Raw genomic sequence first — 57,671 nt, forward strand, 5'->3', positions numbered from 1 at the left:
CACTCCGAAAAAACGGAAGGATACGCGAAAAAAAGGACAGGTAGCCAAAAGTTCGGATGTCAATACCGCCATTTCTTTACTTGTTATATTCCTTTCGCTTATAGCAATTGGCCCGTATATGAGAGACAGGTTGCTGTCATTTATAGAAACATTTTATACCGAATCGCTCACAATGAAGCTCTCAGAATCAAATGTGCATACCTTGTTTGTCAGCTTATTAAAGGATACGGGCATGATACTTGCACCAATCTTGCTTGTAGCTCTTGTTGCAGGGGTCGTAAGCAACTATATGCAGGTTGGATTCTTGTTTTCTGCTGAAGTGATACAGCCTAAGCTTGAAAAACTCGATCCAATCAAAGGCTTTAAACGAATATACAGTATGAGGGCGATTGTGGAGTTGATTAAATCAATTTTGAAAATCGCAGTTGTCGGTTTTGCGGCATTCGCTGTGCTTTGGCTGCATTATGGAGAAATTCTCCGGCTTCCTCTCCTGACACCTGAAGAGGCACTTTCTTTCGTTTCAAAACTCACTTTGTGGATGGGACTGAGCGGTGCAGGTGCTTTATTAATTCTTGCTGGTCTTGACTATTTATATCAGAGATTTGATTATGAGAAAAATATCAAAATGTCAAAACAAGATATAAAAGACGAGTACAAAAAATCTGAAGGTGACCCGATTATAAAGTCTAAAATTAAACAAAGACAGCGGGAAATGGCGATGAGGCGGATGATGCAGGAAGTTCCAAAAGCAGATGTCATCATCACAAACCCGACTCACTATGCGATTGCCCTGAAATATGACGAAGAAAAAATGGACGCTCCTTATATTGTTGCAAAAGGTGTTGACCACCTGGCGTTAAAAATCAGGAAAATTGCTAAAGAGCATGATGTCATGATGGTAGAGAACAGACCGCTAGCCCGTGCGTTATATGATCAGGTGGAAATTGACCAGGCAGTGCCGGAAGAATTTTTTAAAGTCTTGGCAGAAATTCTGGCTTACGTATATAAAACAAAACAAAAAGTATATTGAATTTTTCGATTTAAAAGGAGAGAAAAAACAGCATGTCAACAAGAGATTTATCCGTTTTAATAAGTGTTGTCCTCATTGTGGCGATGCTGGTGATTCCATTTCCTCCATGGCTGTTAAGTATTTTGATCATTATTAATATTTCTCTTGCGTTGATCGTGCTTCTCACCACAATGAATATGCAGGAAGCGCTTCAGTTTTCGATTTTTCCGTCACTGCTGCTGCTTTTAACCCTATTTCGTTTGGGCTTGAACGTCTCAACTACCCGTTCAATTCTTTCACACGGTGAGGGAGGAAAAGTCGTCGAGACATTCGGAAATTTCGTTGTCGGTGGAAATGTATTAGTTGGACTCGTTGTATTTATCATCTTGATTATTATTCAGTTCATCGTCATTACAAAAGGTGCTGAACGTGTTTCTGAGGTTGCAGCAAGGTTTACGCTGGACGCAATGCCCGGGAAGCAGATGAGTATTGATGCTGATTTAAACGCAGGGATGATTACCGAACAGGAAGCGAAGCATCGCCGCGAAAAAGTGGCAAGAGAAGCAGACTTTTATGGAGCAATGGACGGTGCCAGTAAATTTGTAAAAGGTGACGCCATTGCCGGAATCATCATTGTGATGATCAATATTATTTTCGGAATCGTGATCGGAATGCTTCAGCAGGGCATGTCCATTCAAGAGGCCGCTTCACACTTTACGATGCTGACTGTAGGGGATGGAATTGTTTCGCAAATCCCGGCACTGTTAATTTCTACAGCTACGGGTATTGTGGTTACAAGAGCTGCCTCTGAAGGAAACTTAGGGCATGACATTACAGGCCAGCTGTTTGCGTATCCAAAGCTTTTATACGTCGCCGCAGCTACGATCATGCTTTTAGGTATTTTCACTCCGATCGGCATTTTTCTGACGGGGCCGCTTGCGGGGTTGCTTGCTTTTGGCGCTTATACGCTATCTAAATCTGGTAAGGAAAAAGAAGAAGTGGATGAGATTCTTGAGGAAGAGGCTGAGGTTGATGAGCTTAAAAGTCCTGAAAGCGTTGTTCAGCTTCTGCATATAGATCCGATAGAATTTGAGTTTGGCTATGGACTCATACCGCTTGCTGATGCCAATCAAGGCGGTGATTTATTAGACCGCATTGTTATGATACGCCGTCAGTTGGCTTTGGAACTCGGGCTTGTCATTCCTGTCGTGCGGATCAGAGATAATATAGCGTTGCAGCCTAATGAATACCGATTGAAAATTAAAGGAAACGAAGTAGCAAAAGGTGAGCTGTTGCTTGATCATTATTTAGCAATGTCGCCTACACCTGAAGACGATCTGATTGAAGGGATAGAAACAGTGGAACCTTCATTCGGACTGCCGGCCAAATGGATTAGCGAAGCGGTAAAGGATGAAGCCGACATGCTTGGTTATACAGTAGTTGATCCTGCATCAGTCGTTTCAACGCATATTACGGAGAAAATAAAGCAGCATGCTCACGAATTGATCGGAAGGCAGGAGACAAAGCAGCTGATTGATCACTTGAAAGAATCGTATCCAGTCCTGGTTGAAGAGGTTACGCCAAATCCATTGTCTGTCGGTGATATTCAGAAGGTGCTTGCTAAGCTTTTAAAAGAAAAAGTTTCAATTCGAAACTTAGTAACGATTTTTGAAACACTTGCTGACTATGGGAAATTAACAACAGATTCTGATCTTTTGACAGAGTATACAAGACAAGCACTTGCTAAACAAATTACAGCCCAATTTGCCAAAGATAATGAAGTGTTGAAAGTTGTTACTTGCTCGGGCCGGGTAGAGAAGGCTATAGCAGACGGTGTGCAGCAAACGGAACATGGGAATTATTTATCGCTCGAACCAGATATTTCAGAAAGCATTGTGCGTTCTGTCGCTAAAGAAGCTGAACAGCTGTCATTACGTCAGGAAACCGCGATTCTTCTATGCTCGCCGCCTGTCAGAATGTATGTGAAACAGCTTCTGGAACGATACTTCCCTGATCTTCCGGTACTCTCTTATAACGAACTTGAGGCGAATGTTGAGGTACAAAGCATTGGAGTGGTGGATATTTAATGAAAATAAAAAAATTTACTGCTGCTTCAATGCAAGAAGCGGCACTTCTCATCAGAAAAGAATTGGGCAATGAAGCGGTCATATTAAATTCGAAAAAAATTAAAAAGCGAAAATGGTTTGGCCTCATCAACAAGCCTGCTGTTGAAGTGATCGCCGTATTGGATCAGGACTTTCTTGAGAAAAAAACGTCTCAGAAGGCAACTGAACCGAAACAAACATTAAAAACTCCGGTCAGCAGTCCGAAAATAGAGGAGAGGACATCGCCTCAAATTTCGGTGCAACAGGAGCAAGGTGATTTTTCAGCATATCAATCTGTACTTCCTGAGCCACTGCGAAAAGCAGAGAAGCTTTTGCAAGAAACGGGAATTAAAGAGTCAACGAAAACGAGCACTCTGAAAAAATTGCTTCGCTTCTCTGTGGAAGCAGGCGGCCTTAATGAAGAAAATGTGGTCGGCAAACTTCAGGAATTACTATGCGATACGCTGCCCTCAGCAGACAAGTGGCAGGAACCAATCCATTCAAAGTATATCGTCCTCTTTGGTTCAACAGGGGCTGGTAAAACAACTACACTAGCTAAACTCGCAGCCATATCTATGCTTGAAAAACAGAAAAAAATCGCTTTTATTACTACAGATACGTATCGAATTGCAGCTGTTGAACAGTTGAAAACATACGCTGAGCTGCTGCAGGCTCCTCTGGAAGTTTGTTATACAAAAGAAGAATTTGAGCAGGCGAAAGAGTTATTTTCTGAGTATGATCATGTGTTTGTTGATACAGCAGGAAGAAACTTCAAGGACCAGCAATACATTGATGAACTGAAAGAAACGATTCCTTTTGAAAGCAGCATTCAGTCATTTCTTGTTTTATCCGCGACTGCAAAATATGAAGATATGAAACATATTGTCAAACGGTTTTCATCCGTCCCTGTCAATCAGTTTATTTTTACGAAAATAGATGAAACGACTTCCTTAGGTTCTGTGTTTAATATACTGGCAGAATCAAAAATAGGTGTCGGATTTATGACAAACGGCCAGAATGTGCCTGAGGATATACAGACTGTATCTCCACTTGATTTTGTAAGGATGCTGTGCAGATGAACCGATATGACCAAGCAGCAACTTTACGGGCGAAAATGGAAAAGCGTCAGCGCGTTCTGCCAATGGTTTATTCACAAAAAGCGAAGACACTTGCTGTCATCAGCGGCAAGGGCGGTGTCGGAAAATCTAATATTACCTTAAATATGGCACTTGCGTTGCAGGACAAAGGTAAAAAGGTGCTTCTCATCGACCTTGATATTGGGATGGGGAACATTGATATATTAATGGGAAATTCATCGTCTGCCACGATAATCGATGTTTTAACCGATCAGAAGCCGTTGTTACAGTCATTATCCGTTGGCCCAAAGGGTTTGCGGTATATATCAGGTGGAACCGGTCTGGATGTGATGTTTCAACTGGATCAGAGAAAATGGACGTTTTTTGCCAATGAACTTTCTCATGCATTAAGCCAGTTCGATTATGTGCTGTTTGACATGGGAGCAGGATTATCAAAAGATCAACTGCCTTTTATTTTATCAGCAGAAGGTATTTTGATCATAACAACTCCCGAGCCGACGGCCATCATGGACGCATACAGTGCTGTCAAGCACTTGGTTTTGACAGGAAATAAGCTTTCGATGAAGGTGGCTGTCAATCGGTGCCGTGACCAAAAAGAAGGGCTTGACGCTTTTGCCCGTCTTTCCCGCACAATTCATATGTTTTTGGATGTTCAGGTTCAGTTTGCCGGTTCCGTTTCTGACGATGTGATCGTGAGCAAAGCGGTTGTCGAACAGGTTCCTTTTTTCATAAAAAGCCCTCAGGCAAAAGCCAGCCGGTCAGTCCGCCTTTTAGCGGACGCCTTGTTTGAAAGAGAAGAAACGAGACACAAAGAAGACAAACAGACATTTATTGAGAAATTATCTTCTTTTTTAATGAGGAGGGCTTAATTTGATTCGTGTGCTTGTAGTTGATGATTCAGCTTTCATGAGAAAAATGATAAGTGATTTTCTGACCGAGGAAAAGCAGATAGAAGTAATCGGAACTGCCAGAAACGGAGAAGAAGCGCTTAAGAAGATTGAATTATTAAAACCGGATGTTATTACTCTTGATGTTGAAATGCCTGTCATGAATGGGACAGATACGCTTCGCAAAATTATTGAGATTTATAACTTGCCGGTCATCATGGTATCGAGCCAGACCGAAAAAGGTAAAGAGTGCACAATTAATTGTTTGGAGATCGGTGCCTTTGACTTTATCACAAAGCCATCAGGCTCAATATCTTTAGATTTGTACAAAATTAAAGAACAATTAGTTGAGCGTGTCGTCGCGGCAGGTCTTTCCGGCAAGCGGAACCGTCCTGTTTCCCAAACGGTTCGGCCCGAACCTATTGTGCGTGTTAAGCCTGAATTGAGCAAACCGAAAGCCGGCACAGGCAGACAAATTGTGTGTATCGGCACATCAACAGGCGGTCCAAGGGCGTTACAAAAGGTGATACCGAAGCTTCCTAAGGACTTGAACGCACCAGTGGTTGTCGTTCAGCACATGCCTGAAGGATTTACTGCTTCTTTGGCTGATCGGCTGAATCATTTATCTGACATTCAGGTGAAAGAAGCAAAAGATGGTGAAGCAGCTCTTAACGGCTGTGTTTACATAGCACCGGGCGGAAAAAACATTTCCGTTATTAAAAGCAGCGGAGGACTCCAGATTGTGCTTGATAATCTCGATACCCCGAGCCGTCATAAACCATCTGCTGATTATTTATTCCGTTCTGTCGGTAAACTGACAGATTATGAAAAAGTAGCGGTTATTATGACCGGAATGGGCAGTGACGGCACTGCAGGGCTAAAGGACATGCTAACAGCCGGCAATGTGAAAGCCATTGCGGAGTCTGAAGAATCTTGTGTCGTTTACGGGATGCCAAAAGCTGCTGTTAAAGCGGGTCTCATTCATGAGATTAAACATGTAGAAGATATCGCAGCATCCATCACAAGCTGTGTGAAAAAAGAGAGGGTGTGATTCAAATGGATATGAATCAGTATTTAGATGTCTTTATTGATGAGAGTAAAGAACATTTACAAACATGTAATGAAAAGCTTCTCCTTTTAGAGAAAGACCCGACTGACCTTCAGCTCGTACATGATATATTCAGGGCTGCCCATACATTAAAAGGAATGAGCGCAACGATGGGCTACACGGATTTAGCGCATCTTACCCACCTGCTTGAAAACGTGCTGGATGCAATCCGAAACGGAGACATGGCAGTTACCTCAGAATGGCTGGATATTTTGTTTGAAGCTCTGGATCACCTGGAAGCTATGGTTCAGTCTATTATTGATGGCGGGGATGGTAAAAGAGATATCTCAGAAGTGAGTGCCAAGCTTGATGTAAATGGTGCACACACTGAATCTGCTGCATCCGCGGAACCTGCAGAAGCACCGAGTTCAGCATCTGATTGGGAATATGATGAATTTGAACGTACAGTTATACAAGAAGCGGAGGAGCAAGGCTTCAAACGATATGAAATCAAGATTTCTCTGAACGAAAACTGTATGTTAAAAGCAGTTCGTGTCTATATGGTGTTTGAAAAACTAAATGAAGTCGGAGAAGTAGCCAAAACAATTCCAAGTGCTGAAGTGCTTGAAACAGAAGATTTTGGAACTGACTTTCAAATTTGTTTCTTAACACATCAATCAGCAGAAGACATTGAACAATTAATCAATGGCGTGTCGGAAATTGAGCATGTTGAAGTCATTCAAGGGGCTCCTTTAACATCAGCTGAAAAGCCTGAGGAATCTAAGCCTGTAAACTCGCCGGCAGCTGTACCTGCGAAGCAGGAGAAACAAAAACAGCCTGCTAAAAACGATGAACAGGCGAAGCACTCAGCCGGCGGATCCAAAACAATTCGTGTCAACATTGACAGGCTTGATTCTTTAATGAACTTATTTGAAGAGCTTGTCATTGACCGCGGACGTCTTGAGCAGATTGCGAAAGAGCTTGAGCACAATGAACTGACTGAAACGGTTGAACGGATGACGAGAATTTCCGGAGATTTGCAATCGATTATTCTGAATATGAGAATGGTCCCGGTTGAAACCGTTTTTAACAGATTCCCGAGAATGATTCGCCAGCTTCAGAAAGAGCTGAATAAAAAAATTGAACTCTCGATCATCGGCGCGGAAACTGAACTGGATCGTACAGTGATTGATGAAATCGGAGATCCTCTCGTTCATTTGATCAGAAACAGCATTGACCATGGTATCGAGGCGCCGGAAACGCGTTTGCAAAAGGGAAAACCGGAATCAGGAAAAGTTGTGCTTAAAGCTTATCACAGCGGTAACCATGTCTTTATCGAAGTAGAAGATGACGGTGCAGGCCTTAATCGCAAGAAAATCATGGAAAAAGCGCTTGAGCGCGGGGTCATAACGGAAAAAGAAGCTGAAACCTTAGAAGACAACGAAATTTACGAATTGATTTTTGCTCCGGGGTTCTCAACCGCTGACCAAATTTCTGATATCTCTGGCCGCGGCGTCGGACTTGACGTTGTAAAAAACAAACTGGAGTCTCTAGGCGGTTCAGTCAGTGTGAAATCAGCCGAAGGTCAGGGCTCTCTATTCAGTATACAGCTGCCGCTTACCTTATCTATTATTTCAGTCCTGCTGATTAAGTTGGAAGAAGAGACATTTGCCATTCCGATTTCTTCAATCATTGAAACAGCAGTCATTGACAGAAAAGACATTTTGCAAACGCATGACCGTGAAGTGATTGACTTTAGAGGACACATTGTCCCTGTCGTTTATTTAAAAGAAGAGTTTAAAATAGAAGATACAAGAAAAGATGCGGAACAGCTCCATATCATTGTCGTGAAAAAAGGCGACAAACCTACTGCATTTGTGGTGGACTCCTTTATTGGCCAGCAGGAAGTTGTGCTTAAATCACTCGGAGATTATTTAACAAACGTCTTTGCAATTTCCGGAGCTACTATTTTAGGAGACGGAGAAGTAGCGCTCATTATTGATTGTAATGCACTGATTATTTAACCATTCGAGGAGGTGTCTCACATGACTGCAGAAATTAAAACAGGCGAAAAAATGATTGTCTTTATGGTAAATGGAAAAGAATATGCCATTTCCGTCACTCAGGTGAAATCAATTGAAAAATGGCAAAAGCCAACGAGGGTACCTGGCGTCGAACCATATATTTGCGGGGTAATCAATTTGCGCGGGGTGGTGACTCCGGTTATTGATTTAAGAAAGCGCCTGAATTTGCCAGAGTATGAAATTACCGATGAAACACGAATTATCATTATTGCTTATCGTGATATTGAAGTCGGCTGGATTGTGGATGAAGCGAATGATGTGATAACCGTACACGAAAGTGAAATAGAATCCGCTCCAGAAGGCGTTCAGAAAGATACGGATGTGTCGATCGAACAGATTGTGAAACAAGAGAACAGACTCTTAAATATTATTGATGCGAACGCGGTTTTGGATAAAGAATCATCTCAGTCCGCTGTGCCCGATCAAGCTTAATCTTAAAGGGGTTATGACATGAGTATTTTTAATGGAATCAAAGAAGAGCAGATGGACATTTTGCGGGAAGTCGGCAATATAGGCGCCGGCCACTCCGCCTCTGCAATGGCCCAGCTGTTAAATAGAAAGATAGATATGGAAGTCCCATTTGCAAAGCTGCTGTCTTTTGATGAGCTTGTCGATTTTTTCGGCGGTGCTGATGTCCCGGTTGCCAGCATCTTTTTAAGAATGGAAGGCGATTTAACGGGTTCGATGTTCTTTATAATGCCTTTTTTTCAGGCGGAGCAATTTATCAGAGAGCTGATTGGAAACCCTGATTTTGATATAGAGGACTTAGGTGAAGATCATATGAGCTCATCCGCTTTGCATGAACTGGGCAATATTTTAGCGGGATCATATTTAACAGCTTTGGCGGATTTGACGAAACTTCAGCTTTATCCAAGTGTTCCTGAAGTTTCATTGGACATGTTCGGAGCTGTGATCAGCGAAGGGCTGATGGAGCTCAGTCAGGTTGGAGAACACGCCATTGTGGTCGACACGTCAATTTTTGACCAAAGCCATCAGCAAGAGCTGAAAGCGCATATGTTTATGCTGCCGGACTATGATTCATTTGAAAAGCTCTTTGTCGCTTTAGGTGCATCATTATGAGTACAACTGAGGCTGTTGTTATAAAGGTTGGGATTGCTGATGTGAAGATCGCCCGCTTCCCGGATACCATTCGGACCTCTGGTTTAGGATCATGTGTGGGGCTGGTGCTTTATGATAAAGAAAAGCAAACGGCGGGTCTTGTTCATGTCATGCTGCCGGATTCGACGTTATCGAAAACTGCAGAGCTTAACCGGGCTAAGTACGCTGACACTGCCGTAAAGACCACGATTGATATGCTGATAGAAGCGGGATGTAGGAAATTTGCATTAAAAGCAAAGCTGGCCGGCGGATCAGAGATGTTTAAATTTAAATCGACAAATGATTTGATGAAGATCGGACCGAGAAATGTATTAGCGATAAAAGAACAGCTGTCTTTATTTAATATTCCTATTATTAGTGAAGATACGGGCGGCTCAAGCGGCCGGACGATAGAATTTGAACCGAAGTCCTGCATGCTGCATATTCGAACTGTTAAACAAGGTGAAAAAACGATTTAATTAAGGTATTAGGGGGATAACAATGCAATCCTTGAATTATGAAGATCAGGTGCTTTGGACGCGCTGGAAAGAGTGGAAAGATCCTAAAGCCGGTGACGACTTAATGCGCCGTTACATGCCGCTTGTCACATATCATGTAGGCAGAATTTCTGTCGGACTGCCGAAATCAGTGCATAAAGACGATCTAATGAGCCTTGGTATGCTTGGTTTATATGATGCCCTTGAAAAATTTGACCCCAGCCGGGACTTAAAATTTGATACCTACGCCTCGTTTAGAATTCGCGGCGCAATCATAGACGGGCTTCGTAAAGAAGATTGGCTGCCCAGAACCTCACGCGAAAAAACAAAGAAGGTTGAAGCAGCAATTGAAAAGCTTGAACAGCGTTATCTTCGGAATGTATCGCCCGCGGAAATTGCAGAGGAACTCGGAATGACGGTACAGGATGTAGTGTCAACAATGAATGAAGGTTTTTTTGCAAATCTGCTGTCAATTGATGAAAAGCTCCATGATCAAGATGACGGGGAAAACATTCAAGTCATGATCAGAGATGACAAAAATGTTCCGCCTGAAGAAAAGATTATGAAGGATGAACTGATTGCACAGCTTGCTGAAAAAATTCACGAACTCTCTGAAAAAGAACAGCTGGTTGTCAGTTTGTTCTACAAAGAAGAGCTGACACTGACAGAAATCGGACAAGTATTAAATCTTTCTACGTCCCGCATATCACAGATCCATTCAAAGGCATTATTTAAACTAAAGAATCTGCTGGAAAAAGTGATTCAATAATGAATTTCATGGTTAGCGAGTGAAAAACATGTCAACACTATTATGGCTTTTAAGCTTTACGCTCCACGGCGTTCTTCTGTACGCTGTCATTATCCTGTATACGAGGCTCGCTGCAGTGAAAGAAACAGAAAAACAGCAAAAGCAGATACTTGAAGAGACGGAAAATACCTTGGCCGCGTTTCTCCTTGAATTAAAAGAAGAAAATGAGAAACTGATAGAAAACGCCGCTCCATCTTCAAGTCAATCTGACGCAGAATCTCAAAAGACAGATCTTCAGCACTTTGAAAAACATCCAGAGCAGGATGCAGTTCAAGAAATAGAGAACCTTCCTGAACATATTGAAGGTCTGATTACTGAGGTTGACCGTCGGGAAGAGATCGTAAACAGTGATGTCCCATCATTTGAAGACCAGGTCCTAGAATTATATGAACAGGGGTATTCGGCAAGTCAAATTGCTCAGAAACTGAAGAGCGGAAAGACAGAAATCGAGCTATTTTTAAAATTTCGCTCCAAAGGTGTAAAGGATTCTTGATTGTCGGATAAAGCTGTGTTATATTATGTCTTGGTGTTAAATACACACGCTTAACGATTTATGCAGAGGGTGCTGCAGGCGGCAGTTCTGCACAAAAATGACCTAAGCGGAGGAAAAAAACCATTATACTAGGAGGAAATAACATGTCAGTCATTTCTATGAAGCAATTGCTTGAAGCTGGTGTTCACTTCGGTCACCAAACACGCCGTTGGAACCCAAAAATGAAGCGTTACATTTTCACGGAGCGTAACGGAATCTACATCATTGACCTTCAAAAAACAGTCAAAAAAGTAGAGGAAGCTTACAACTTCACTAAAAATCTTGCTGCTGAAGGCGGAAAAATCCTTTTCGTCGGAACAAAAAAACAAGCTCAAGATTCTGTTAAAGAAGAAGCTCAACGCTCTGGCATGTACTATGTCAACCAACGCTGGTTGGGCGGTACATTAACAAACTTTGAAACAATCCAAAAACGTATTAAACGTCTTAAAGACATTGAAAAAATGCAAGAAAACGGTACGTTTGATGTACTTCCTAAAAAAGAAGTCGTTCAATTGAAAAAAGAATTAGAGCGTCTTGAAAAATTCCTAGGCGGAATTAAAGATATGAAGGATCTTCCTGATGCATTATTCATCATCGATCCTCGCAAAGAGCGCATCGCTGTTGCGGAAGCTCGCAAATTAAACATCCCTATCATCGGTATCGTAGATACTAACTGTGATCCAGATGAAATCGATGTTGTAATCCCAGCGAACGATGACGCTATCCGCGCTGTTAAACTTCTAACTTCTAAAATGGCAGATGCAATCTTAGAAGCGAAGCAAGGCGAAGAAGAAGCGGAAGTTGCTGAAGAAACTGCACCAGAAACAGAAACAACAACTGCGTAACCTATTCAAAAGGTGATAAGAGGGACTGCCTTTTATCACCTTTTTTCAAGAAAAATGTGTAATATACATACTCTTGTTTAAACATATAAGGAGGAATACAAATGGCAATTACTGCACAGCAAGTAAAAGAACTGCGTGAAAAAACTGGCGCGGGCATGATGGATTGTAAAAAAGCGTTAACTGAAACTGACGGAGATATGGACAAAGCAATTGACCTTTTAAGAGAAAAAGGGATTGCAAAAGCAGCGAAAAAAGCTGACCGTATCGCAGCAGAAGGTTCTACTCTTATTAAAACTGACGGCAACAAAGGTGTTATCCTAGAAGTAAACTCTGAAACTGACTTCGTTGCGAAAAACGAAGGCTTCAAAGAGCTTCTTAACACTTTAGCTGACCACCTTCTTGCAAATGCACCTGCAGATGTTGAAGAAGCAATGGGTCAAAAAATGGAAAATGGCTCTACTGTTGAAGAGTACATCACAAGCGCAGTTGCTAAAATCGGTGAGAAAATCACTCTTCGCCGCTTTACAGTTCTTACAAAAGACGACAGCTCTGCATTCGGTGCTTACCTTCACATGGGCGGCCGCATCGGTGTATTAACTGTTCTTAACGGTACAACTGACGAAGAAATTGCGAAAGATATCGCAATGCACGTTGCTGCGGTTAACCCTCGTTACATTTCTCGTGATCAAGTTTCTGAAGAAGAAGCTAACCATGAGCGTCAAATCCTAACTCAGCAAGCCCTTCAAGAAGGCAAACCTGAAAACATCGTAGCGAAAATGGTTGAAGGCCGTCTGAACAAATTCTTCGAAGAAATTTGTCTTTTAGACCAAGCGTTCGTTAAAAACCCAGATGAAAAAGTGAAACAAGTTGTTGCAGCGAAAAACGCAACTGTTCAAACTTATGTCCGCTACGAAGTTGGAGAAGGCATCGAAAAACGTCAAGAAAACTTTGCTGAAGAAGTAATGAACCAAGTGAAAAAATAATGGCGAAAAGATTTCGCGGCCAAGTCGCGACTTTTCAGGCAGTATAGGGGACACAATTTGTGTTCCCTATTTTTAAAACTATATTTACAAACCTTTTTTTCTCTTGCATAATAGAAAACGGCAATGTTTACACTTGGAGGTTATCATGGAAAAACCAAAATACAAACGTATCGTATTAAAGCTTAGCGGGGAAGCATTGGCAGGAGAACAGGGAAACGGAATTAACCCAACTGTCATTCAATCCATTGCAAAGCAAGTGAAAGAAATCGCTGAGCTTGAAGTCGAAGTGGCTGTTGTAGTAGGCGGCGGCAACCTATGGCGCGGAAAAACAGGAAGTGACCTGGGCATGGACCGTGCGACTGCTGACTATATGGGGATGCTGGCGACAGTTATGAATTCGCTTGCTCTTCAAGACAGCTTGGAAACACTCGGAATCCAGTCCAGAGTGCAAACATCCATTGAAATGAGACAAGTTGCTGAACCGTACATAAGAAGAAAAGCGATACGCCACTTAGAAAAAAAACGTGTCGTTATTTTCGCTGCGGGCACAGGAAACCCATATTTCTCAACTGATACAACAGCTGCACTGCGGGCTGCTGAAATTGAGGCAGACGTTATTTTGATGGCTAAAAATAATGTTGACGGTGTGTATAATGCTGATCCTAGAAAAGATGAATCAGCTGTTAAGTATGAATCACTTTCTTATCTTGACGTTCTTAAAGACGGCCTGGAAGTCATGGATTCAACAGCATCATCTTTATGCATGGATAATGACATTCCGCTTATCGTCTTTTCTATTATGGAAGAAGGAAATATCAAACGTGCCGTTATCGGTGAATCAATCGGAACGATCGTGAGGGGGAAATAACGTGTCAAAAGAAGTATTAACTCAAACAAAAGAAAAAATGGAAAAAGCAATTGCTGCTTATCAGCGCGAATTGGCTACTGTACGCGCAGGCCGTGCAAATCCATCTTTATTAGATAAAGTATCGGTTGAATATTACGGGGCACAGACACCTTTAAATCAGTTGTCTTCTATTAATGTGCCTGAAGCTCGTATGCTCGTTATCACGCCATACGACAAAACAGCAATCGGCGATATCGAAAAAGCGATTTTAAAAGCTGATTTAGGTCTTACACCGACAAGTGACGGCAATATGATTCGAATTGCAATTCCGGCACTAACAGAAGAGAGACGGAAAGAATTAGTGAAAGTTGTAAAAAAATATGCTGAAGAAGCAAAAGTAGCTGTCCGTAACGTTCGTCGTGATGCTAACGATGATCTCAAAAAACTTGAGAAAAACGGAGACATTACTGAGGATGAATTGCGTGCTTCCACTGAAGACGTTCAAAAACTGACAGATGAATATGTGTCAAAAATTGACAGTGTCACAAAAGACAAAGAAAAAGAAATCATGGAAGTTTAATGAAAAACTATGTACAATAGATAATAGTGAAAAGACCCTCTCATGTTTACAGGGGGTTTTTTTGTTAATACTGTTGATTACACTGATTATCAGCAGGGAATGTAACCTTTTTGGGTGACGGAGGAATCTCATGCTCAACATACTCAAAAATTGGAAGAATCAGCAAACTGCGGCTTCCAACTTAGAACGTTATACAAAAGAAGACATACTTAAGGGAGAAATTCCCGAACACATCGCCATTATCATGGATGGAAATGGCCGTTGGGCTAAAAAACGCTCTCTTCCCAGAATTGCAGGCCACCATGAAGGGATGAAGGTGGTAAAAAGGACAACGAAGCTCGCAAACGAATTAGGTGTCAAAGTGCTGACTTTGTATGCATTTTCAACAGAAAACTGGAAAAGACCGAAAATGGAAGTCGATTTTTTAATGAAGCTTCCGGAAGAATTTTTGAATACGTATCTTCCAGAGCTTGTTGAGGAAAATGTACAGGTTCGGATCATTGGGGATGAAACAGCTTTGCCGGCGCATACATTGCGTGCGATTGAAAAGGCTGTTCAGGTTACGGCGCAAAATGATGGAATGATCCTTAATTTTGCCCTTAACTATGGAGGCCGTACTGAAATTGTCACTGCTGCAAAATCACTCGCGGAAAAAGTGAAGGAAGGCTCTTTGAATATTCAAGACATTGATGAATCGCTTTTTTCTACTTATTTAATGACTGAATCTTTGCAGGATCCTGAACTTTTAATTCGAACGAGCGGCGAGATAAGACTGAGTAACTTTATGCTATGGCAGGTGGCCTACAGTGAATTTGTCTTTACTGACGTCTTGTGGCCTGATTTCAAAGAAGATCACTTCTTACAGGCGTTAGGAGAGTTTCAGCAGAGAGGCCGGAGGTTTGGCGGAATTTAGAGGATGGTGGACATGAAACAAAGAATTTTGACAGGTGTTCTGGCAGCAATTGTATTTTTATTTTTGGTTATTGTCGGGAAATTGCCGTTCACCATATTAATTTATGCTATGGGCAGTGTGGCGCTTTTTGAACTTTTACGGATGAAAAAGCTGAAGATGATTTCACTGCCGGGTTTGATCGGTCTTTTATTATTGTGGATGTTCTTATTGCCAAGCCAGTATTCGCTTTTCGAAGCGGACGGAATTTCCAAAATGGAAATCGCTTTGTTTGCGGTATTGCTTTTGCTGACTTACACAGTGTTGGTCAAGAACACCTTTACTTTTGATGAAGTCGGATTTATTACGCTTGCCGCAATCTACATCGGAATGTGTTTTCATTATTTTATCGAAATCAGAAATCTTGACCAATACGGATTAACATACATTTTTTATGCATGTGTTGTCATTTGGTCCACTGATTCCGGTGCATATTTTGTCGGTAAAGCGCTTGGGAAGCGAAAACTGTGGCCTGAAATCAGTCCGAACAAAACAGTGGAGGGTTTTGTAGGCGGAATTGTCATCGCACTTGTATTGGCGACGATTTTTCAGCTTGTGGCACAACTTCCGATCCCGTATATCTATCTGCTGTTGATCACGCTGTTTTTGTCTGTTTTCGGACAACTTGGAGATTTAGTGGAATCCGCCTTGAAAAGACATTACGATGTAAAGGATTCTGGGAATATTCTTCCCGGGCATGGCGGTATATTAGACCGTTTTGACAGTTTCTTGTTTGTCATGCCTTTCTTGTACTTTCTGCTTGCCCTTTTTTCATAAAAAAGTCTAATATGAATATGAGACTGATCATGCAGCAATAAGAATAGGAGTAGTGGCAACTTTGAAAAATATTTGTCTTTTAGGAGCAACAGGATCAATCGGCGAACAGACTCTTGACGTACTGCGTGCGCATCAAGATCAATTTCAGCTGGTATCTATGTCGTTTGGCAGAAATATTGATAAGGCCGTTCCGATGATTGAGGCCTTTCAGCCGAAATTTGTCTCTGTCGGTGATCTGGATACATATCATAAACTAAAACAAATGTCTTTTTCTTTTGAATGCCAAATCGGGCTGGGAGAAGAAGGACTGATAGAAGCAGCAGCAATGGAGGAGGTTGACATTGTTGTCAATGCTTTGCTCGGCAGCGTTGGCCTAATCCCGACATTAAAGGCGATTGAACAGAAAAAAACAATTGCGCTTGCAAATAAGGAAACTCTTGTCACTGCAGGGCATATAGTAAAAGAACATGCTAAGAAATATGATGTTCCGCTGCTGCCTGTTGACAGTGAGCATTCAGCCATTTTTCAAGCCCTCCAAGGCGAACAGGCCAAAAACATTGAACGCCTCATCATTACGGCATCAGGCGGAAGCTTTCGGGACAAGACGCGGGAGGAGCTCGAATCAGTAACTGTTGAGGATGCATTAAAACATCCGAATTGGTCAATGGGTGCAAAAATTACAATTGATTCGGCTACAATGATGAATAAGGGATTAGAGGTGATCGAGGCACATTGGCTGTTCGATATACCTTATGAACAAATTGATGTGGTTTTACATAAGGAGAGCATCATCCATTCAATGGTTGAGTTTCATGATAAAAGTGTGATCGCGCAGCTTGGAACTCCGGATATGAGAGTCCCAATTCAATATGCGCTCACATATCCTGACCGGTTGCCATTACCAGATGCGAAAAGGCTTGAATTATGGGAAATCGGCAGCCTTCATTTTGAGAAAGCTGATTTTGACAGGTTCCGATGCTTACAATTTGCATTTGAATCAGGTAAAATAGGAGGAACAATGCCGACAGTGCTAAATGCGGCAAATGAAGTAGCTGTCGCTGCCTTTTTAGCCGGCAAGATACCGTTTTTGGCTATTGAAGACTGTATCGAAAAGGCACTAACCCGCCATCAATTACTGAAAAAACCGAGCCTGGCGGACATTCAAGAAGTGGACAAAGATACCCGGGGATACGTCAATTCAATACTCACATAAGGTGGTATGTTCGTGAATACAGTTATAGCGTTTATCATTATTTTCGGAACGCTCGTTTTCTTCCATGAACTGGGCCATTTATTGCTAGCCCAAAGAGCGGGAATTCTCTGCCGTGAATTTGCGATCGGCTTCGGTCCAAAGATTTTTTCTTTCAAAAAAAATGAAACAGTTTATACGATCAGGCTGCTTCCGGTCGGCGGATTTGTTCGTATGGCCGGCGAAGATCCGGAAATGATTGAGGTGAAACCCGGTTACACGGTTGGGCTTCTGTTTAATAAAGAAGATCAAGTTGAGAAAGTCATCATCAATCAAAAGGAAAAATATCCGGATGCTTTAGTCATTGAAGTGGAAACAGCGGATTTAGAGCATGACATGAAGATTACCGGTTATGAACAAGGGAAAGAGGACGAACTTTCCAGCTTTACGGTCAGCGAAACATCCTTTTTCATTGTAGACGGAGAAGAAGTGCAGATTGCGCCGTATAATCGCCAATTTGGTTCCAAACCTGTGTGGAAGCGGATCAAAGCCATTGCTGCAGGACCGATTATGAACTTTATTTTAGCTTACGTCATTTTAGTGATGCTTGGGCTGATTCAAGGTGTACCGTCAAATGAGCCTATGCTCGGACAGCTGACAGACAATGGACGGGCGGCCGAAGCAGGGCTAAAAGAAGGGGATTACATCCAAAGCATCAACGGAGAAAAAATGAGGTCTTGGACTGACATTGTCTCCGCTGTAAAAGAAAACCCGGAAAAAGAAATGGACGTTGCAGTAAAAAGAGATAACAAAACGCTTCATATTTCAGTGACTCCGGAAGCTGTTAAAGATGAGAATAAAAAAACAATCGGACGTTTCGGCTCCTATGCGCCGACTGAAAAAGGCGTTCTTTCAGCGGTGGCTTATGGCGCGACATCAACCGTTGATGTCACCAAAGCCATTTTAACCAATCTGAGCAAATTAGTAACAGGCCAATTTAAACTTGATATGCTGTCAGGTCCTGTCGGCATATATGATATGACAGACCAAGTGGCGAAAACAGGGATAGTGAACTTATTTCAGTTTGCTGCGTTTTTAAGCATTAACCTTGGGATTGTCAACTTGCTTCCGATTCCGGCACTTGACGGGGGAAGACTGTTATTTCTATTTATTGAAGCGATTCGGGGCAAACCGATTAACAGGGAAAAAGAAGCATTTGTTGTGTTTATCGGAGTAGCCTTCTTAATGCTTCTTATGCTGGTCGTCACATGGAACGATATCCAGCGGCTGTTTTTGTAAACGAAAAGTAAATCAATCAGAGGTGCGAAGAAATGAGACAAAGCTTGACGCTTATCCCTACGCTCCGTGAAGTTCCAGCTGATGCCGAAGCAAAAAGTCATCAGCTTCTTCTGAGAGCAGGATTTATCAGACAGAATACGAGCGGGGTATACAGCTATATGCCTCTTGCGTATAAGGTGATTCAAAACATTCAGCAGATTGTTCGAGAAGAAATGGAGAAAATTGATGCCGTAGAAATGCTCATGCCCGCATTGCAGCAGGCTGAGACATGGCAGGAATCAGGCAGATGGTATACGTATGGTCCCGAACTGATGAGACTAAAAGACCGTCATGGCCGTGAATTTGCTTTAGGGGCAACGCATGAAGAAGTTATCACTTCGCTTGTTCGCGATGAGGTTAAATCTTATAAGCGTCTCCCTCTGACTCTGTATCAAATTCAGTCTAAGTTCAGAGATGAAAAACGTCCTCGCTTCGGTTTGTTAAGAGGCCGCGAATTTATTATGAAGGATGCGTACTCATTCCATGCATCTGCAGAGAGCCTGGATGAAACGTATCAAAAAATGTATGAGGCTTATTCAAATATTTTTGCCCGCTGCGGCATTAATGTAAGACCTGTTATTGCTGATTCAGGCGCAATGGGAGGAAAGGATACGCACGAATTTATGGCGCTTTCTGCGATCGGAGAGGATACGATTGCGTATTCTGATGAATCACAGTACGCGGCTAATATCGAAATGGCTGAAGTTCTTTACCAGGAAGTCCCTTCAAATGAAGAACCAAAAGCTCTAGAGAAGGTTCATACGCCTAACGTGAAAACAATTGAAGAACTGACTGCGTTCCTACAGGTTTCTGCTGAAGCATGTATTAAGTCAGTATTGTTTAAAGCCGATGACCGTTTTGTCCTAGTGCTTGTTAGAGGGGACCATGAAGTGAACGATATTAAAGTGAAAAATTTGCTTCATGCAGAGGTTGTAGAGCTTGCCACACATGAAGAGGTCATTCAGCAGCTCGGAACAGAACCAGGGTTTGTTGGCCCTATCGGTATTCATCAGGATGTGGAAGTGTATGCCGATCAAGCTGTGAAGGCAATGGTCAATGCGGTTGCCGGAGCAAATGAAGGAGATCATCATTATCAAAATGTCAATGTGAACCGTGACGCCCAAATTAAAGAGTTTGCAGATCTTCGTTTTATTAAAGAAGGTGATCCTTCACCAGACGGCAAAGGAACGATCCGTTTTGCTGAAGGGATCGAGGTCGGACAAGTCTTTAAGCTCGGAACACGCTATTCAGAAGCGATGAATGCGACATATTTAGATGAAAATGGACGCGCGCAGCCAATGCTGATGGGCTGTTACGGAATCGGTGTGTCAAGAACGCTTTCTGCTATTGCTGAACAGCATCATGATGAAAAAGGCTTAATATGGCCAAAAAGCGTTGCACCGTACGATCTTCATATTCTTGCTTTGAACATGAAAAACGATGGGCAAAGAGAGCTTGCTGAAAAGCTGTATGCCGATTTAAAAGCTGAAGGCTATGAAGTGCTCTATGACGACCGTGCTGAGCGTGCCGGCGTAAAATTCGCTGATTCAGATCTTATCGGTCTTCCAATCCGCATCACTGTCGGAAAACGGGCTGACGAAGGCATTGTCGAAGTGAAAATCCGCCAAACAGGTGAGTCAACTGAGATTTCAGTAGACGAATTATCCGCATTTATCAGCAAGCAGTAATCACCATAACGATTTATCAAAAAAACATGTTAAAATAGAAATAATAGAAGGTACCTCATTGCCTGAGGTACCTTCACTTATGATGTTTTTAGGGAGGGATACTGTCTTAATGGAACAGTTATCAGTAAACAGAAGGCAGTTTCAAATTCTTCTGCAGCAGATTAATATGACAGATGATACCTTCATGACATACTTTGAAGATGGCGAGATTAAAAAGCTGACAATACACAAAGCTTCTAAGTCTTGGCATTTTCATTTTCAATTTAAATCTTTGCTGCCTTTTCAAATATATGACACATTAACAACGAGGCTGACGCAATCGTTTGCCCACATAGCAAAAGTGACATCTTCAATTGAAGTTCAGGATAACGAGGTCAGTGAAAGTATTGTTCAAGACTACTGGTCACGCTGCATTGAAGAACTGCAGGGCATTTCGCCGCCGATTATCAGTCTTTTAAACCAGCAAAAACCGAAGCTGAAGGGCAATAAACTGATTGTCAAAACCAAAACGGATACAGAAGCGGCTGCGCTAAAGAACAAATACAGTTCCATGATTCAAGCAGGCTACCGTCAATTTGGCTTTCCGGATCTTCAGCTTGATGCTGAAATATTTGTATCCGAGCAGGAAGTTCAAAAGTTTCGGGAGCAAAAGCTTGCAGAAGACCAAGAGCGGGCTATGCAGGCCTTGATTGAAATGGAGAAGAAAGATAAAGAAAGTGATGAAGACCAAGCTCCATCTGGTCCTCTAGTCATCGGTTATCAGATTAAAGATAACGAGGAAATCCGGACGCTTGACAGCATCATGGACGAGGAACGGAGAATTACGGTCCAAGGTTATGTGTTTGATGTGGAGACGCGCGAGCTGAAGAGCGGGCGCACGCTGTGCATCTTTAAAATTACAGACTATACAAATAGTATTTTAATCAAGATGTTTGCACGTGAAAAAGAAGATGCGGCACTGATGAAGTCTCTGAAAAAAGGAATGTGGGTAAAAGCACGCGGAAGCATTCAAAATGATACATTTGTCAGAGATCTTGTCATGATCGCAAATGACGTAAACGAAATAAAAGCAAAAACCCGTGAAGATTCAGCACCTGAAGGAGAAAAAAGAGTGGAATTGCATCTTCATTCCCCAATGAGCCAAATGGATGCTGTTACGGGTATCGGAAAGCTTGTCGAACAAGCGAAAAAATGGGGGCATGAGGCCATCGCTTTGACCGACCATGCTGTCGTTCAATCCTTCCCTGATGCGTATTCTGCGGCCAAAAAGCATGGAATTAAAATGATTTATGGGATGGAAGCGAATCTCGTGGATGATGGCGTGCCAATTGCTTATAATGCCGCACATCGTCTGCTCGAGGAAGAAACATATGTTGTTTTTGACGTTGAGACGACAGGATTGTCTGCTGTATACGATACCATTATTGAGCTGGCTGCAGTAAAAGTAAAAGGCGGAGAAATTATTGATAAATTTGAGGCGTTTGCGAACCCGCATCGTCCGCTTTCCGCCACAATTATAGAGCTGACAGGGATCACCGATGATATGCTGCGCGACGCTCCGGATGTCGTAGATGTCATAAGAGATTTTAGGGAATGGATTGGCGATGATATCCTTGTCGCTCATAATGCTAGCTTTGATATGGGGTTCTTAAATGTAGCCTACAAAAAGCTTCTTGAAGTCGATAAAGCTAAAAACCCGGTCATTGATACCCTTGAACTTGGCCGTTTTCTCTATCCGGAATTTAAGAACCACCGGTTGAACACACTTTGTAAAAAGTTTGATATCGAACTCACACAGCATCACCGTGCGATCTATGATACTGAGGCAACCGCTTATTTGCTTCTGAAAATGCTGAAAGACGCAGCTGAAAAAGGCATTCAGTACCATGATGAGCTGAATGAAAATATGGGTCAGTCCAATGCTTATCAAAGATCAAGACCGTATCATGCAACATTACTTGCCGTGAACAGCACGGGACTCAAAAATTTATTTAAGCTTGTGTCACTTTCTCATATTCATTATTTTTACAGAGTGCCGCGTATTCCGAGATCTCAGCTTGAGAAATACAGGGAAGGGCTGCTGATCGGTTCTGCCTGTGACAGGGGAGAGGTTTTTGAGGGAATGATGCAAAAATCGCCTGAAGAGGTGGAAGATATCGCGTCATTCTATGATTACCTTGAGGTTCAGCCGCCTGAAGTGTATCGTCACTTACTGGAGCTTGAACTGGTCCGTGATGAAAAAGCGCTGAAAGAAATCATCGCGAATATCACCAAACTGGGGGAAAAGCTTAATAAACCGGTTGTTGCTACGGGAAATGTTCATTACTTGAATGATGAGGATAAAATCTACAGAAAGATTTTAATATCCTCACAAGGCGGGGCAAATCCGCTGAACAGGCACGAGCTGCCAAAAGTGCATTTCAGAACGACAGACGAAATGCTTGAAGCTTTTTCTTTCTTAGGCGAAGAAAAAGCGAAGGAAATCGTAGTCGCCAATACCCAAAAGGTTGCTTCTTTAGTTGATGACATCAAGCCGATTAAAGATGATTTATATACGCCGAAAATCGAAGGCGCAGATGAAGAGATCAGAGAAATGAGCTATCAGCGTGCAAGAAGCATTTACGGGGAAGAGCTGCCTGAAATTGTCGAAGCACGGATTGAAAAAGAATTAAAGAGTATCATTGGCCACGGCTTTGCTGTTATTTACTTGATCTCTCACAAACTTGTAAAACGTTCACTAGATGACGGGTATCTCGTTGGTTCCCGTGGTTCCGTAGGATCTTCATTAGTTGCGACACTTACTGAGATTACCGAGGTAAACCCGCTGCCGCCGCACTATGTTTGTCCTGAGTGCCAGCATTCTGAGTTCTTTAATGACGGTTCTGTCGGTTCTGGTTTTGACCTGCCTGACAAAACATGTCCTCATTGCGGAACACCTTTGAAAAAAGACGGCCATGATATTCCATTTGAAACGTTCTTAGGATTTAAAGGGGACAAAGTACCTGATATCGATTTGAACTTCTCGGGAGAATATCAGCCGCAGGCACACAATTACACAAAAGTGCTGTTCGGAGAAGACAATGTATATCGTGCGGGTACAATAGGCACGGTGGCAGAAAAAACGGCCTACGGTTATGTAAAAGGCTATGCCGGAGACAATGATCTTCATATGCGCGGTGCCGAAATAGATAGGCTCGTACAGGGATGCACAGGTGTAAAACGTACAACTGGACAGCACCCCGGCGGTATTATCGTAGTTCCGGATTATATGGATATTTATGATTTTTCACCGATTCAGTTCCCGGCAGATGCCACAGGTTCAGAGTGGAAAACGACTCATTTTGATTTCCACTCCATCCATGACAACCTGTTAAAACTGGATATTCTCGGACACGATGATCCGACTGTCATTCGGATGCTTCAAGACTTAAGCGGAATAGATCCAAAAACAATTCCGACGGATGATCCTGAAGTGATGAAGATCTTCCAGGGAACCGAATCACTCGGTGTGACGGAAGAACAGATCGGCTGTAAAACGGGCACGCTTGGAATTCCTGAATTCGGAACCCGATTTGTCCGGCAGATGCTTGAAGATACTAAGCCGACAACTTTTTCAGAGCTCGTTCAGATTTCAGGCTTGTCTCACGGAACTGATGTATGGCTTGGCAATGCGCAGGAGCTCATCCACAATAATATTTGTGAGCTGAGTGAGGTTATCGGCTGCCGTGATGACATCATGGTGTATTTAATCTATCAAGGCCTTGAGCCGTCCCTTGCCTTTAAAATCATGGAATTTGTGCGTAAAGGAAAAGGATTAACGCCTGAATGGGAAGAAGAAATGAAAAATAACAATGTCCCAGACTGGTATATTGATTCTTGTAAAAAGATTAAATACATGTTCCCGAAAGCCCACGCCGCGGCATATGTATTAATGGCAGTCCGCATTGCTTACTTTAAAGTACATCATGCTCTTTTGTATTATGCGGCTTATTTTACCGTTCGTGCGGACGACTTTGATATCGATACAATGATCAAGGGTTCTACAGCAATCAGAGCGGTTATGGAGGATATAAACGCTAAAGGACTTGATGCTTCACCGAAGGAAAAGAACCTTCTGACTGTTTTAGAATTAGCGCTTGAAATGTGTGAGAGAGGCTATTCATTCCAAAAAGTCGATTTATATCGCTCCAGCGCTACAGAGTTTATTATTGACGGCAACAGTCTTATCCCGCCGTTTAACTCTATCCCTGGATTAGGAACGAACGCTGCTTTGAACATTGTAAAAGCTCGCGAAGAAGGCGAATTCCTCTCAAAAGAAGATTTGCAAAAGAGAGGGAAAGTATCAAAAACGATTTTAGAGTATTTAGATCGCCACGGCTGTCTGGAATCACTGCCTGATCAAAACCAATTGTCACTGTTTTAACATGGAAAGCAGAATTTCTCGGAAATTCTGCTTCTATGCATACATATGCGCAAAAAGTGTCATCGTATTATTAGAGTTTCTGTCACTTGCTTAGGTATGAAGGTAAGCGTATATCCATTTGCAATAAAAATATGGTTATGGTATAGTTTTATTGGAAATGCTAACGATTACCGAGGCAAAGAGTGGGGAAACCCGCTCTTTTGTATTGAACAAGAGAATTTTGTCTCGACATGTTCATCGTTTACTTTTTAGCCCCTGCTCTTTTGAAGCAGGGTTTTTATGCAGAGTGACGAGACGAATATGAGATCGACAGCACAAGGAGGAAGAACATGAGCAAAAAAGTGACTGACACCGTTCAAGAAATGGCTCAGCCAATCGTAGACAGCCTTCAGCTGGAACTCGTTGACATTGAATTTGTCAAAGAGGGCCAAAGCTGGTTCCTTCGCGTGTTTATTGATTCCGATGACGGTGTGGATATTGAGGAATGTGCCAAAGTAAGCGAAGCTTTAAGCGAAAAGCTTGATGAGGCAGACCCAATTAGCCAAAATTACTTTCTTGAAGTCTCATCTCCAGGAGCTGAGCGTCCGCTAAAGAAAAAAGCCGATTTCGAAAAATCACTTGGAAAAAATGTATACATTAAGACGTACGAGCCTATTGAAGGCGTAAAAGTGTTTGAAGGTGAACTGGCTGAATTTGATGGACAAACAGTGACAGTTGAGATCACGATCAAAACAAGAAAGAAACGGGTCAATATTCCGTATGAAAAGATAGCTAATGCAAGATTAGCTGTTACATTCTAATGAATACAAATGTTTTAAGGGGGGAGACCGTTAAATGAGCAGTGAATTATTAGATGCTCTCACGATTCTTGAAAAAGAAAAAGGCATCAGTAAAGAAATTATCATTGAAGCAATCGAAGCTGCGTTAATTTCTGCTTATAAGCGGAATTTTAATCAAGCGCAAAATGTACGGGTGGATCTAAACCGTGAAACTGGCTCCATCCGTGTATTTGCAAGAAAAGATGTCGTTGACGAAGTATACGACCAGAGATTAGAGATCTCTATCGAAGAAGCGCAGGGCATCCATCCGGAATATATGGTCGGCGATGTCGTCGAAATCGAAGTAACTCCTAAGGATTTCGGGCGTATAGCTGCTCAAACAGCAAAGCAGGTCGTCACACAGCGTGTGCGCGAAGCTGAGCGCGGTGTGATTTATTCTGAATTTATCGACCGTGAAGAAGACATCATGACAGGTATCGTCCAGCGTCTGGACAATAAATTTATCTACGTGTCTTTAGGCAAAATAGAAGCCTTGCTTCCGGTTAATGAGCAAATGCCGAATGAAAGCTACAAGCCTCATGACCGCATTAAGGTATTTATCACAAAAGTAGAAAAAACAACGAAGGGCCCGCAGATCTACGTGTCGAGAACACATCCAGGCCTGTTAAAGCGTTTGTTTGAAATTGAAGTGCCTGAAATTTATGATGGAACTGTCGAGCTAAAATCTGTTGCCAGAGAAGCCGGTGACCGTTCAAAAATTTCTGTCCGCACAGATGATCCTGATGTGGATCCTGTCGGTTCATGCGTAGGCCCTAAAGGCCAGCGTGTGCAAGCAATCGTCAATGAATTAAAAGGTGAAAAAATTGACATTGTCAACTGGTCCAGTGATCCTGTAGAATTTGTCGCGAATGCGCTCAGCCCCTCCAAAGTGCTTGATGTCATCGTTAATGAAGAAGAAAAAGCGACAACTGTTATTGTTCCTGATTACCAGCTGTCTTTGGCGATTGGCAAAAGAGGACAAAACGCACGCTTAGCTGCTAAACTGACAGGCTGGAAGATTGATATTAAGAGCGAAACAGACGCAAGAGAACTTGGAATCTATCCGAGAGAACTTGAAGAAGACGATGAGCCGCTCTTTACAGAGCCTGAAACTGCTGAATCGGATGAATAAGAGGTGACTTTAGGTGAATAAACACAAAAAGATCCCATTACGCAAATGTGTAGTGACTGGTGAAATGAAGCCTAAAAAGGAACTGATCCGAGTTGTACGGTCGAAAGAAGGCGATATCTCAGTAGACCCGACCGGCAAAAAGAACGGGCGGGGTGCTTATTTAACGCTGGATAAAGAGTGCATCTTAGCAGCAAAAAAGAAAAACACTTTGCAAAATCAATTTCAATCACAAATCGATGACCAGATTTTCGATGAATTGCTGGAACTGGCGGAAAAGGTGAAAAAATAAAATGTCTGGAATGGAATGGTTTCCCTTGCTGGGTCTGGCCAATCGAGCTCGTAAGGTCGTGTCAGGCGAAGACTTGGTGATAAAAGAAATCAGGAATGCGCGTGCAAAGCTTGTCCTGCTTACAGAGGATGCATCATCTAACACAGCAAAAAAAGTAACCGACAAGTGCAATTATTATAAAGTCCCTTATAAAAAAGTCGAGAGTCGCGCGGTTCTTGGACGCTCTATCGGTAAAGAAGCCCGTGTCGTTGTCGCCGTCACTGACCAAGGTTTTGCGAATAAGCTGATCAGCTTGCTCGATTAATATTTTTGGGGGTGAACGAATGGCTAAAATGAGAGTATACGAATATGCAAAAGCGTTAAATGTTTCAAGTAAGGAAATTTTGACCGCACTGAAAAACATGGATTTAGAAGTGAATAATCACATGGCCATGCTAGAAGAAAAGGCCATTAAAAAGCTTGATGCCAAATATAAAAAAGGCGGCGCTGCCGCTAAATCTCAAAAGCCAGCAGAAACGAACAAAAACAAACAGCCACAAGGGGTTAATCAGCAATCAGCTGGAAATCAACCAAACAAAATTCGAGACGGAAAGAAGAATGACGTGCAGAATAATCAATTTAACAAAAACAAGAAGAATAACAACAACAAAAAAAATAAACGCAACCACAACAATAAAAACCAACATCAGCAAAAGCCTGTAAAACCGAAAAAAGAGCTTCCTGAGAAAATTACATTCTCTGGCACTTTAACAGTTGGCGCACTTGCTGAAGAGCTTGGCAAAGAGCCTTCAGAAATCATTAAAAAGCTGATGCTTCTTGGCGTAATGGCAACTATTAACCAAGAGCTTGATAAAGACACAATCGAACTCATTGCATCAGAATATGGTGTTGAAACAGAAGAGGTCATTGTGCTTGAAGAAACAGAGCTGGAAAAATACGAAGAGCCTGATAAAGAAGAGGATCTTGAAATTCGTCCACCTGTTGTAACAATCATGGGCCACGTTGACCATGGGAAAACGACGCTTCTTGACAGCATCCGTAAAACAAAGGTTGTTGAAGGAGAAGCTGGCGGAATCACTCAGCATATCGGCGCTTATCAAATTGAAGAGAACGGCAAGAAAATCACGTTCTTGGATACACCGGGCCACGCCGCATTTACAACGATGCGTGCACGCGGTGCAGAAGTAACGGATATTACGATTCTCGTCGTAGCTGCCGATGACGGTGTAATGCCGCAAACAGTAGAAGCGATTAACCATGCTAAAGCAGCAGAGGTTCCAATCATCGTTGCTGTGAATAAAATTGATAAAGAATCCGCAAACCCTGACCGTGTGATGCAAGAACTGACGGAATACGGACTTGTCCCTGAAGCTTGGGGCGGAGAGACCATTTTTGTGCCGCTTTCCGCTTTAACTGGAAAAGGCATTGATGAGCTCATTGAAATGATCTTGCTTGTCAGTGAGGTAGAGGAATTGAAAGCGAACCCGAACCGTCAGGCAAAAGGAACGGTTATTGAAGCTGAACTCGATAAAGGCAGAGGGTCAGTCGCGACATTGCTCGTGCAGACTGGAACACTGCATGTCGGTGATCCGATCGTAGTCGGCAATACATTTGGCCGTGTCCGTGCGATGGTCAACGACATTGGCCGCCGTGTAAAAACTGCCGGTCCGTCTACTCCGGTTGAAATTACCGGTTTGAATGATGTCCCTCAAGCGGGAGACCAATTCCTTGTATTTAAGGATGAAAAAACAGCTCGTTCTGTCGGTGAAGCCCGTGCTTCGAAACAGCTTGAAGAGCAGCGCAGCGATAAAGCGAAGCTCAGTCTTGATGACTTATTCGAGCAAATTAAACAAGGTGATGTAAAAGACATCAATCTCATCGTAAAAGCCGACGTTCAAGGATCTGCAGAAGCTTTAACGGCTGCACTTCAAAAAATTGAAGTAGAAGGCGTTAAAGTGAAAATCATCCATACAGGCGTTGGTGCGATTACTGAATCTGACATTATCTTGGCATCTGCTTCCAATGCAATTGTTATCGGGTTTAATGTGAGACCGGACGGAAATGCTAAGAGTACGGCTGAAGCTGAAAATGTAGATATTCGACTTCACCGTATCATTTACAAAGTAATCGACGAGATTGAAGCTGCCATGAAAGGTATGCTTGATCCTGAATATGAAGAAAAAGTGATTGGTCAAGTAGAAGTGCGCCAAACATTCAAAGTATCTAAAATTGGTACAATTGCTGGCGGATATGTTACTGAAGGAACCATTACTCGCGACAGCGGCCTCCGTTTAATTCGTGACGGCGTCGTCATCTTCGAAGGCGAAGTAGATGTTCTGAAGCGCTTTAAAGACGATGTGAAAGAAGTTTCACAAGGCTATGAATGTGGTATTACAATTAAGAAATACAATGACATTCGTGAAGGTGACATCCTTGAAGCGTTTGTCATGCAAGAAATTGAAAGAACGTGATCGGATTTGCGGAGTGTGAATGCATCATTTATGATGCAGGATCGCTAAAAGAAAAGCGCGCCGTTCTGAAGCGGATTTTAACCAGGGTTCAAAACAAGTTCAATGTTTCGATTTCGGAGATTGGCTATCAGGACACCTGGCAAAGAACCAGCTTCGGAATCGCCGCTGTTTCTTCCTCTCGCGTTCAAACAGAAAAAGAACTGCAGCGCGTCCTAGCGTTTATCGATTCTTTTCCTGAAATTGAACGGACGATCACTAGGACAGAGTGGTTTTAACTTAGAGGTGATTGAATTGAGTATGAGAGCAAACCGTGTCGGCGAGCAAATGAAAAAAGAACTCGGTGATATTATCAGCCGCAAGCTGAAAGACCCGAGAATTGGTTTTCTGACAGTAACGGATGTACGTGTATCAGGTGATTTGCAAATTGCAAAGGTGTATATCTCGGTTCTCGGTGACGAGAAAAAACGGGAAGAAGCACTGAAAGGGCTGGCAAAAGCGAAAGGATTTATCCGATCCGAAATCGGCAGCCGCATCAGGCTTCGTAAAACGCCTGAAATTGAATTTGAGTTCGATGAATCAATCGATTACGGAAATCGAATCGAAACATTGATTCACGAATTACATTCAGAGAAACCATCTGAATAAAAAATGAGAGGATAGGCGTATATCGTCTGTCCTCTTTCTTCGTTTTTAAGAAAAAAGCTAAAAAAGAAGGAGTGAAAGGCAAATGGTTAACGGAGTTCTCCTTTTACATAAACCTGTTGGCATGACATCGCACGACTGTGTCATGAAGATCCGAAAACTGTTGAAAACAAAAAAAGTAGGACATACGGGAACGCTCGATCCAGAAGTGTCAGGCGTGCTTCCGATTTGTGTGGGAAGAGCGACCAAAATAGTCGAATACTTAACTGAAAAATCTAAAACATATGATGCGGAAATAACGCTTGGCTTTTCAACGACAACAGAGGATCAAACCGGAGAAACGGTGGAAACAAAGCCTGTCAATCACGATATTGATAAAGCCGATGCAGAAAAGGTTTTAAACAGTTTAAAGGGTAAACAAGAACAAATTCCGCCCATGTATTCCGCTGTAAAAGTAAACGGCAAAAAATTATACGAATACGCAAGAGCGGGGATTGAAGTAGAACGTCCGAAACGTATGATTACCATTGAAGACATTGCCCTGACAACAGAAATTAAACATAATGGAGAAACCGCAAGCTTCCGGTTTACAGTAACATGCTCCAAAGGGACCTATGTAAGGACGCTGGCGGTCATGATCGGTGAAAAGCTCGGATATCCGGCTCATATGTCTCATTTAATCCGTAAGGCATCCGGAGATTTTTCTCTCGACGAATGCTTTACTTTTGACGAACTGGAGGCACAGGTCCAATCCGGAACCGTGGAAGAGCATATAGTCCCTATTGAACGTGCGCTCAATCATTTGCCGAAATGGATCATAAGTGATACATTAGCTAAGAAAGTAGAAAATGGGGCTTTGCTTGAGACGCCCGAGCAGTTTTCTGAAATGACAAGTGAAGACCGAATTGCCGTCTTTACTGAATCCGGAAGCTGTTTGGCAATCTATCTCCCCCATCCTGCGAAAAAAGGGCTGTTAAAGCCGGCAAAAGTATTGATGCAAAAAAGCGAACAATAGAAAAAAGGTGACCGTTCTGTGAAGACGATACATATTACACATCCTCATCATTTAATGAAAGAGGAGCAGGCAAAATCAGTGATGGCGTTAGGTTATTTTGACGGCGTTCATCTTGGACATCAGAAGGTAATCGGCACAGCGAAGCAAATAGCCGAAGAAAAAGGCCTGACATTGGCTGTGATGACCTTTCATCCTCATCCTTCTCACGTTTTGGGCAGGGATAAGGAGCCAAAGGATCTAATTACGCCTCTTGAAGATAAAATAGACCAAATTGAACAATTAGGTACAGAAATTCTGTATGTCGTTAAATTTAACGAAGTGTTTGCTTCTCTTTCTCCCAAGCAGTTTATAGACCAGTATATCATCGGCCTTAATGTGCAGCACGCAGTGGCAGGCTTTGACTTTACGTACGGCAAATACGGCAAGGGTACAATGGAGACCATGCCGGCTGAATTAGACGGAAAAGCTGAGTGCACCATGGTAGAAAAATTAACGGAGCAGGATAAAAAAATCAGTTCTTCGTATATCCGTACCGCGCTTCAAAACGGAGATGTTGAATTGGCGAATGTCTTGCTTGGACAGCCTTATTTTATAAAAGGAATTGTGATTCATGGTGATAAAAGAGGGCGGACCATCGGGTTTCCGACAGCAAATGTCGGTTTAAATAACAGCTATATCGTTCCGCCAACGGGTGTATATGCCGTAAAAGCGGAAGTGAACGGCGAAGTCTACAATGGCGTTTGCAATATCGGCTATAAGCCGACGTTTTATGAAAAGCGCCCTGAACAGCCTTCCATTGAGGTCAATCTGTTTGATTTCGATCAAGAGGTATATGGAGCCGCTATAAAAATCGAATGGTACAAACGAATTCGGAGCGAGCGAAAATTCAATGGCATCAAAGAATTAACAGAGCAAATTGAGAAAGATAAGCAGGAAGCCATCCGTTATTTCAACAATTTGCGGAAATAACTTGCAACGCACGCAAATTTTATTCTAAAATATTTGCATATAGGCACGATTTTTAGTATGATAGTTTTCGTAGTCTTAAAACCATTGCTTGGCAATCCGAAGTCACCGACGGTTGCTAGGTAACTGGGGCTAAATATGATTTGGAGGTGAAACAGGATGGCAATTACTCAAGAGCGTAAAAACCAACTCATCAACGAGTTCAAAACACACGAATCTGATACTGGATCTCCAGAAGTTCAGATCGCTATCCTAACTGACTCAATTAACAACTTGAACGAGCATTTACGTACTCACAAGAAAGACCACCACTCACGTCGCGGTCTTCTTAAAATGGTAGGTAAGCGTCGTAATCTTCTTACGTATCTACGTAATAAAGACGTAACTCGTTACCGTGAGTTAATTAACAAACTAGGCTTACGTCGATAATCGTAAAAAGCGGGAGGATTCCCGCTTTTTTATCGTATTAAAGCGAAATTTCTTATAACAAATCATTGAAATCCTTTTACATACTACTTTGACATTGATATGTTCAATTCATTTCGTTCATAATAGGAGTAATTGATTATTTCACACAACGAAGAGAGGAGTTCGTAATCGTATGGGACAAGAAAAACACGTCTTTACCATAGATTGGGCCGGAAGAACGCTTACTGTTGAAACCGGCCAGCTTGCCAAACAGGCAAATGGTGCTGTGATGATCCGCTACGGTGATACAGCAGTACTTAGTACAGCAACCGCTTCAAAAGAACCAAAACCGCTTGATTTCTTCCCTCTTACTGTAAACTATGAAGAAAGATTATATGCGGTAGGGAAAATTCCGGGCGGCTTTATTAAAAGAGAAGGACGCCCGAGTGAAAAAGCGGTTCTTGCCAGCCGTTTAATTGACCGTCCGATCCGTCCTTTGTTTGCCGATGGATTCCGTAATGAAGTTCAAGTCATCAGCATTGTCATGAGTGTTGACCAAAACTGCTCTTCAGAAATGGCTGCCATGTTCGGTTCATCTCTTGCGCTTTCTGTATCGGATATTCCGTTTGAAGGACCAATTGCAGGGGTTACTGTCGGACGCATTGATGATCAATTTATCATTAACCCAACAGTTGATCAGCTTGAAAAAAGCGACATCAATCTTGTCGTTGCCGGCACGAAAGATGCCATTAACATGGTAGAAGCGGGAGCGGACGAAGTTCCTGAGGAAATCATGCTTGAAGGCATTATGTTCGGCCATGAAGAGATTAAACGCCTGATTGCATTCCAAGAAGAAATTGTTGCGGCAGTTGGCAAAGAGAAATCAGAAATTAAGCTCTTTGAAATTGATGAAGAGCTTAACGAAAAAGTAAAAGCTTTAGCAGAAGAGGATCTGCTGAAAGCTATCCAAGTTCATGAAAAGCATGCTCGAGAAGATGCCATTAACGAAGTGAAGAGCGCAGTTGTGGCAAAATTCGAGGATGAAGAGCATGATGAAGATACAATCAAACAAGTGAAGCAGATTTTATCTAAGCTGGTGAAAAATGAAGTTCGCCGCCTGATTACTGAAGAGAAAGTAAGACCGGACGGCCGAGGTGTCGATCAAATCCGCCCGCTTTCTTCAGAAGTTGGCCTCTTGCCAAGAACGCACGGTTCAGGTCTATTTACAAGGGGACAAACTCAGGCCCTCAGCGTATGTACGCTAGGTGCTCTGGGAGATGTGCAAATCCTTGACGGCTTAGGTGTCGAAGAGTCGAAACGGTTTATGCATCACTACAACTTCCCGCAATTTAGCGTTGGGGAAACAGGACCGATGCGCGGACCGGGACGTCGTGAAATCGGACATGGAGCACTGGGTGAGCGCGCGCTTGAGCCAGTTATTCCGTCTGAAAAAGACTTTCCTTATACTGTCCGTCTTGTTTCAGAAGTGCTTGAATCAAACGGTTCTACGTCTCAAGCAAGCATTTGCGCAAGCACACTTGCAATGATGGATGCAGGTGTACCGATTAAAGCGCCAGTTGCTGGTATTGCGATGGGTCTTGTCAAATCAGGCGAACATTACACTGTTTTGACTGACATCCAAGGCATGGAAGACGCGCTTGGAGATATGGACTTTAAAGTAGCGGGAACTGAAAAAGGCGTAACGGCCCTGCAAATGGACATTAAAATTGAAGGCCTTTCCAGAGAGATTCTTGAAGAAGCGCTTCAGCAGGCGAAAAAGGGCAGAATGGAAATCCTCAACAGCATGCTTGCAACATTAAGCGAATCAAGAAAAGAGCTTTCTCGATATGCGCCTAAGATCTTAACAATGACCATTAATCCTGATAAAATCCGCGATGTCATCGGACCAAGCGGAAAACAAATCAATAAGATCATCGAAGAAACCGGTGTTAAAATTGATATTGAGCAGGACGGCACAATCTTCATTTCTTCTACAGATGAAAGCGGCAACCAAAAAGCGAAAAAAATCATTGAAGACCTTGTCAGAGAGGTTGAAGTCGGCCAGCTTTACCTAGGTAAAGTGAAACGGATTGAAAAATTCGGGGCTTTCGTTGAAATTTTCAGCGGAAAAGACGGTTTGGTGCACATTTCAGAGCTTGCGCTTGAACGCGTAGGGAAAGTTGAAGATGTTGTGAAGATCGGAGACGAGATTCTTGTCAAGGTCACTGAAATTGACAAACAAGGACGAGTGAATTTGTCTCGCAAAGCGGTGCTCCGTGAAGAGAAAGAAAAAGAAGAACAACAATCTTAAATGAAAACATAAAAGGAGCCTGGGAGACCCGGCTTCTTTATTTTGAAGCTTTTCAAAAGCAGGCGGGTTCTACCTTGTCCTTCTTCTTCATAATGTGAGGTGAGGGGGGACAGAACATGTACAAAAAATTTGTACCGTTTGCCGTTTTTTTATTTCTTTTTTTTGTCTCATTTGAGATGATGGAAAATCCGCATGCACTTGATTATATAGGGGCAATGAAAAAAGATACGGTGACTGTCACGGCGTCCAAAGACCCGTTATATGAAGAATTGCTTCAAAAAGCGCCGGAGTACGAAGTTAAGCCCCAGAATGCAAGAATCGATAAAGTGTGGAAAAGCATTCCTGGCTACAATGGATTAAAGGTCAATATTGAACAATCATATAAAAAAATGAAAAAGCATGGCGAGTTTCGGGAAAATGACCTGGTGTACAGCCAAGTAAAACCAAGCGTTCATCTTGAGTCACTTCAGCCTGAGCCTATTTATAAAGGAAATCCTGACAAACCGATGGTGGCTTTTTTAATCAATGTGGCATGGGGAAATGAGTATTTGGAAAAAATGCTTCCTATTCTGCAAAAGCACCATGTCAAAGCTACGTTCTTTTTAGAAGGCAATTGGGTGAGAAACAATGAACAGCTCGCTAAGAAGATTGCAAAAGACGGACATGAAATCGGAAATCATTCATACAATCATCCGGATATGAGCAAACTGACTACAGGAAGAATTTCCGAGCAGCTCGACAAGACAAATGAGCAAATAGAACAAACGATCGGCGTTAAGCCAAAGTGGTTCGCTCCGCCTAGCGGAAGTTTCAGAAAAGCGGTTATCGATATTGCAGCTGAGAAACAGATGGGAACAGTTATGTGGACAGTTGATACAATCGATTGGCAAAAGCCGGCTCCGTCTGTACTTCAGACAAGAGTGTTAAGCAAGATACATAATGGTGCCATGATTTTAATGCATCCGACTGACCCTACGGCGGAAAGTCTTGAAGCGCTGATTACAAAGATAAAAGACAAAGGATACGCACTTGGAACAGTCACTGAACTAATGGATGAAACAAGACTATTGAAGTAACAGATGAAGGCAGCTTGTCTTTGAATAGGAGGAACAAATTTGATTAAACGATATACGTGTCAAAATGGTGTAAGAGTTGTGCTGGAAAATAACCCGACAGTCCGTTCTGTTGCGATCGGCGTATGGATCGGCACAGGGTCGAGACATGAAACGCCGGAGATAAACGGAATTTCTCACTTTTTAGAGCACATGTTCTTTAAAGGGACGAGCACAAAATCTGCACGTGAGATAGCAGAATCTTTTGATCGTATTGGCGGTCAAGTCAATGCGTTTACTTCAAAGGAATATACCTGCTACTATGCAAAGGTGCTTGACGAGCATGCGAATTACGCGCTGGACGTATTAGCAGATATGTTCTTTCATTCAACGTTTGATGAAAACGAGCTGAAAAAAGAGAAAAATGTAGTATATGAAGAAATTAAAATGTACGAAGATGCGCCGGACGACATTGTGCATGATTTACTGAGCAAAGCCACTTACGGCAATCATTCTTTAGGCTACCCAATTCTTGGCACGGAAGAAACGCTTGCTTCCTTTAACGGTGACTCTCTCAGACAATACATGCATGATTATTATACGCCGGACCGAGTGGTGATTTCGGTAGCGGGCAATATATCTGACAGTTTTATCAAAGATGTAGAAAAATGGTTCGGGTCATACGAGGCGAAAGGCAAAGCGACAGGCCTTGAGAAGCCTGAGTTCCACACGGAAAAACTGACGAGAAAAAAAGAAACAGAGCAGGCTCATTTGTGCCTTGGATTTAAAGGCTTAGAGGTTGGCCATGAACGTATTTATGATTTAATCGTCCTCAACAATGTGCTCGGAGGCAGCATGAGCAGCCGGCTGTTCCAAGATGTCCGTGAAGATAAAGGCCTTGCTTATTCTGTTTACAGCTACCACAGCTCGTATGAAGACAGCGGAATGCTAACGATTTACGGCGGAACGGGTGCAAATCAGCTTCAGCAGCTGTCAGAAACAATTCAAGAAACGCTTGCTACATTAAAACGTGACGGTATTACTTCGAAAGAGCTGGAAAACAGCAAAGAGCAAATGAAGGGAAGCTTAATGCTGAGCTTAGAAAGCACAAATAGCAAAATGAGCCGAAACGGGAAAAATGAACTGCTTCTCGGCAAACATAAAACATTAGATCAGATCATCAATGAATTAAACGCCGTGAACTTAGAGCGTGTCAACGGCCTTGCCAGACAATTGTTCACCGAAGACTATGCATTAGCACTGATCAGCCCTTCCGGCAATATGCCATCTTAAAAAGGAAAGCCTGCCCAATAATGGGGCAGGCATTTTTTAATCCTTTTCATCATACATAGTACAAGGGGGTGACAGACATGCGGCTCAGTGAATTATCAGGAAAGGAAATTGTAGACATCAAAAGAGCTGAACGGCTCGGAGTGCTCGGCCAGACCGATTTAGAAATTAATGAACAGGATGGACAAATTACAGCACTCCTCATTCCCACAGTTAAGTGGTTTGGTTTAAGAAAACAAGGTCATGACATTCGCGTCCCATGGCATCATATTCAAAAGATCGGATCAGATATGATCATATTAGATGTACCTGAGGAAATGTCTCCTCGACAAGAGTAAATCGACCAATTGGGTTCTAAAGAAAACATCTGAAACATCGGCTGCCAGAGCCGATGTTTTTTTATATAGAAAAAGCGCATCTTTTATATTCACCGGTATTTCCTTTTGATCATAAGATGAAGGGGAGCTTAACAACTAGAGATCCAGTATATACAAAGAAGGTGAACGTTTAGAATGTTAACCGGATTGAAAATTGCAGTTATCGGCGGTGACGCAAGACAGCTCGAAATTATAAGAAAGCTCACTGAACAGCAGGCTGACATCTATCTTGTCGGATTTGACCAATTGGATCACGGTTTTACCGGAGCAGTAAAATGCAATATTGATGAAATTCCTTTTCAACAAATAGATAGCATCATTCTCCCAGTATCCGCAACAACAGGAGAAGGTGTCGTATCGACTGTATTTTCGAATGAAGAGGTTGTGTTAAAACAGGACCATCTCAACAAAACGCCTGCACATTGTGTTATTTTCTCGGGTATTTCTAATGCCTATTTAGAAAACATTGCAGCTCAGGCAAAAAGAAAACTTGTTAAGCTGTTTGAGCGGGATGACATTGCGATATACAACTCTATTCCGACAGTAGAAGGAACGATTATGCTGGCTATTCAGCACACGGATTATACGATACACGGATCTCAGGTGGCCGTTCTCGGTCTCGGGCGCACCGGGATGACGATTGCCCGGACATTTGCCGCGCTCGGGGCGAATGTAAAAGTGGGAGCAAGAAGTTCAGCGCATCTGGCACGTATCACTGAAATGGGGCTCGTTCCTTTTCATACCGATGAGCTGAAAGAGCATGTGAAAGATATAGATATTTGCATTAATACCATACCGAGTATGATTTTAAATCAAGCGGTACTTTCTTGTATGACACCGAAAACCTTAATATTGGATCTGGCCTCACGTCCCGGAGGAACGGATTTTAAATATGCAGAAAAACAGGGGATTAAAGCACTTCTTGCTCCCGGCCTTCCAGGGATTGTCGCTCCTAAAACGGCTGGGCAAATCCTTGCAAACGTCTTGAGCAAGCTTTTGGCTGAAATACAAGCTGAGGAGGGGAAATAAGGATGTCGTCATTAAAAGGAAAAAGAATCGGGTTCGGGCTGACCGGGTCGCATTGCACATATGAAGCGGTTTTTCCGCAAATTGAGGCGTTGGTCAACGAAGGAGCTGAAGTTCGTCCGGTTGTCACATTTAACGTAAAATCCACAAATACCCGATTTGGAGAGGGTGCAGAATGGGTTAAAAAAATTGAAGACCTGACTGGATATGAGGCCATTGATTCGATTGTAAAGGCAGAACCCCTTGGGCCGAAGCTGCCCCTTGACTGCATGGTCATTGCGCCTTTAACAGGCAATTCAATGAGCAAGCTGGCAAATGCCATGACGGACAGCCCGGTGCTGATGGCGGCAAAAGCGACAATCCGAAACAATCGGCCAGTCGTTCTAGGTATCTCAACAAATGATGCACTCGGTTTAAACGGAACAAATTTAATGAGGCTCATGTCAACAAAAAATATCTTTTTTATTCCATTCGGGCAAGACGATCCATTTAAAAAACCGAATTCAATGGTAGCCAAAATGGATCTGCTTCCGCAAACGATTGAAAAGGCACTATTGCACCAGCAGCTTCAGCCGGTTCTCGTTGAGAATTATCAGGGAAATGACTAAATTTACAGAAAATCATTCCCAAACTAAAAAATTCGGTCATCACCCGCATATTCTATGGTAAAATAAAACGTAAAATCATAGTCAAATCAATTCAATGAAGCTGATTGGCGGAAGGAGTTTTACAGATGGGAAGAGGTTTACACGTAGCTGTTGTCGGAGCGACAGGGGCTGTGGGACAACAAATGCTTAAAACACTTGAAGACAGAAACTTTGAAATGGACACACTTACATTGCTATCTTCAAAACGCTCTGCGGGGACAAAAGTCACGTTTAAAGGCCAAGAGCTGACTGTTCAGGAAGCTTCTCCTGAGAGCTTTGAAGGGGTAAATATTGCTTTGTTCAGCGCCGGCGGAAGCGTATCACAAGCATTGGCACCAGAAGCTGTAAAACGCGGCGCTATTGTTATAGATAATACGAGCGCATTCCGCATGGACGAAAATACACCGCTTGTTGTGCCAGAAGTGAATGAGGCAGACTTGCATGAACACAACGGCATTATTGCCAATCCAAACTGCTCTACAATCCAAATGGTTGCGGCTCTTGAGCCGATCCGTAAAACATACGGCTTAAACAAAGTCATCGTATCAACTTACCAGGCAGTATCAGGAGCGGGTAATGAAGCTGTAAAAGAGCTTTACAGCCAAACACAGGCAATTTTAAATAAAGAAGAAATAGAGCCTGAGATCATGCCTGTAAAAGGTGACAAAAAACACTATCAAATCGCCTTCAACGCGATTCCGCAAATTGATAAATTCCAGGATAACGGCTATACGTTTGAAGAAATGAAAATGATCAATGAAACGAAAAAAATCATGCACATGCCTGACCTTCAAGTAGCGGCTACATGTGTGAGACTGCCAATTCAAACTGGGCACTCAGAGTCTGTCTACATTGAAATAGACCGTGATGACGCTACAGTTGAAGATATTAAAAATCTATTAAAAGAAGCTCCGGGTGTGACACTTCAGGATGACCCGAGCCAGCAGCTTTATCCGATGCCTGCTGATGCTGTCGGCAAAAACGATGTGTTTGTAGGCCGCATCCGTAAAGACTTGGACAGAGCAAACGGTTTTCATTTATGGGTTGTTTCTGATAACCTATTAAAAGGCGCAGCATGGAACTCTGTTCAAATTGCAGAAAGCCTGAAAAAACTAAACCTCGTATAAAAGAGAGAATTTCCTAAAGACGAATAGAAGAGAGTAAGGCACTATCAGCCTGCTCTCTTCTGTTACGTCCGAATAATTTGGAGTGAAAACAGTGAAGATAATTGTTCAAAAGTTCGGCGGAACATCAGTAAAAGATGATAAAGGCCGCAAACTGGCTTTAGAGCATATTAAAGAAGCAATCAGTGAAGGATATAAGGTTGTCGTTGTCGTTTCAGCGATGGGCCGAAAAGGAGACCCGTATGCAACAGATTCTTTGCTGGGGCTGCTTTACGGCGATCAGTCAGCGATTTCTCCAAGGGAGCAGGATTTGCTTTTATCTTGCGGAGAGACCATTTCCTCTGTCGTATTTACAAGCATGCTGCTTGATAACGGTGTGAAAGCAGCTGCGCTGACAGGGGCTCAGGCTGGCTTTTTAACGAATGATCAGCATACCAATGCGAAAATCATTGAAATGAGACCGGAGCGTTTATTCGGTATGCTCGCCAATCATGATGCGGTCGTCGTCGCAGGCTTCCAGGGCGCAACTGAAAAAGGTGATACAACAACAATCGGCAGAGGGGGCAGTGATACGTCTGCAGCCGCACTCGGAGCAGCTGTTGATGCAGAATACATCGATATTTTCACCGATGTAGAAGGTGTAATGACTGCAGACCCAAGAGTTGTGGAAAATGCGAAACCGCTTCCTGTCGTGACGTATACGGAAATCTGCAACCTAGCGTATCAGGGGGCTAAGGTCATTCATCCGCGTGCTGTGGAAATCGCGATGCAGGCCAAGGTTCCGATCCGCGTGCGTTCGACTTATTCGAAGGATAAAGGTACATTGGTGACATCACATCACTCTTCCAAGGTCGGCAGTGATGTTTTTGAAAGGCTGATTACGGGAATCGCTCATGTCAAAGATGTCACGCAGTTCAAGGTGCCTTCCAAAATCGGCCAGTATAATGTTCAGACTGAAGTGTTCAAGGCAATGGCGAACGCTGGAATCAGTGTCGATTTCTTTAACATTACACCTAGTGAAATCGTTTATACGGTAGCCGGAAATAAAACAGAAACAGCTCAGCGTATTTTAATGGATATGGGCTATGATCCAATGGTAACAAGAAACTGCGCGAAGGTATCGGCGGTCGGTGCGGGCATTATGGGTGTTCCCGGTGTTACGTCCAAAATTGTGTCAGCTCTTTCAGAAAAAGAAATTCCGATTCTTCAGTCGGCTGACAGCCATACGACGATATGGGTGCTCGTCCATGAAGCGGATATGGTTCCTGCTGTAAACGCTTTGCATGAAGTGTTTGAACTTTCCAAGTAAATGTGATTGAATCATGATGAGGTGAATAAAATGAATTTCGGAAATGTGTCTACAGCGATGATTACACCTTTTGACAATAAAGGGAACGTAGACTTTCAAAAACTGTCTACACTGATTGACTACTTGTTGAAAAACGGAACGGATTCTTTAGTAGTAGCGGGAACAACTGGAGAATCTCCAACCCTATCAACTGAAGAAAAAATTGCGCTTTTTGAATATACGGTAAAAGAAGTAAACGGACGGGTTCCGGTTATCGCCGGTACTGGAAGCAACAATACGAAAGATTCCATTAAGCTGACAAAAAAAGCTGAGGAAGCAGGCGTGGACGCTGTTATGCTTGTTACGCCGTATTACAATAAACCTTCCCAAGAGGGAATGTACCAGCATTTTAAAGCAATTTCGGCAGAGACATCACTTCCGGTTATGCTTTATAATGTTCCGGGCCGTACGGTTGCTTCTCTGGCTCCTGAAACGACGATCCGTTTGGCGGCAGACATTCCGAATGTTGTTGCGATTAAAGAAGCGAGCGGCGACCTCGAAGCGATTACAAAAATTATTGCTGAAACGCCTGAAGACTTCTATGTCTATTCAGGGGATGACGCTCTGACGCTTCCAATTCTTTCAGTTGGAGGAAGAGGAGTTGTGTCAGTGGCGAGCCATATCGCAGGCACAGATATGCAGCAAATGATCAAAAATTATACGAATGGGCAAACAGCTAATGCGGCACTGATTCATCAGAAACTGCTGCCGATTATGAAGGAACTGTTTAAAGCGCCTAACCCTGCTCCAGTCAAAACAGCGCTTCAGCTGAGAGGTCTTGATGTCGGTTCTGTGCGTCTGCCTCTTGTCCCGTTAACCGAGGATGAACGTCTGAGCTTAAGCAGCACGATCAGCGAACTGTAAGAAAATTTCATACAGTGAAACAAACGCGGTCATTCTCACATTCAGCTGAGTTTGACCGTTTCTTTTACATATTGGTTTTCCCTAAACCTTCTGCTTTATCTTGTTTTCTAAATTTACTTTCAGTTATAATAGGAACAAGTGATGATGGACGGGTATGAGACTAGGAGGATATAGATTTTGAAAAAGAAAAATACAGAAAACGTTAGAATTATCGCCCTTGGCGGTGTCGGAGAGATTGGGAAGAACCTTTATGTCATCGAAATTGACTCAGACATTTTTGTCGTTGATGCCGGCCTTATGCATCCAGAAAATGAAATGCTCGGTATTGATGTGGTGATTCCTGACATATCATATTTGATTGAACGGGCTGATCGCGTCAAGGCAATCTTTTTAACGCACGGGCACGATGAAAATATCGGCGGCGTTTTTTACTTATTAAACAAGCTGTCCGTTCCGGTTTACGGAACAAAGCTGACGCTTGCGCTGTTAAGAGAGAAATTAAAACAATACGGACATAACCGAAAAACTGATTTAAGAGAAATTCACTCCAAATCTGTCATTACATTTGAATCGACAAAGGTATCGTTCTTTAGAACGATTCACAGCATCCCTGATTCTGTAGGTGTGAGCTTTAAAACATCACTTGGATCTATTGTATGCACGGGAGACTTCAAATTTGACCAAACACCTGCACTTAATCAGACGTGCGACATTGGCGAAATCGCCAAGATCGGAAATAGCGGTGTGCTTGCCCTGCTTTCTGACAGTGCAAATGCGGAACGGCCGGGTTATACTCCTTCGGAATCGGCTGTCAGCGGAGAAATTTCGGATGCGCTGTATAATTCAGAAAACCGGGTGATTATTGCTGTTTTCGCATCCAATATTAACCGGATTCAGCAAGTCATTCATGCAGCGGCTCAAAATGGCAGAAAGATTGCCGTAGCCGGAAAAAATCTTCAATCTGTCCTGCAGCTGGCAAGAAAGTTAGGATACATTGAAGCAGATGATGAATTATTTATTTCAGTACAGGATGTCAAGAAATATCCGAAGCGTGAAGTGGCCATTATTACAGCTGGAAGCCAAGGTGAACCATTAGCTGCCCTTACAAGAATGGCAAACAAAGCTCACAAACAGCTGAACATTGAAGAAGGGGATACGGTTGTCATTGCGTCAACTCCAATTCCCGGGCAGGAACTCATTTATTCTAAAACAGTGGACCTACTTGCGAGAGCCGGTGCACAAGTCATCTTTGCCCAAAAGCGTGTTCATGTATCAGGCCACGGCTCACAAGAAGAGTTAAAGCTGATGATCAATCTGCTTAAACCAAAATATTTAATTCCTGTAAACGGCGAATACAGAATGCAAAAAGCCCATTCAAAAATCGCTGAAGAAACCGGCATGAAGCGCAGTGACATCTTCTTAATTGAAAAAGGAGACGTCGTTGAGTTCCGCGGCCAAAACGTAAAAATCGGGGATAAAGTTCCTTACGGCAATATTTTAATTGATGGGTTAGGTGTCGGTGATATCGGCAATATCGTATTGAGAGACCGCCGCTTGCTTTCACAGGACGGAATCTTAATCGTTGTCATTACACTTGATAAACAAAAGAAACATCTTGTATCAGGACCAGAAATTATCACTCGCGGTTTTGTTTATGTAAGAGAGTCTGAAGGTCTTATCGTACAGGCTACTGAGCTTGTTCGTTCCATCGTGACAGAAGCGACTGAAACATCAAATGTTGAATGGTCAACGCTGAAGCAGGCAATGCGTGATGCTTTGAACCAATTCCTTTATGAAAAAACGAAACGTAAACCGATGATCATCCCAATTATTATGGAAGTATAATGACTGACTAAAGACCGGAGCAGCTCCGGTCTTTATTTTTTTGCCCTTTAAGCCGGGATTGAATTGAGTATCTTTGTTCATAATACAAAGAGAAACTCGGAAAGGGTGAAAGCGAGATGGATCATCGTATGGAAAATACAGAAGAAGAGCGTTCTGAAAAAAATGATGCGAAAGACAGCATTATGAATAAAATACAGCAGCTTGGTGAAACGTCACTTCCACAGCTGCCCCAAGATACAAATATTCATTGTCTGACTATAATCGGACAAATAGAAGGCCATGTTCAGCTCCCTCCGCAAAACAAAACAACAAAATATGAGCATGTCATCCCACAGATTGTGGCAATTGAACAAAATCCTAAAATTGAAGGCCTGCTGATTATATTAAATACTGTGGGAGGAGATGTTGAAGCCGGTCTAGCAATTGCGGAAATGCTGGCATCTTTATCGAAACCGACCGTTTCTATCGTGCTTGGCGGGGGTCATTCCATCGGCGTTCCGATTGCTGTATCCTGTGATTACAGCTATATCGCCGAAACAGCAACGATGACGATTCACCCCGTTAGGCTCACAGGTCTGGTCATCGGGGTGCCGCAAACGTTTGAATACCTGGATAAGATGCAAGAAAGAGTTGTTAAATTTGTCACAAGCCATTCCAATATAACCGAAGAGAAATTTAAAGAGCTAATGTTTTCAAAAGGAAACTTAACACGGGATATCGGAACAAATGTAGTCGGTAAGGATGCAGTTGAATACGGATTGATTGATCACGCAGGCGGCGTCGGACAGGCAATCAATAAACTGAATGAGCTCATAGAGGCAGCAAGGAAAGAAGAAGGACGGATGATTCAATGATTCTGTATACCGTGATGCCGCAGGAAATTGTGTTTGCAGAACAGAACCAAGAAACGAGCGCACATGAGCAAATAGAATATAAAGGTGTACCGCTTCTGGTCGAAATGAAAGGAAATGAAGCGGAAGTCATTCAAATTATGAGCACAAACCCAATGCATTTTCTGCATCCGGACATTTCACCGGGACAAAAGCTGAAATTAAACGTATAAGAATCCAATCCTTTTTTAAGGGCAAAATATGCTATAATAGGGGAATCCTACAGAAAAAACGCAGCCTGTAAACGGCTGCTTTCTTCATTATGTATGAACTTACATTTTTTAACGCAGTAAGGTGATGAGTGTGGCAAAGAAAAAACGAAAATCAAGAAAAAAACAGGCGAAACAGCTCAATATAAAATACGAACTCAACGGACTGCTGTGTATAGCCATTTCAATTATCGCAATCTTGCAGCTGGGGGTAGTCGGGCAAACATTTATCTATTTGTTCCGCTTTTTTGCTGGAGAGTGGTTTATTTTATGCTTGTTAGGTTTATTGGTGTTAGGAGTCTCGCTGTTTTGGAAGAAGAAAACCCCAAGCCTATTAACGAGACGAAAGGCCGGGTTGTACTGTATCATCGCAAGCATATTGCTGCTTTCTCACGTGCAGCTGTTTAAAAATTTGACGCACAAAGGGACTATTGAGTCCGCAAGCGTGGTCCGCAATACGTGGGAATTGTTTTTAATGGACATGAATGGCAGCTCTGCTTCTCCTGATTTAGGCGGAGGGATGATCGGTGCGCTGCTGTTTGCAGCTTCACACTTCTTGTTTGCGTCAACTGGTTCTCAGATCATGGCGATTGTCATGATTTTGATCGGCATGATTTTAGTCACAGGACGATCACTGCAAGAAACGCTAAAAAAGTGGATGAGCCCGATTGGACGCTTTATAAAAGAACAATGGTTGGCATTTATTGATGATATGAAATCCGTCAAATCAAATATGCAGTCATCGAAAAAAACAAAAGCGCCTAGCAAAAAACAAAAACCGGTCCGCAAAAAACAGCAAATGGAACCGGAGCCTTCTGATGAAGAAGGGGATTCTGAGACAGAATCGCCTCTTGTCCATTCAGAACCAATTATCTCAAGCTTTTCTGATCGTAATGAAGAGGATGAGTCTCCAGTTATAGAAAAGCGCACCGAACCTGTATCGGAGCCGCTTCAGGACATCCAACCAGAGACAGGTGATCAGGAAACTGTTTCTGCTCCTCCTATGACCTTTACGGAGCTTGAAAATAAGGATTACGAGATGCCGTCACTGGATTTACTGGCAGATCCAAAGCATACCGGCCAGCAGGCTGATAAAAAGAATATTTATGAAAATGCGAGAAAGCTTGAACGGACCTTCCAAAGCTTTGGCGTAAAGGCGAAAGTGACACAGGTTCATCTCGGGCCGGCCGTAACAAAATACGAAGTGTATCCTGATGTCGGAGTGAAGGTTAGCAAAATTGTCAATTTAAGCGATGATTTAGCGCTGGCGCTTGCTGCGAAGGATATCAGGATCGAAGCGCCTATACCAGGCAAATCGGCAATCGGAATTGAGGTTCCAAACGCAGAAGTGGCAATGGTTTCGCTGAAGGAAGTGCTGGAGTCTAAATTAAATGACAGGCCGGATGCGAAGTTGTTAATTGGACTTGGCCGCAATATTTCAGGTGAAGCTGTATTGGCTGAGTTAAATAAGATGCCCCACCTTTTGGTCGCAGGCGCAACCGGGAGCGGAAAAAGTGTCTGTGTCAACGGCATTATTACAAGTATTTTAATGCGCGCAAAACCGCATGAAGTGAAAATGATGATGATCGATCCTAAAATGGTAGAGCTGAATGTCTACAACGGGATTCCGCACCTGCTTGCTCCGGTTGTAACCGACCCGAAAAAAGCATCGCAGGCTTTGAAAAAGGTTGTCAATGAAATGGAGCGGCGGTACGAATTATTTTCTCATACGGGTACACGAAATATTGAAGGATACAATGATTATATAAAACGCGCCAACAATGAAGAAGGAGCGAAACAGCCGGAGCTTCCTTATATTGTTGTCATTGTGGACGAGCTTGCCGATCTCATGATGGTCGCTTCGTCTGATGTGGAAGATTCGATTACGAGATTGTCCCAAATGGCGCGTGCTGCAGGCATCCATCTCATTATTGCGACGCAGCGGCCTTCGGTGGACGTTATCACAGGGGTGATCAAAGCGAATATTCCGTCACGAATCGCGTTCAGCGTATCTTCGCAGACGGATTCAAGGACCATTCTTGACATGGGCGGCGCTGAGAAGCTTCTCGGCCGCGGCGATATGCTGTTTTTACCTGTAGGGGCTAACAAACCTGTCCGTGTACAAGGAGCATTTTTGTCGGATGACGAAGTGGAGAAGATCGTCGACCATGTGATCACACAGCAGAAAGCGCAATATCAAGAAGAAATGATTCCTGAGGAGACAACGGAAACTCATTCAGAGGTTACTGATGAACTTTATGATGAAGCTGTTGAATTAATCGTCGGCATGCAGACGGCATCTGTTTCAATGCTGCAAAGAAGATTCAGAATCGGCTATACGAGAGCGGCGCGCCTGATTGACGCAATGGAGGAACGCGGCGTTGTCGGGCCGTATGAAGGCAGCAAACCTAGGGAAGTCTTATTATCAAAAGAGAAATATGATGAGCTCTCTTCTTAATGAAGGGAGTTCCATTTTCCTTTAGTTATCAATAACAACATTATGTAAACTGATAAGCTTTCTATTTATTTTTTCGACAAAACATGATATAGTTGTCCCAATTGTTCAATAATTTTTATCGAAAGTGGTTTACGGAGGGGAAACATGTCTACAAAAGCTGATAATCGGCACTTGTATTTGAAAGTAATTGAACGAATTAAAGAGGATATAAAAAATGGGATCTACACGGAGAAGGAAAAGCTGCCTTCTGAATTTGAGCTTTCCAAAAAGCTAGGTGTGAGCAGAGCGACGCTAAGAGAAGCCTTGCGGATATTGGAAGAAGAACATGTGATTATCAGAAGGCATGGTGTAGGCACTTTTGTCCATTCTAAGCCGTTATTTCTTTCGGGCATTGAACAGCTGAACAGTGTAACGAAGATGATAGAACAGGCAAATATGACCCCTGGCACGATTTTTCTGTCATCACAAGTGCTTATGCCGTCTGAGGATGATACGAAGAGGTTTCATTTGGCAGAAGGGCAAGAACTTTTTTATCTTGAACGTGTTAGAACAGCTGACGGACAGCCGATTGTATATTGTATAGACAAAATTCCGATGAATATTTTGCCGAATTCTTTTTCTCATCAGCAAGAATCTATGTTTGACCTGCTTGAGAAAAATTCAGGCTCCGTAATCAGTTATGCAGTAACTGATATAGAACCGATCGGCTATCACGATACCATTTCTCCAGTGCTGGAATGCGATCCGGAAACAGCACTTTTACTGTTAAAACAAACCCATTACGATCAGCACGATAAACCGGTGCTTTACTCGTTAAATTATTTCAGAGCCGATAAATTCAGATTTCATGTTTTGCGTAAACGATTCTAAAAACGGACGCTTGTGTGTCTGTTTTTTTATTTGCACTGATTCATGTTTCTTTGTACATACTTTCATTCCGGTTAACGCAATATATAAGAGATGACAAGAAAGTGAATGGGTGAAAATGTTGAGAAAGAAAAATGGAATGAAAAATATTATTGCATTGTCTTCCGTCCCGCTTGTGATGACACTTGGGAACTCCATGCTGATTCCTGTTCTTCCGATGATGGAAAAAAAGCTGTCGGTGACTTCATTTCAAGTGTCGTTAATCATTACTGTATATTCCGTAGTGGCAATTATTTGCATTCCGATTGCCGGATATTTGTCGGATCGTTTCGGGAGGAAAAAAATATTGCTTCCATGTCTCCTCATTGCAGGATTAGGTGGAGTGGTAGCTGCTTTTGCCTCAACCTACATGAAAAATCCTTATGCTATGATCTTGGCGGGGCGTGTTCTTCAAGGCATCGGTTCTGCGGGTGCCGCTCCTATTGTCATGCCGTTTATCGGTGACCTGTTTGAAGGAGACGATGAAAAGGTCAGCGCTGGACTTGGAGATATTGAAACCGCTAACACGTCAGGGAAGGTACTGAGTCCCATACTTGGCGCATTACTGGCTTCCTGGTACTGGTTTGTACCGTTTTGGTTTATTCCGTTTTTCTGTTTGATCAGCTTTTTGCTCGTATTGTTTTTAGTGGCCAAGCCTGAAGAAGATGAAGATGCGCCTGCGGTTTCTGAGTTTATCAAGAGCGTGAAGAAAATCTTTAAGCAGGATGGGCGCTGGCTTTATACGGTCTTCATTATCGGGTGTGTCATTATGTTTTTGTTATTTGGCGTATTATTTTATTTGTCAGATACGCTGGAGAACAAGTATGCCATTGACGGAGTAGCTAAAGGCGGATTACTGGCAATCCCACTTTTGTTTTTGTCAACCAGTTCTTTTATAGCTGGCAAAAAGATCGGTAAAGATAAAGGCCGAATGAAATTTTGCGTTGTGACAGGAATGATTCTGTTAACCCTGTCGTTTATTGCCTTGTGGTGGAACCACAGTTTTTATTTTTTATTTGTCTTTTTAAGCTTTGGCGGGATTGGGATTGGCATGGCTCTTCCTGCTTTAGATGCATTGATAACCGAAGGTATTGAAAGTGAGCAATGCGGAACCATATCCTCCTTCTACAATAGCATGCGCTTTATAGGAGTGGCTCTCGGCCCGCCTGTTTTTGCTGCATTAATGTCAAATGCAAACTGGATTATTTTCATACTCTCGGCGTTTTGCAGCATTGTTTCTTTATTTTTAGTGCTATTTACTATAGATGCTAAAAAAAGTGAAGAAGAAGAAAAAAACTTAGGGACGGTCTAGCCAACCGTCTTTTTTTGCGCGCCCTTGCAGGTTCCAACCATCGCCGAGATTGGAAAAGAACTTACTATACCGTATGTGGAGGTTATTGTTTCCTTATAAATCCTACAGTTGCTATAATTACATGAAAGAGTGTTTCTGCGTATGCTTAAAATTGGTCATAATACATACTAATGAAGAAATGAACGAAGGAGGTTCCATATGTCATATGTTAATGAACTCAAAACAAAGCACGGCGGTTTAACCGCACACATTGTAGAAACAGAAAAATTTAAAACCGTCTCGCTTATTTTTAAGATGCTTGCGCCGCTGACAAAGGATCAAGTCACCAAAAGAGCGCTTCTCCCGCATGTGCTTCTTCGCGGAACGAAAAGCCATCCGAAAACCTCAGAATTGCGTTCCTATTTGGATGAGCTGTACGGCACATCAGTATCGGCGGACCTTACGAAAAAAGGAGAGCGGCACGTCATTACGTTCAGGCTTGAAATCCCGAATGAAAAATATTTAAAAGACCAAACACCGCTTCTTGAGAAAGGGCTTCAGCTTCTCGCAGAAATCGTCTTTTCACCTGCTTTAGAGGGGGGCGCTTTTCAGGCGCAATATGTGGCTCAAGAAAAACGGACGCTTAAGCAAAGAATCCAAGCCGTCTATGATGATAAAATGCGCTACTCGAATTTAAGACTGATACAGGAAATGTGCCAAAATGAGCCTTACGCGCTCCATGTCAATGGTGAAATCGACGATGTCGATGACATTACGGCCGAGCAATTATACGAAACATACCAAAGTGCTATCCAAAAAGACCAGCTTGATCTTTATGTTGTCGGTGATGTGGACAGTAAGCAGGTGCAAACGGCCATTGATAAGTATTTCCAAACCGAAGAGCGCACTCTTGGCATGATTGAAAACAATCGGGCTGATGAAAAAGTTCAAGCAAAAGAAGTGATTGATGAGGAAGATGTCAAACAAGGAAAGCTGAATATCGGCTACCGCACCGGCATCACTTATACAGATCAGGACTATCCGGCTTTACAAGTGTTTAACGGATTGTTCGGCGGATTCTCTCACTCTAAACTTTTCATTAACGTTCGGGAAAAAGCCAGCCTTGCTTACTACGCCGCTTCGCGTATAGAAAGTTTTAAAGGCTTGTTAATGGTGATGTCAGGCATTGAAGTAAAAAATTACGAACAGGCTGTTTCGATTATTGCGGAGCAGTTTCAGGCAATGAAAAACGGCGATTTCAGTGAGCAGGACATCGCACAGACAAAAGCCGTCATTCGCAACCAAGTGCTGGAAACGATTGATACTGCATACGGTTTAACTGAATTTTTATATCAGCAGGCCGCTGCTCAAGTCGAGATTCCTATCGAAGACTTTCTTGCCAATATTGAGAATGTCACAAAAGAGGATATCATTAAAGCCGGCGAAAAGATTCAGCTTGATACGACTTATTTCTTAAAAGGGACGGAGGGAGCATCTTGATCAAACCAATCGAATATGAACAGCTTCAGGAGACGCTGTATCATGAAAAAATGTCCAACGGCCTTGACGTATACGTTTTGCCGAAAAAAGGCTTCAACAAGACATATGCGGTCTTTACAACAAAGTACGGCTCAATAGATAACCGGTTTGTCCCTTTAGATAAAAATGAGATGGTTCACGTGCCGGACGGGATCGCCCATTTTCTTGAGCACAAGCTGTTTGAAAAAGCGGACGGAGACGTTTTTCAAGATTTCAGCAAACAGGGTGCTTCTGCCAATGCGTTTACGTCATTTACAAGAACGGCTTATCTTTTCTCAAGCACATCAAATGTTGAACGCAATTTAGAGACGCTCATCGATTTCGTGCAGGACCCATATTTCACTGAAAAAACGGTTGAAAAAGAAAAAGGGATTATCGGGCAGGAGATTAACATGTACGATGATAACCCTGATTGGAGGCTTTACTTCGGAGTCATTGAAAACATGTACAAAGAGCATCCTGTCAGAATTGACATAGCGGGAACAGTGGAAAGCATTTCACATATTACAAAAGATCTTCTTTATGAATGCTATGAAACGTTTTATCACCCGAGCAACATGCTCCTATTCATTGTCGGCCCGGTAGATCCTGAAGCGATCATTTCGCAGGTCAGAGAAAATCAGGAGAAAAAGCCGTATACCGATCAGCCGGAAATCAAACGTGAAGAAGTGAAAGAGCAAGAAGCGGTTTTCCGAAAAGAAAAAGAGATCAAAATGAACGTGCAGGGACCGAAATGCCTTGTCGGGTTAAAATCAAAGAACCCGTTTAGATTAGGCAAAGAGCTGTTAAAGCATGAACTTTCTATGAACTTATTGCTTGAAGCTCTTTTCGGAAAAAGCTCTGCCCAGTATGAATCACTTTATGAAAAAGGATATATTGACGAAACGTTCAGCTTTGATTTTACTGCTGAATATGGGTTCGGTTTTGCAGCGATCGGCGGAGATACGCCTGATCCTGATCAATTGGCTGAAGACGTTTCAAGCATGCTTTTGCGCGCGGGCGAATTGATTACCGCTGAAAAGATTGAACTGGCCAGAAAGAAAAAGATCGGTACATTCTTAAAAGCGCTGAATTCCCCTGAATACATCGCTAATCAATTTACCCGTTATGCATTCTTGGATATGAGCCTGTTTGACGTCGCAACGGTACTCGAGCAGATTACTATCGAGGATGTGCAGAAAGTCATACAAGAGGAAATTGCTGCAGACAGACTGACTGTATGCAAGGTTGTTCCTAAATCATAAACAAAACATCCCTCCAGTGTGAGGGGTGTTTTTGTGCGGAAAGAGGGAAAGAGGATGAACAAAACAGCACTAATCACCGGAGCAAGCGGCGGCATTGGCAAAAGCATCAGCGAAACCCTTGCGGCTAAGGGATACAATCTGCTGCTTCATTACAATACAAATCAAAACGCGGCAGCGGAGCTTGCTGAAAAACTAAGAGAGATGTTTGGCGTGCACGCGGAGATATTGCAAGCTGATCTGTCCGCGCCAGAAGGGGCAGATCAGCTGACAAGTTCAATTGTTCAGCCGATTGATGCGATTGTTTTAAACAGCGGAAGAAGCCATTTTGGGCTGATTACGGATGTGGATAACGTAACAGTCCAGGAAATGGTTCAGCTCCATGTGGCGAGTCCGTATATGCTGACGCGAAACCTTCTTCCAGGCATGATTCGGAATAAGTCGGGAGCAATTGTGGCTGTCAGCTCGATTTGGGGAGAGACTGGAGCATCCTGTGAAGTGCTGTACAGCATGGCAAAGGGAGCTCAGCATTCGTTTGTAAAAGGGCTGGCTAAGGAGCTGGCGCCAAGCGGAATCAGGGTAAACGCGGTAGCGCCGGGCGCGGTTGATACAAATATGATGAATCAATTCACCCCGTCTGAAAAAGAAGAGATTGCTGATGAGATCCCGATCGGCCGGCTGGCCCGGCCGCAGGAAATTGCGGATGCAACAGCTTTTCTCCTGTCTGACAAAGCATCATATATCACCGGCCAAATTCTGTCGGTGAATGGCGGCTGGCACTGCTGATCCGAAAATATTCGGTGTATAGTTTCTTTTGCGAAGGACACAATAATCTTGTAACTTCACATGAAATGGAGGAAACAAGCATGTCAGTATTAGAAAACTGGGATAGCTGGAAAAACTTCCTTGGCGACCGTCTGAACTATGCGCAAGATAAAGGTATGAGCCAGGATACGATTACGGATCTTGCGACAGAAATCGGCAGCTACTTGGCTAATGAAGTGGAATCTAAGAACGAGCAGGAGAAAGTGCTGGCAGATCTTTGGAGTGTAGCATCAAAAGATGAACAGCACGCCATTGCCAATATGATGGTTAAGCTTGTTGAAAATAACAGCACTCACTAGGAAGAGAGGGGATTTTTCCTCTCTTTTTTATGTTTTCCTCATCACAGCAACATTCTTCTTTCTAATTAGAGAAAAATGCTTTATGATAAAGGAAGGTAAAATTTTGCCACAATGAAGGGGGTATATCATTTGGCAAAGCTCGAATGGTATTTTGAATATGAAATTCAAGTGAACCGCCCCGGACTGCTCGGGGATATCTCATCTCTTCTTGGGATGCTTTCTATTAACATCGTAACGATAAACGGCGTCGATCTTTCCAGAAGGGGAATGCTCCTCAGGTGCCGCCATATAGATCAAATTAAACGATTAGAATCAATCTTAAAAACGATGGAAACAATTAAAGTAACGAAGCTTAGAGAACCGAGGCTTCGCGACCGTCTTGCCGTACGCCATGGCCGCTATATTCAACGGGATGCCGATGATAAGAAAACGTTCCGCTTTGAACGGGACGAGCTTGGCTTATTAGTCGATTTTATGGCCGAATTGTTCAAAAAAGAAGGCCATAAATTAATCGGAATCAGAGGAATGCCGCGTGTCGGAAAAACGGAATCGATTGTGGCCTCCAGTGTGTGTGCAAGCAAAAGGTGGCTGTTTGTGTCCTCAACCTTGCTGAAGCAGACGATAAGAAGCCAGCTGATTGCCGAAGAATACAGCACTGAAAATGTCTTTATCGTTGACGGAATTGTGTCAACACGAAGAGGATCGGAACGCCATCTCCAGCTGGTCCGAGAAATAATGCGGCTTCCGGCAACAAAAGTGGTGGAGCATCCGGACATATTCGTTCAAAATACAGAGTATACACTAGATGACTTTGATTATATTATTGAACTGAGAAATGACCCTGATGAGGTTATTACATATGAACATGCCGAGGAACCCCAAATGTTTGATCAACCCGGGTTTTCAAGCTTTGATTTTTAAAATTGGAAGGTGTTTGTTGTGACTGAACTAGGAATCCGGCTCAAAGAAGCCAGAGAGGAAAAAGCAATGTCATTGGATGATCTCCAAGCGGCAACAAAGATTCAAAAAAGGTATTTAACCGCCTTGGAGGAAGGAAACTATGACATTATTCCGGGGAAGTTTTATGTTCGGGCATTCATCAAGCAATATGCAGAAGCCGTTGGGCTTGATGCGGATCAGCTGTTTGAGGAGCATAAAAAAGATATCCCGAATACGTATCATGACGATGTGTCTGAAAAGATCTCTGGCATGAATCTTCAAAAGGAAATGCCAAAGCCAGCATCTAAGGCGCTGGAGCTGCTGCCAACGATACTTGTCATTCTCGGCGTGATTGTCGTGATTGCCATTGTGTACGCGATCATTCAATTTGCGAACCACAAAAACAGTGATGATCACAATGCGGCATCAGAAAAAGCAATTACGCAAAGTGAGAGCAAGTACGAAATCCCTAAAGATTCAACGCTGAAAGAGAATCAAAATAACAGCTCTGAAAAAGAGACAGACACTAAAAAAGAAACGAAAGTAAACGAAGATAAGAAAAAAGAAAATGACAGTGATAAGCTGGAGATTAAAGCTGCTGGCACTGAAGGATCGTTAACGACTTATGAAGTGTCCGGCGCTGATAAAATCGAGCTTGAATTGAAGGCAGCGGACAGCTCTTGGATTCGGGTGCGCGATGAAAACAGCAGCTCTTTAAAAGAAGGAACGCTGAAAAAAGACGAAACCTATAAAAAAGATATAACTGATCAGAAACAGGTTGAAATCCGCACAGGATATGCACCTAATCTGAAAATAAAAATCAACGGCAAGGTTCTTTCATATGAACTTGATCCGAAAAAAGTGATGGCACAAACCATAAAGATTGTAAATAAAAAGGAAGAAAAGTCATCTTAATTACCAGATGACTTTTCTTCACGTCCGAGTATGAAATTGGAGGGGCTTTATGTTTAACTTACCAAATAAAATCACACTAGCTAGAATCGCATTAATCCCAATCTTCATGATTATCATGCTGGCGCCGTTTGACTGGGGCAGGCTCGAAGTTGGAGACGAATCGATCCCGATCGCACACTTGGCGGGGGCCATTCTATTTATTATTGCATCTACAACAGATTGGGTTGACGGATATTATGCCCGAAAACTGAACCTCGTAACAAACTTCGGGAAATTTCTTGATCCGCTTGCGGACAAGCTGCTCGTATCCGCAGCGTTAATTATCCTTGTTCAATTTGATCTCGCGCCAGCTTGGATGGTCATTGTGATTATCAGCAGGGAGTTTGCTGTAACAGGTTTAAGGCTTGTTTTGGCCGGAACAGGAGAAGTCGTAGCTGCTAACATGCTTGGTAAAATCAAAACGTGGGCACAGATTATTGCGGTATCCGCATTGCTTCTTCACAATCTTCCATTTGAACTTGTGTCATTCCCGTTTGCTGACTTGGCGCTGTGGGTAGCCGTCTTCTTTACTGTCGTCTCAGGCTGGGAATATTTCTCTAAAAACTGGGAAGCGTTAAAAACATCTAACTAAGAAAGAAGGACTTCGTCATGGAATTTCCAAAAAAAGCAGAAATAATTGCAGTCGGTTCAGAGCTGCTGCTTGGCCAAATCGCCAATACAAATGCTCAATTTATCAGCAAACAGCTCGCTGAAATCGGGGTCAACGTATTTTATCATACAGCGGTCGGAGACAATCCGGAGCGGCTGAAGCAGGTCATCCGCATTGCTGAAGAACGCTCTGATTTCATTATTTTTTCAGGAGGTCTTGGACCCACAAAGGATGACCTGACGAAAGAAACGATTGCAAATACGCTGGGGCGTCCGCTTGTGTTAAATGATGAGGCATTCCAATCCATTGAGGACTATTTCAAGCGAACAAAACGCACGATGTCACCTAATAACCGAAAACAGGCGCTTGTGATCGAAGGATCTGACGTGCTGGCGAATCACTTTGGAATGGCCCCGGGAATGCTCATAGAGCATGAAGCGCGCTTCTATATGCTTCTTCCTGGGCCGCCGAGCGAATTGCGTCCAATGTTTGAAAACGAGGCAAAGCCTCTTCTGCTCAAAAAGATGGGTTCAAATGAAAAAATCGTGTCCACCGTTCTTCGCTTTTTCGGTATCGGCGAATCTCAGCTTGAAGCCGATTTGGAAGACATTATTGATGCACAAACCAACCCGACAATCGCTCCTTTGGCTGCTGATGGAGAGGTGACGCTGCGTCTGACAGCCAAACACGCCGATGAAAAGGAAACAGAACGTCTGCTAAAAGAAACAGAGGCCGTTATCTTAGAGCGTGTCGGTGAATTTTTCTATGGGTACGATGATACTTCTCTTGTAAAAGAGCTATCTAAAGCATGTAAGGAAAAAGGCATTACAATTTCTGCGGCAGAAAGCTTTACCGGCGGGCTTTTTTCTGAATGGCTGACGGATCTTAGCGGTGCTTCAACATTATTTGCCGGCGGTGTTGTTTGCTATACAAACGACGTGAAGCAGAATGTGCTTGGTGTGAAGAAGGACACATTAGATCGTTTTGGAGCGGTCAGCAAGGAATGCGCAGCCGAACTGGCTAAGGGTGTTCAAAAACTCACTGGCAGCGATATCGGCATTAGCTTTACTGGTGTAGCAGGACCTGATGCTCAAGAAGGGC

At 42.9% G+C, this 57,671-nt stretch carries 54 protein-coding genes (2 of these 54 running past the window's edge); all 54 read left to right on the top strand.

Annotation, left to right across the window (positions count from 1 at the left end; all coding sequences use genetic code 11):
* Positions 1-1,030: the 3' portion of a flagellar biosynthesis protein FlhB gene (flhB, locus tag MY9_RS08990; RefSeq protein ID WP_014663980.1), read on the top strand. Its footprint begins 53 nt before the window's first position; only the last 1,030 of its 1,083 coding nucleotides appear in the window; its start codon lies beyond the left edge, outside the window; it ends in the stop codon at positions 1,028-1,030.
* Positions 1,031-1,062: 32 nt separating this feature from the next.
* Positions 1,063-3,096: a flagellar biosynthesis protein FlhA gene (gene flhA, locus MY9_RS08995; RefSeq protein WP_014663981.1), complete on the top strand. Its 2,034-nt coding sequence runs from the start codon at positions 1,063-1,065 to the stop codon at positions 3,094-3,096.
* Entirely contained in the window at positions 3,096-4,193 is a 1,098-nt protein-coding gene (gene flhF, locus MY9_RS09000) for a flagellar biosynthesis protein FlhF (RefSeq protein WP_014663982.1), read from the top strand. Before flhA ends, flhF begins: the two co-directional genes overlap by 1 nt.
* Positions 4,184-5,080 (top strand): flagellum location/number ATPase FlhG, encoded by an 897-nt coding sequence (gene flhG / locus MY9_RS09005; protein ID WP_081483619.1) that lies wholly within the window; start codon positions 4,184-4,186, stop codon positions 5,078-5,080. The genes flhF and flhG overlap by 10 nt, the downstream gene beginning before the upstream one ends.
* A gap of 1 nt (position 5,081) precedes the next feature.
* Positions 5,082-6,149: a protein-glutamate O-methylesterase CheB gene (gene cheB, locus MY9_RS09010; protein WP_014663984.1), complete on the top strand. Its 1,068-nt coding sequence runs from the start codon at positions 5,082-5,084 to the stop codon at positions 6,147-6,149.
* 5 nt (positions 6,150-6,154) lie between these two features.
* Positions 6,155-8,170, top strand: coding sequence for a chemotaxis protein CheA (gene cheA / locus MY9_RS09015; RefSeq protein ID WP_014663985.1), 2,016 nt, complete (start codon positions 6,155-6,157; stop codon positions 8,168-8,170).
* A gap of 21 nt (positions 8,171-8,191) precedes the next feature.
* Positions 8,192-8,662, top strand: coding sequence for a chemotaxis protein CheW (cheW, locus tag MY9_RS09020; RefSeq protein WP_003231938.1), 471 nt, complete (start codon positions 8,192-8,194; stop codon positions 8,660-8,662).
* Between the two features lie 18 nt (positions 8,663-8,680).
* The gene (gene cheC, locus MY9_RS09025; RefSeq protein ID WP_003231935.1) at positions 8,681-9,310 is read left to right on the top strand and encodes a CheY-P phosphatase CheC; all 630 of its coding nucleotides are present in this window, start codon (positions 8,681-8,683) and stop codon (positions 9,308-9,310) included.
* Positions 9,307-9,807 (top strand): chemoreceptor glutamine deamidase CheD, encoded by a 501-nt coding sequence (gene cheD / locus MY9_RS09030; protein WP_014476818.1) that lies wholly within the window; start codon positions 9,307-9,309, stop codon positions 9,805-9,807. The genes cheC and cheD overlap by 4 nt, the downstream gene beginning before the upstream one ends.
* Before the next feature lie 22 nt (positions 9,808-9,829).
* Positions 9,830-10,594 carry an RNA polymerase sigma-28 factor SigD gene (sigD, locus tag MY9_RS09035; protein WP_003220911.1) on the top strand — a complete coding sequence of 255 codons (765 nt, stop codon included), beginning with the start codon at positions 9,830-9,832 and terminating at the stop codon, positions 10,592-10,594.
* A gap of 28 nt (positions 10,595-10,622) precedes the next feature.
* Entirely contained in the window at positions 10,623-11,126 is a 504-nt protein-coding gene (locus MY9_RS09040) for a DUF6115 domain-containing protein (RefSeq protein ID WP_041521335.1), read from the top strand.
* A 143-nt stretch (positions 11,127-11,269) separates the two neighbouring features.
* The gene (gene rpsB, locus MY9_RS09045) at positions 11,270-12,010 is read left to right on the top strand and encodes a 30S ribosomal protein S2 (protein ID WP_003220918.1); all 741 of its coding nucleotides are present in this window, start codon (positions 11,270-11,272) and stop codon (positions 12,008-12,010) included.
* A 101-nt stretch (positions 12,011-12,111) separates the two neighbouring features.
* Entirely contained in the window at positions 12,112-12,993 is an 882-nt protein-coding gene (gene tsf, locus MY9_RS09050) for a translation elongation factor Ts (protein ID WP_014663986.1), read from the top strand.
* 145 nt (positions 12,994-13,138) lie between these two features.
* Positions 13,139-13,861 (top strand): UMP kinase, encoded by a 723-nt coding sequence (gene pyrH / locus MY9_RS09055; RefSeq protein ID WP_003220923.1) that lies wholly within the window; start codon positions 13,139-13,141, stop codon positions 13,859-13,861.
* Position 13,862: 1 nt separating this feature from the next.
* Entirely contained in the window at positions 13,863-14,420 is a 558-nt protein-coding gene (gene frr / locus MY9_RS09060; protein ID WP_014663987.1) for a ribosome recycling factor, read from the top strand.
* 130 nt (positions 14,421-14,550) lie between these two features.
* Positions 14,551-15,333, top strand: a complete 783-nt coding sequence (locus MY9_RS09065; protein WP_014663988.1) for an isoprenyl transferase — start codon at positions 14,551-14,553, stop codon at positions 15,331-15,333.
* Between the two features lie 3 nt (positions 15,334-15,336).
* Positions 15,337-16,146, top strand: a complete 810-nt coding sequence (cdsA, locus tag MY9_RS09070; protein WP_014663989.1) for a phosphatidate cytidylyltransferase — start codon at positions 15,337-15,339, stop codon at positions 16,144-16,146.
* Positions 16,147-16,207: 61 nt separating this feature from the next.
* Positions 16,208-17,359, top strand: coding sequence for a 1-deoxy-D-xylulose-5-phosphate reductoisomerase (dxr, locus tag MY9_RS09075; RefSeq protein ID WP_014663990.1), 1,152 nt, complete (start codon positions 16,208-16,210; stop codon positions 17,357-17,359).
* Between the two features lie 6 nt (positions 17,360-17,365).
* Positions 17,366-18,634, top strand: a complete 1,269-nt coding sequence (gene rseP / locus MY9_RS09080; RefSeq protein WP_014663991.1) for an RIP metalloprotease RseP — start codon at positions 17,366-17,368, stop codon at positions 18,632-18,634.
* A gap of 32 nt (positions 18,635-18,666) precedes the next feature.
* Positions 18,667-20,361 (top strand): proline--tRNA ligase, encoded by a 1,695-nt coding sequence (proS, locus tag MY9_RS09085; RefSeq protein ID WP_014663992.1) that lies wholly within the window; start codon positions 18,667-18,669, stop codon positions 20,359-20,361.
* A 109-nt stretch (positions 20,362-20,470) separates the two neighbouring features.
* Positions 20,471-24,784: a PolC-type DNA polymerase III gene (locus tag MY9_RS09090; protein WP_014663993.1), complete on the top strand. Its 4,314-nt coding sequence runs from the start codon at positions 20,471-20,473 to the stop codon at positions 24,782-24,784.
* 329 nt (positions 24,785-25,113) lie between these two features.
* Positions 25,114-25,584 carry a ribosome maturation factor RimP gene (gene rimP / locus MY9_RS09095; RefSeq protein WP_014663994.1) on the top strand — a complete coding sequence of 157 codons (471 nt, stop codon included), beginning with the start codon at positions 25,114-25,116 and terminating at the stop codon, positions 25,582-25,584.
* A 34-nt stretch (positions 25,585-25,618) separates the two neighbouring features.
* Positions 25,619-26,734: a transcription termination factor NusA gene (nusA, locus tag MY9_RS09100; protein WP_014663995.1), complete on the top strand. Its 1,116-nt coding sequence runs from the start codon at positions 25,619-25,621 to the stop codon at positions 26,732-26,734.
* A 13-nt stretch (positions 26,735-26,747) separates the two neighbouring features.
* Entirely contained in the window at positions 26,748-27,023 is a 276-nt protein-coding gene (rulR, locus tag MY9_RS09105) for a glucose-induced regulator RulR (protein ID WP_014663996.1), read from the top strand.
* A 1-nt stretch (position 27,024) separates the two neighbouring features.
* Positions 27,025-27,327, top strand: a complete 303-nt coding sequence (locus MY9_RS09110) for a YlxQ family RNA-binding protein (RefSeq protein ID WP_003220946.1) — start codon at positions 27,025-27,027, stop codon at positions 27,325-27,327.
* A gap of 19 nt (positions 27,328-27,346) precedes the next feature.
* A complete protein-coding gene (gene infB, locus MY9_RS09115) occupies positions 27,347-29,494 on the top strand; it encodes a translation initiation factor IF-2 (RefSeq protein WP_014663997.1) in 2,148 nt (715 codons plus the stop codon).
* Positions 29,491-29,769 (top strand): DUF503 domain-containing protein, encoded by a 279-nt coding sequence (locus tag MY9_RS09120; RefSeq protein ID WP_003220950.1) that lies wholly within the window; start codon positions 29,491-29,493, stop codon positions 29,767-29,769. The genes infB and MY9_RS09120 overlap by 4 nt, the downstream gene beginning before the upstream one ends.
* A 16-nt stretch (positions 29,770-29,785) precedes the next feature.
* Positions 29,786-30,139 (top strand): 30S ribosome-binding factor RbfA, encoded by a 354-nt coding sequence (rbfA, locus tag MY9_RS09125; RefSeq protein WP_009967251.1) that lies wholly within the window; start codon positions 29,786-29,788, stop codon positions 30,137-30,139.
* 82 nt (positions 30,140-30,221) lie between these two features.
* Positions 30,222-31,151, top strand: coding sequence for a tRNA pseudouridine(55) synthase TruB (gene truB, locus MY9_RS09130; protein WP_014663998.1), 930 nt, complete (start codon positions 30,222-30,224; stop codon positions 31,149-31,151).
* 18 nt (positions 31,152-31,169) lie between these two features.
* Positions 31,170-32,120, top strand: coding sequence for a bifunctional riboflavin kinase/FAD synthetase (gene ribF, locus MY9_RS09135; RefSeq protein WP_014663999.1), 951 nt, complete (start codon positions 31,170-31,172; stop codon positions 32,118-32,120).
* Between the two features lie 156 nt (positions 32,121-32,276).
* Entirely contained in the window at positions 32,277-32,546 is a 270-nt protein-coding gene (gene rpsO / locus MY9_RS09140; protein WP_003220957.1) for a 30S ribosomal protein S15, read from the top strand.
* Between the two features lie 172 nt (positions 32,547-32,718).
* A complete protein-coding gene (gene pnp, locus MY9_RS09145; protein ID WP_014664000.1) occupies positions 32,719-34,836 on the top strand; it encodes a polyribonucleotide nucleotidyltransferase in 2,118 nt (705 codons plus the stop codon).
* Between the two features lie 116 nt (positions 34,837-34,952).
* Positions 34,953-35,912, top strand: coding sequence for a polysaccharide deacetylase family protein (locus MY9_RS09150; protein ID WP_014664001.1), 960 nt, complete (start codon positions 34,953-34,955; stop codon positions 35,910-35,912).
* Positions 35,913-35,951: 39 nt separating this feature from the next.
* Complete coding sequence (locus MY9_RS09155) at positions 35,952-37,181, top strand: M16 family metallopeptidase (protein ID WP_014664002.1); 1,230 nt, start codon at positions 35,952-35,954, stop codon at positions 37,179-37,181.
* 77 nt (positions 37,182-37,258) lie between these two features.
* Entirely contained in the window at positions 37,259-37,516 is a 258-nt protein-coding gene (locus tag MY9_RS09160; RefSeq protein WP_014664003.1) for a YlmC/YmxH family sporulation protein, read from the top strand.
* Positions 37,517-37,690: 174 nt separating this feature from the next.
* Complete coding sequence (gene dpaA, locus MY9_RS09170) at positions 37,691-38,584, top strand: dipicolinic acid synthetase subunit A (protein WP_014664005.1); 894 nt, start codon at positions 37,691-37,693, stop codon at positions 38,582-38,584.
* Between the two features lie 2 nt (positions 38,585-38,586).
* The gene (dpaB, locus tag MY9_RS09175) at positions 38,587-39,189 is read left to right on the top strand and encodes a dipicolinate synthase subunit B (protein WP_014664006.1); all 603 of its coding nucleotides are present in this window, start codon (positions 38,587-38,589) and stop codon (positions 39,187-39,189) included.
* Between the two features lie 125 nt (positions 39,190-39,314).
* On the top strand, positions 39,315-40,355 hold the full coding sequence (gene asd, locus MY9_RS09180; protein ID WP_014664007.1) for an aspartate-semialdehyde dehydrogenase: 1,041 nt from the start codon (positions 39,315-39,317) through the stop codon (positions 40,353-40,355).
* A gap of 91 nt (positions 40,356-40,446) precedes the next feature.
* Entirely contained in the window at positions 40,447-41,661 is a 1,215-nt protein-coding gene (gene dapG, locus MY9_RS09185; RefSeq protein WP_014664008.1) for an aspartate kinase, read from the top strand.
* 30 nt (positions 41,662-41,691) lie between these two features.
* The gene (gene dapA, locus MY9_RS09190) at positions 41,692-42,564 is read left to right on the top strand and encodes a 4-hydroxy-tetrahydrodipicolinate synthase (RefSeq protein ID WP_014664009.1); all 873 of its coding nucleotides are present in this window, start codon (positions 41,692-41,694) and stop codon (positions 42,562-42,564) included.
* Positions 42,565-42,741: 177 nt separating this feature from the next.
* Positions 42,742-44,409: a ribonuclease J2 gene (gene rnjB / locus MY9_RS09195; protein WP_014664010.1), complete on the top strand. Its 1,668-nt coding sequence runs from the start codon at positions 42,742-42,744 to the stop codon at positions 44,407-44,409.
* Between the two features lie 116 nt (positions 44,410-44,525).
* Positions 44,526-45,263, top strand: a complete 738-nt coding sequence (tepA, locus tag MY9_RS09200; protein WP_014664011.1) for a translocation-enhancing protein TepA — start codon at positions 44,526-44,528, stop codon at positions 45,261-45,263.
* Complete coding sequence (gene tepJ / locus MY9_RS09205; RefSeq protein WP_003231871.1) at positions 45,260-45,472, top strand: TepA modulator TepJ; 213 nt, start codon at positions 45,260-45,262, stop codon at positions 45,470-45,472. Before tepA ends, tepJ begins: the two co-directional genes overlap by 4 nt.
* 130 nt (positions 45,473-45,602) lie before the next feature.
* Positions 45,603-47,966 (top strand): DNA translocase SpoIIIE, encoded by a 2,364-nt coding sequence (gene spoIIIE, locus MY9_RS09210; RefSeq protein WP_041521337.1) that lies wholly within the window; start codon positions 45,603-45,605, stop codon positions 47,964-47,966.
* Positions 47,967-48,110: 144 nt separating this feature from the next.
* Positions 48,111-48,836, top strand: a complete 726-nt coding sequence (locus tag MY9_RS09215; RefSeq protein ID WP_003245732.1) for a GntR family transcriptional regulator — start codon at positions 48,111-48,113, stop codon at positions 48,834-48,836.
* 136 nt (positions 48,837-48,972) lie between these two features.
* Positions 48,973-50,184 carry a bacillibactin exporter BcbE gene (gene bcbE / locus MY9_RS09220; protein ID WP_080478329.1) on the top strand — a complete coding sequence of 404 codons (1,212 nt, stop codon included), beginning with the start codon at positions 48,973-48,975 and terminating at the stop codon, positions 50,182-50,184.
* A 198-nt stretch (positions 50,185-50,382) separates the two neighbouring features.
* Positions 50,383-51,663 (top strand): EF-P 5-aminopentanol modification-associated protein YfmF, encoded by a 1,281-nt coding sequence (gene yfmF / locus MY9_RS09225; RefSeq protein WP_014664014.1) that lies wholly within the window; start codon positions 50,383-50,385, stop codon positions 51,661-51,663.
* Positions 51,660-52,946, top strand: coding sequence for an EF-P 5-aminopentanol modification-associated protein YfmH (gene yfmH, locus MY9_RS09230; RefSeq protein ID WP_014664015.1), 1,287 nt, complete (start codon positions 51,660-51,662; stop codon positions 52,944-52,946). The genes yfmF and yfmH overlap by 4 nt, the downstream gene beginning before the upstream one ends.
* Before the next feature lie 54 nt (positions 52,947-53,000).
* Positions 53,001-53,729 carry an elongation factor P 5-aminopentanone reductase gene (ymfI, locus tag MY9_RS09235; RefSeq protein ID WP_041521338.1) on the top strand — a complete coding sequence of 243 codons (729 nt, stop codon included), beginning with the start codon at positions 53,001-53,003 and terminating at the stop codon, positions 53,727-53,729.
* An 80-nt stretch (positions 53,730-53,809) separates the two neighbouring features.
* Complete coding sequence (locus tag MY9_RS09240; protein WP_003245199.1) at positions 53,810-54,067, top strand: DUF3243 domain-containing protein; 258 nt, start codon at positions 53,810-53,812, stop codon at positions 54,065-54,067.
* Positions 54,068-54,196: 129 nt separating this feature from the next.
* A complete protein-coding gene (locus tag MY9_RS09245; RefSeq protein WP_040083145.1) occupies positions 54,197-54,988 on the top strand; it encodes a DUF3388 domain-containing protein in 792 nt (263 codons plus the stop codon).
* 18 nt (positions 54,989-55,006) lie between these two features.
* Positions 55,007-55,921 (top strand): cell shape determination protein RodZ, encoded by a 915-nt coding sequence (gene rodZ, locus MY9_RS09250; protein WP_041521339.1) that lies wholly within the window; start codon positions 55,007-55,009, stop codon positions 55,919-55,921.
* Between the two features lie 49 nt (positions 55,922-55,970).
* The gene (pgsA, locus tag MY9_RS09255; RefSeq protein WP_014664019.1) at positions 55,971-56,552 is read left to right on the top strand and encodes a CDP-diacylglycerol--glycerol-3-phosphate 3-phosphatidyltransferase; all 582 of its coding nucleotides are present in this window, start codon (positions 55,971-55,973) and stop codon (positions 56,550-56,552) included.
* 17 nt (positions 56,553-56,569) lie between these two features.
* Positions 56,570-57,671 carry the 5' portion of a competence/damage-inducible protein A gene (locus MY9_RS09260; RefSeq protein ID WP_014664020.1) on the top strand. Its footprint extends 149 nt past the window's final position, so the window shows 1,102 of its 1,251 coding nt (coding positions 1-1,102); the start codon lies at positions 56,570-56,572; its stop codon lies off the right edge, out of view.

Source organism: Bacillus sp. JS (genome assembly GCF_000259365.1).
Classification (GTDB): Bacteria; Bacillota; Bacilli; order Bacillales; family Bacillaceae; genus Bacillus; species Bacillus stercoris.

Coding starts and splice junctions, on each gene's coding strand:
- flhA (WP_014663981.1), top strand. CDS start 1,063: ATGTCAACAAGAGATTTATCCGTTTTAATAAGTGTTGTCCTCATTGTG.
- flhF (WP_014663982.1), top strand. CDS start 3,096: ATGAAAATAAAAAAATTTACTGCTGCTTCAATGCAAGAAGCGGCACTT.
- cheA (WP_014663985.1), top strand. CDS start 6,155: ATGGATATGAATCAGTATTTAGATGTCTTTATTGATGAGAGTAAAGAA.
- cheW (WP_003231938.1), top strand. CDS start 8,192: ATGACTGCAGAAATTAAAACAGGCGAAAAAATGATTGTCTTTATGGTA.
- cheC (WP_003231935.1), top strand. CDS start 8,681: ATGAGTATTTTTAATGGAATCAAAGAAGAGCAGATGGACATTTTGCGG.
- cheD (WP_014476818.1), top strand. CDS start 9,307: ATGAGTACAACTGAGGCTGTTGTTATAAAGGTTGGGATTGCTGATGTG.
- sigD (WP_003220911.1), top strand. CDS start 9,830: ATGCAATCCTTGAATTATGAAGATCAGGTGCTTTGGACGCGCTGGAAA.
- MY9_RS09040 (WP_041521335.1), top strand. CDS start 10,623: ATGTCAACACTATTATGGCTTTTAAGCTTTACGCTCCACGGCGTTCTT.
- rpsB (WP_003220918.1), top strand. CDS start 11,270: ATGTCAGTCATTTCTATGAAGCAATTGCTTGAAGCTGGTGTTCACTTC.
- tsf (WP_014663986.1), top strand. CDS start 12,112: ATGGCAATTACTGCACAGCAAGTAAAAGAACTGCGTGAAAAAACTGGC.
- pyrH (WP_003220923.1), top strand. CDS start 13,139: ATGGAAAAACCAAAATACAAACGTATCGTATTAAAGCTTAGCGGGGAA.
- MY9_RS09065 (WP_014663988.1), top strand. CDS start 14,551: ATGCTCAACATACTCAAAAATTGGAAGAATCAGCAAACTGCGGCTTCC.
- cdsA (WP_014663989.1), top strand. CDS start 15,337: ATGGTGGACATGAAACAAAGAATTTTGACAGGTGTTCTGGCAGCAATT.
- rseP (WP_014663991.1), top strand. CDS start 17,366: ATGTTCGTGAATACAGTTATAGCGTTTATCATTATTTTCGGAACGCTC.
- proS (WP_014663992.1), top strand. CDS start 18,667: ATGAGACAAAGCTTGACGCTTATCCCTACGCTCCGTGAAGTTCCAGCT.
- MY9_RS09090 (WP_014663993.1), top strand. CDS start 20,471: ATGGAACAGTTATCAGTAAACAGAAGGCAGTTTCAAATTCTTCTGCAG.
- rimP (WP_014663994.1), top strand. CDS start 25,114: ATGAGCAAAAAAGTGACTGACACCGTTCAAGAAATGGCTCAGCCAATC.
- nusA (WP_014663995.1), top strand. CDS start 25,619: ATGAGCAGTGAATTATTAGATGCTCTCACGATTCTTGAAAAAGAAAAA.
- MY9_RS09110 (WP_003220946.1), top strand. CDS start 27,025: ATGTCTGGAATGGAATGGTTTCCCTTGCTGGGTCTGGCCAATCGAGCT.
- infB (WP_014663997.1), top strand. CDS start 27,347: ATGGCTAAAATGAGAGTATACGAATATGCAAAAGCGTTAAATGTTTCA.
- truB (WP_014663998.1), top strand. CDS start 30,222: ATGGTTAACGGAGTTCTCCTTTTACATAAACCTGTTGGCATGACATCG.
- rpsO (WP_003220957.1), top strand. CDS start 32,277: ATGGCAATTACTCAAGAGCGTAAAAACCAACTCATCAACGAGTTCAAA.
- pnp (WP_014664000.1), top strand. CDS start 32,719: ATGGGACAAGAAAAACACGTCTTTACCATAGATTGGGCCGGAAGAACG.
- MY9_RS09150 (WP_014664001.1), top strand. CDS start 34,953: ATGTACAAAAAATTTGTACCGTTTGCCGTTTTTTTATTTCTTTTTTTT.
- MY9_RS09160 (WP_014664003.1), top strand. CDS start 37,259: ATGCGGCTCAGTGAATTATCAGGAAAGGAAATTGTAGACATCAAAAGA.
- dpaA (WP_014664005.1), top strand. CDS start 37,691: ATGTTAACCGGATTGAAAATTGCAGTTATCGGCGGTGACGCAAGACAG.
- dpaB (WP_014664006.1), top strand. CDS start 38,587: ATGTCGTCATTAAAAGGAAAAAGAATCGGGTTCGGGCTGACCGGGTCG.
- asd (WP_014664007.1), top strand. CDS start 39,315: ATGGGAAGAGGTTTACACGTAGCTGTTGTCGGAGCGACAGGGGCTGTG.
- dapA (WP_014664009.1), top strand. CDS start 41,692: ATGAATTTCGGAAATGTGTCTACAGCGATGATTACACCTTTTGACAAT.
- tepA (WP_014664011.1), top strand. CDS start 44,526: ATGGATCATCGTATGGAAAATACAGAAGAAGAGCGTTCTGAAAAAAAT.
- tepJ (WP_003231871.1), top strand. CDS start 45,260: ATGATTCTGTATACCGTGATGCCGCAGGAAATTGTGTTTGCAGAACAG.
- MY9_RS09215 (WP_003245732.1), top strand. CDS start 48,111: ATGTCTACAAAAGCTGATAATCGGCACTTGTATTTGAAAGTAATTGAA.
- bcbE (WP_080478329.1), top strand. CDS start 48,973: ATGAAAAATATTATTGCATTGTCTTCCGTCCCGCTTGTGATGACACTT.
- yfmF (WP_014664014.1), top strand. CDS start 50,383: ATGTCATATGTTAATGAACTCAAAACAAAGCACGGCGGTTTAACCGCA.
- ymfI (WP_041521338.1), top strand. CDS start 53,001: ATGAACAAAACAGCACTAATCACCGGAGCAAGCGGCGGCATTGGCAAA.
- MY9_RS09240 (WP_003245199.1), top strand. CDS start 53,810: ATGTCAGTATTAGAAAACTGGGATAGCTGGAAAAACTTCCTTGGCGAC.
- pgsA (WP_014664019.1), top strand. CDS start 55,971: ATGTTTAACTTACCAAATAAAATCACACTAGCTAGAATCGCATTAATC.